Annotated in this window: 51 protein-coding genes and 1 pseudogene (1 of these 52 running past the window's edge); 28 read left to right on the top strand and 24 right to left on the bottom strand. The window is 62.6% G+C overall.

Annotated elements, in window-relative coordinates; translation table 11 throughout:
- On the bottom strand, positions 1-428 hold the 5' end (the start) of the coding sequence (locus tag NKH23_RS27210; protein WP_352719331.1) for a phosphotransferase. It extends 457 nt beyond the left edge of the window; the window shows 428 of its 885 coding nt (coding positions 1-428); it begins with the start codon at positions 426-428; its stop codon lies beyond the left edge, outside the window.
- Between the two features lie 434 nt (positions 429-862).
- Here NKH23_RS27210 and NKH23_RS27205 point away from each other — a divergent pair, with 434 nt between their 5' ends.
- The 7 genes from NKH23_RS27205 to NKH23_RS27175 all read left to right on the top strand — a co-directional run bounded on the left by NKH23_RS27205 (position 863) and on the right by NKH23_RS27175 (position 8,400).
- A complete protein-coding gene (locus NKH23_RS27205; protein WP_352915847.1) occupies positions 863-1,639 on the top strand; it encodes a DeoR/GlpR family DNA-binding transcription regulator in 777 nt (258 codons plus the stop codon).
- 67 nt (positions 1,640-1,706) lie between these two features.
- A complete protein-coding gene (locus NKH23_RS27200) occupies positions 1,707-2,633 on the top strand; it encodes a LysR family transcriptional regulator (protein WP_352719288.1) in 927 nt (308 codons plus the stop codon).
- Positions 2,634-2,834: 201 nt separating this feature from the next.
- Positions 2,835-3,989: an ABC transporter substrate-binding protein gene (locus tag NKH23_RS27195; protein ID WP_352719287.1), complete on the top strand. Its 1,155-nt coding sequence runs from the start codon at positions 2,835-2,837 to the stop codon at positions 3,987-3,989.
- Positions 3,990-4,178: 189 nt separating this feature from the next.
- A complete protein-coding gene (locus NKH23_RS27190; protein ID WP_352719286.1) occupies positions 4,179-5,177 on the top strand; it encodes an ABC transporter ATP-binding protein in 999 nt (332 codons plus the stop codon).
- 14 nt (positions 5,178-5,191) lie between these two features.
- Entirely contained in the window at positions 5,192-6,142 is a 951-nt protein-coding gene (locus NKH23_RS27185) for an ABC transporter permease (protein ID WP_352719330.1), read from the top strand.
- Positions 6,132-6,947, top strand: coding sequence for an ABC transporter permease (locus NKH23_RS27180; protein WP_352719285.1), 816 nt, complete (start codon positions 6,132-6,134; stop codon positions 6,945-6,947). Before NKH23_RS27185 ends, NKH23_RS27180 begins: the two co-directional genes overlap by 11 nt.
- 25 nt (positions 6,948-6,972) lie before the next feature.
- Positions 6,973-8,400 (top strand): gamma-aminobutyraldehyde dehydrogenase, encoded by a 1,428-nt coding sequence (locus NKH23_RS27175; protein ID WP_352719284.1) that lies wholly within the window; start codon positions 6,973-6,975, stop codon positions 8,398-8,400.
- Between the two features lie 49 nt (positions 8,401-8,449).
- On the opposite strand, the gene nhaA is transcribed toward NKH23_RS27175, so the two are convergent.
- The 5 genes from nhaA to NKH23_RS27150 form a co-directional block, all read right to left on the bottom strand.
- Entirely contained in the window at positions 8,450-9,643 is a 1,194-nt protein-coding gene (gene nhaA, locus NKH23_RS27170; RefSeq protein ID WP_352517237.1) for a Na+/H+ antiporter NhaA, read from the bottom strand.
- Positions 9,644-9,734: 91 nt separating this feature from the next.
- Positions 9,735-10,298: an ActR/PrrA/RegA family redox response regulator transcription factor gene (locus NKH23_RS27165; protein WP_023676342.1), complete on the bottom strand. Its 564-nt coding sequence runs from the start codon at positions 10,296-10,298 to the stop codon at positions 9,735-9,737.
- Between the two features lie 63 nt (positions 10,299-10,361).
- Positions 10,362-11,687, bottom strand: coding sequence for an ActS/PrrB/RegB family redox-sensitive histidine kinase (locus tag NKH23_RS27160; RefSeq protein ID WP_352719283.1), 1,326 nt, complete (start codon positions 11,685-11,687; stop codon positions 10,362-10,364).
- 89 nt (positions 11,688-11,776) lie between these two features.
- Positions 11,777-14,395 carry an ATP-dependent helicase HrpB gene (gene hrpB, locus NKH23_RS27155; protein WP_352719282.1) on the bottom strand — a complete coding sequence of 873 codons (2,619 nt, stop codon included), beginning with the start codon at positions 14,393-14,395 and terminating at the stop codon, positions 11,777-11,779.
- 76 nt (positions 14,396-14,471) lie between these two features.
- Entirely contained in the window at positions 14,472-15,362 is an 891-nt protein-coding gene (locus NKH23_RS27150; RefSeq protein WP_352915844.1) for a DMT family transporter, read from the bottom strand.
- A gap of 27 nt (positions 15,363-15,389) precedes the next feature.
- Here NKH23_RS27150 and NKH23_RS27145 point away from each other — a divergent pair, with 27 nt between their 5' ends.
- From NKH23_RS27145 to dhaK, 14 genes are all read left to right on the top strand, one after another.
- Positions 15,390-16,079, top strand: coding sequence for a PIG-L deacetylase family protein (locus tag NKH23_RS27145; protein WP_352719280.1), 690 nt, complete (start codon positions 15,390-15,392; stop codon positions 16,077-16,079).
- Positions 16,080-16,291: 212 nt separating this feature from the next.
- Positions 16,292-17,623 (top strand): ABC transporter substrate-binding protein, encoded by a 1,332-nt coding sequence (locus tag NKH23_RS27140; protein WP_352719279.1) that lies wholly within the window; start codon positions 16,292-16,294, stop codon positions 17,621-17,623.
- Between the two features lie 112 nt (positions 17,624-17,735).
- Complete coding sequence (locus NKH23_RS27135) at positions 17,736-18,683, top strand: carbohydrate ABC transporter permease (RefSeq protein ID WP_302893612.1); 948 nt, start codon at positions 17,736-17,738, stop codon at positions 18,681-18,683.
- Positions 18,680-19,630: a carbohydrate ABC transporter permease gene (locus NKH23_RS27130; RefSeq protein ID WP_353035770.1), complete on the top strand. Its 951-nt coding sequence runs from the start codon at positions 18,680-18,682 to the stop codon at positions 19,628-19,630. Before NKH23_RS27135 ends, NKH23_RS27130 begins: the two co-directional genes overlap by 4 nt.
- Positions 19,627-19,827 carry a hypothetical protein gene (locus tag NKH23_RS27125; protein WP_352665425.1) on the top strand — a complete coding sequence of 67 codons (201 nt, stop codon included), beginning with the start codon at positions 19,627-19,629 and terminating at the stop codon, positions 19,825-19,827. Before NKH23_RS27130 ends, NKH23_RS27125 begins: the two co-directional genes overlap by 4 nt.
- A gap of 3 nt (positions 19,828-19,830) precedes the next feature.
- Entirely contained in the window at positions 19,831-20,943 is a 1,113-nt protein-coding gene (locus tag NKH23_RS27120; protein ID WP_352719277.1) for an ABC transporter ATP-binding protein, read from the top strand.
- Positions 20,936-21,949, top strand: a complete 1,014-nt coding sequence (locus tag NKH23_RS27115; protein WP_023717962.1) for an ABC transporter ATP-binding protein — start codon at positions 20,936-20,938, stop codon at positions 21,947-21,949. Before NKH23_RS27120 ends, NKH23_RS27115 begins: the two co-directional genes overlap by 8 nt.
- Positions 21,950-22,016: 67 nt before the next feature.
- Positions 22,017-23,660 carry a dihydroxyacetone kinase subunit DhaK gene (locus tag NKH23_RS27110; RefSeq protein WP_352719275.1) on the top strand — a complete coding sequence of 548 codons (1,644 nt, stop codon included), beginning with the start codon at positions 22,017-22,019 and terminating at the stop codon, positions 23,658-23,660.
- An 81-nt stretch (positions 23,661-23,741) separates the two neighbouring features.
- Positions 23,742-24,344, top strand: coding sequence for a dihydroxyacetone kinase subunit DhaL (dhaL, locus tag NKH23_RS27105; protein ID WP_352719274.1), 603 nt, complete (start codon positions 23,742-23,744; stop codon positions 24,342-24,344).
- A complete protein-coding gene (dhaM, locus tag NKH23_RS27100; RefSeq protein WP_292659370.1) occupies positions 24,341-24,730 on the top strand; it encodes a dihydroxyacetone kinase phosphoryl donor subunit DhaM in 390 nt (129 codons plus the stop codon). Before dhaL ends, dhaM begins: the two co-directional genes overlap by 4 nt.
- A gap of 22 nt (positions 24,731-24,752) precedes the next feature.
- Complete coding sequence (locus NKH23_RS27095; protein ID WP_352719273.1) at positions 24,753-25,055, top strand: HPr family phosphocarrier protein; 303 nt, start codon at positions 24,753-24,755, stop codon at positions 25,053-25,055.
- Positions 25,039-26,655, top strand: coding sequence for a phosphoenolpyruvate--protein phosphotransferase (gene ptsP / locus NKH23_RS27090; protein WP_352719272.1), 1,617 nt, complete (start codon positions 25,039-25,041; stop codon positions 26,653-26,655). The genes NKH23_RS27095 and ptsP overlap by 17 nt, the downstream gene beginning before the upstream one ends.
- An 8-nt stretch (positions 26,656-26,663) precedes the next feature.
- Entirely contained in the window at positions 26,664-27,086 is a 423-nt protein-coding gene (locus tag NKH23_RS27085; RefSeq protein ID WP_352719271.1) for a hypothetical protein, read from the top strand.
- A 26-nt stretch (positions 27,087-27,112) separates the two neighbouring features.
- The gene (gene dhaK / locus NKH23_RS27080; protein WP_352719270.1) at positions 27,113-28,099 is read left to right on the top strand and encodes a dihydroxyacetone kinase subunit DhaK; all 987 of its coding nucleotides are present in this window, start codon (positions 27,113-27,115) and stop codon (positions 28,097-28,099) included.
- A 283-nt stretch (positions 28,100-28,382) separates the two neighbouring features.
- Here dhaK and NKH23_RS27075 read toward each other — a convergent pair whose 3' ends face one another.
- On the bottom strand, positions 28,383-29,180 hold the full coding sequence (locus tag NKH23_RS27075; RefSeq protein ID WP_352915838.1) for a DUF2259 domain-containing protein: 798 nt from the start codon (positions 29,178-29,180) through the stop codon (positions 28,383-28,385).
- 170 nt (positions 29,181-29,350) lie between these two features.
- Here NKH23_RS27075 and NKH23_RS27070 point away from each other — a divergent pair, with 170 nt between their 5' ends.
- Both NKH23_RS27070 and NKH23_RS27065 read left to right on the top strand, forming a co-directional pair.
- A complete protein-coding gene (locus NKH23_RS27070) occupies positions 29,351-31,258 on the top strand; it encodes a propionyl-CoA synthetase (RefSeq protein ID WP_352719269.1) in 1,908 nt (635 codons plus the stop codon).
- A gap of 192 nt (positions 31,259-31,450) precedes the next feature.
- Complete coding sequence (locus NKH23_RS27065; protein ID WP_352719268.1) at positions 31,451-32,152, top strand: metallophosphoesterase family protein; 702 nt, start codon at positions 31,451-31,453, stop codon at positions 32,150-32,152.
- 101 nt (positions 32,153-32,253) lie between these two features.
- On the opposite strand, the gene NKH23_RS27060 is transcribed toward NKH23_RS27065, so the two are convergent.
- Positions 32,254-32,421, bottom strand: coding sequence for a Thivi_2564 family membrane protein (locus NKH23_RS27060; protein WP_192356189.1), 168 nt, complete (start codon positions 32,419-32,421; stop codon positions 32,254-32,256).
- 212 nt (positions 32,422-32,633) lie between these two features.
- Between NKH23_RS27060 and NKH23_RS27055 the strand changes: the two genes are divergently transcribed.
- Complete coding sequence (locus NKH23_RS27055; RefSeq protein WP_352719267.1) at positions 32,634-33,086, top strand: BA14K family protein; 453 nt, start codon at positions 32,634-32,636, stop codon at positions 33,084-33,086.
- A 110-nt stretch (positions 33,087-33,196) separates the two neighbouring features.
- Here the strand turns inward: NKH23_RS27055 and NKH23_RS27050 are convergent, their stop codons facing one another.
- Together NKH23_RS27050 and NKH23_RS27045 are read right to left on the bottom strand one after the other, a co-directional pair.
- Positions 33,197-33,385, bottom strand: coding sequence for a hypothetical protein (locus NKH23_RS27050; RefSeq protein WP_352665441.1), 189 nt, complete (start codon positions 33,383-33,385; stop codon positions 33,197-33,199).
- Positions 33,386-33,547: 162 nt separating this feature from the next.
- Positions 33,548-34,618 carry a sensor histidine kinase gene (locus tag NKH23_RS27045; RefSeq protein WP_352719329.1) on the bottom strand — a complete coding sequence of 357 codons (1,071 nt, stop codon included), beginning with the start codon at positions 34,616-34,618 and terminating at the stop codon, positions 33,548-33,550.
- A gap of 167 nt (positions 34,619-34,785) precedes the next feature.
- On the opposite strand from NKH23_RS27045, the gene NKH23_RS27040 reads away from it, so the two are divergent.
- The gene (locus tag NKH23_RS27040; RefSeq protein ID WP_353035768.1) at positions 34,786-36,069 is read left to right on the top strand and encodes a glucoamylase family protein; all 1,284 of its coding nucleotides are present in this window, start codon (positions 34,786-34,788) and stop codon (positions 36,067-36,069) included.
- A 61-nt stretch (positions 36,070-36,130) separates the two neighbouring features.
- Here the strand turns inward: NKH23_RS27040 and NKH23_RS27035 are convergent, their stop codons facing one another.
- The 6 genes from NKH23_RS27035 to NKH23_RS27010 all read right to left on the bottom strand — a co-directional run bounded on the left by NKH23_RS27035 (position 36,131) and on the right by NKH23_RS27010 (position 43,746).
- Positions 36,131-38,551 (bottom strand): polysaccharide biosynthesis tyrosine autokinase, encoded by a 2,421-nt coding sequence (locus tag NKH23_RS27035; protein ID WP_352915832.1) that lies wholly within the window; start codon positions 38,549-38,551, stop codon positions 36,131-36,133.
- Positions 38,552-38,700: 149 nt separating this feature from the next.
- The gene (locus NKH23_RS27030) at positions 38,701-39,597 is read right to left on the bottom strand and encodes a UTP--glucose-1-phosphate uridylyltransferase (RefSeq protein WP_352719264.1); all 897 of its coding nucleotides are present in this window, start codon (positions 39,595-39,597) and stop codon (positions 38,701-38,703) included.
- Between the two features lie 79 nt (positions 39,598-39,676).
- Complete coding sequence (locus tag NKH23_RS27025) at positions 39,677-40,627, bottom strand: glycosyltransferase family 2 protein (RefSeq protein WP_352719263.1); 951 nt, start codon at positions 40,625-40,627, stop codon at positions 39,677-39,679.
- A complete protein-coding gene (locus NKH23_RS27020; protein WP_352719262.1) occupies positions 40,617-41,567 on the bottom strand; it encodes a glycosyltransferase family 2 protein in 951 nt (316 codons plus the stop codon). The genes NKH23_RS27025 and NKH23_RS27020 overlap by 11 nt, the downstream gene beginning before the upstream one ends.
- Entirely contained in the window at positions 41,567-42,562 is a 996-nt protein-coding gene (locus NKH23_RS27015; protein WP_352719261.1) for a glycosyltransferase family 2 protein, read from the bottom strand. The genes NKH23_RS27020 and NKH23_RS27015 overlap by 1 nt, the downstream gene beginning before the upstream one ends.
- Positions 42,563-42,573: 11 nt before the next feature.
- On the bottom strand, positions 42,574-43,746 hold the full coding sequence (locus tag NKH23_RS27010; protein WP_352915828.1) for a glycosyltransferase family protein: 1,173 nt from the start codon (positions 43,744-43,746) through the stop codon (positions 42,574-42,576).
- Between the two features lie 290 nt (positions 43,747-44,036).
- Here NKH23_RS27010 and NKH23_RS27005 point away from each other — a divergent pair.
- Positions 44,037-45,089 (top strand): annotated as a pseudogene (locus NKH23_RS27005) (polysaccharide pyruvyl transferase family protein); the annotation flags it as partial.
- Between the two features lie 222 nt (positions 45,090-45,311).
- Here the strand turns inward: NKH23_RS27005 and NKH23_RS27000 are convergent.
- The 8 genes from NKH23_RS27000 to NKH23_RS34700 form a co-directional block, all read right to left on the bottom strand.
- On the bottom strand, positions 45,312-46,775 hold the full coding sequence (locus tag NKH23_RS27000) for a lipopolysaccharide biosynthesis protein (protein ID WP_352719259.1): 1,464 nt from the start codon (positions 46,773-46,775) through the stop codon (positions 45,312-45,314).
- The gene (locus NKH23_RS26995; RefSeq protein ID WP_352719258.1) at positions 46,772-47,941 is read right to left on the bottom strand and encodes a glycosyltransferase; all 1,170 of its coding nucleotides are present in this window, start codon (positions 47,939-47,941) and stop codon (positions 46,772-46,774) included. The genes NKH23_RS27000 and NKH23_RS26995 overlap by 4 nt, the downstream gene beginning before the upstream one ends.
- 184 nt (positions 47,942-48,125) lie before the next feature.
- Positions 48,126-49,205, bottom strand: a complete 1,080-nt coding sequence (locus tag NKH23_RS26990) for a glycosyltransferase (RefSeq protein ID WP_352719257.1) — start codon at positions 49,203-49,205, stop codon at positions 48,126-48,128.
- A gap of 31 nt (positions 49,206-49,236) precedes the next feature.
- Positions 49,237-50,568: a UDP-glucose dehydrogenase family protein gene (locus NKH23_RS26985; RefSeq protein ID WP_352719256.1), complete on the bottom strand. Its 1,332-nt coding sequence runs from the start codon at positions 50,566-50,568 to the stop codon at positions 49,237-49,239.
- Positions 50,569-50,653: 85 nt separating this feature from the next.
- The gene (gene exoK / locus NKH23_RS26980) at positions 50,654-51,520 is read right to left on the bottom strand and encodes an endo-1,3-1,4-beta-glycanase ExoK (RefSeq protein WP_352719255.1); all 867 of its coding nucleotides are present in this window, start codon (positions 51,518-51,520) and stop codon (positions 50,654-50,656) included.
- 132 nt (positions 51,521-51,652) lie between these two features.
- A complete protein-coding gene (locus tag NKH23_RS26975; RefSeq protein ID WP_352464384.1) occupies positions 51,653-52,054 on the bottom strand; it encodes a hypothetical protein in 402 nt (133 codons plus the stop codon).
- A gap of 269 nt (positions 52,055-52,323) precedes the next feature.
- Positions 52,324-53,346 carry a glycosyltransferase family 2 protein gene (locus tag NKH23_RS26970; protein ID WP_352719254.1) on the bottom strand — a complete coding sequence of 341 codons (1,023 nt, stop codon included), beginning with the start codon at positions 53,344-53,346 and terminating at the stop codon, positions 52,324-52,326.
- Between the two features lie 452 nt (positions 53,347-53,798).
- On the bottom strand, positions 53,799-54,044 hold the full coding sequence (locus tag NKH23_RS34700) for an exopolysaccharide production repressor protein (protein ID WP_502908415.1): 246 nt from the start codon (positions 54,042-54,044) through the stop codon (positions 53,799-53,801).
- 632 nt (positions 54,045-54,676) lie between these two features.
- On the opposite strand from NKH23_RS34700, the gene NKH23_RS26960 reads away from it, so the two are divergent.
- Positions 54,677-55,354, top strand: a complete 678-nt coding sequence (locus tag NKH23_RS26960) for a sugar transferase (protein WP_292659405.1) — start codon at positions 54,677-54,679, stop codon at positions 55,352-55,354.
- 207 nt (positions 55,355-55,561) lie between these two features.
- On the top strand, positions 55,562-56,773 hold the full coding sequence (locus NKH23_RS26955; RefSeq protein WP_292659420.1) for a polysaccharide biosynthesis/export family protein: 1,212 nt from the start codon (positions 55,562-55,564) through the stop codon (positions 56,771-56,773).
- The last annotated feature ends 229 nt before the right edge of the window (positions 56,774-57,002 follow it).

The following is a 57,002-nucleotide window of genomic DNA, read 5'->3' as shown; positions in this document are numbered from 1 at the left end:
CCGCCTTCCTCCAGCGTGCGCGCATAGTCGCGAATGACGTGGAATACCCAGAACATGAAGCCGGCGCCGGAGACATGACTGGGCATTTCCCGGTGGAAGCCGCGCAGCAACGCGGCGACGCGGCCGAGATCGGCGCGCACGTCTTGCGCGACATAGGCCTTGGCGCCGAGATACTCCGTCACCATGACGCCGGGTCCGGTGTAGTGGACGGCCGGAGCGAAGCCTGCCGCGTGCGCTGCCCGCGCGGTCATCATCTCGCGCTCGCGAAAGACATGGTGGAACGGATAGTCCTGGCCGATGCGCACGACATGCCGCCCGGCCGCGTCCTTGACCAGATAATTGGCATTGCTCAGCCCGCCCGGCAGCGGCGCAATGTCGATGCTGCCGGTCCAGCAAGGCAGCGCGCGGATGCGGTCTTCGACAGTCACGATCTCGTCCAACATTGGGTCAATTTTCCACGCATGTCACGGCTGGCCAGCGATGACAATCGGACCGAGGAATGGAGGCAACGCGAAGATCTCGTCGGTGCAGATCTCGGGATCGGTATCCCGCACCGCACCGACGAGCCCCTTTGTGCCGGGTTCTTCGACGCCGGCATCCGCCCCCGCGGATCCTGAATTTCGGCACCCTTGCACCCGACAGTTTCCCGGGCGTTCGGGCAGGCGATTTTTCGTGCGGCTCAGCCCCGTCCTCCGTTCCGAGCCTGTCACAGCGATAATGTCGCGCCACGCTGGAGACGTTGTCAACGCGAAATTGTGGTGTTTTCTGGTTTTTCGCCCGAATTTTGCTAAATTCCTTGGAGTTAGTGGCATTTATGCCGTAGAAACGGTCAACAGTGCAACAATCCGACCGGATGGAACCGATGGTCCACTCGAAGCGGCATGGCGAAATCCTGCGCCTCCTCAAGGAGGAAGGCACTGTCACCATTGCCAGCCTGGCCGACCGGCTGGGCGTCTCGCTGGAGACGGTACGCCGCGACGTCAAGCCACTGACCAACGACGGTTCCATCCTCAAGATGCACGGCGCCGTCGGCCTGCCGTCGATTGCCGGCGAAGCGCCGTTCGAGCGGCGCATGCGCGAGAACGCCGACGCCAAGCGGGCAATAGCGCGCATGGTCGCCGCCACCATCCGCGACGGCGAATCGATCATGCTCGACACCGGCACCACCACCTCTTTCCTGGCCCGGGAACTGCTCGGCCACCGGCGGCTGACGGTCGTCACCAACTCCTCCGACATCGCCCGCACACTGGCCACCGTCAACGGCAACAAGGTCTATATGGCCGGCGGCGAGCTGCGCAGCGATTCCGGTGCTGCCTTCGGCGTCTCGGCCATCGAATTCGTCAGCCGCTTTTCCGTCAGCCATGCGGTGATATCGACCGGTGCGGTCGATGCCGTCACCGGCGTCATGGACTATGATTTGGAAGAGGCCGAGTTCGCCCGCATGGTGCTGTCGCGGGGCCAGCGTTCGCTTGTCGTCACCGACCACAGCAAATTCGGCCGCCAGGGTCTGGTTCAGGTCTGCGGATTCGACGGCTTTTCCGAACTCGCCACCGACCGGCCGCCACCGCACGACATCGCCGCTGCCCTTGCCCAGGCCGGCGCGCGGCTCAGCATTGCCGATGGCGGGAGCGAGGGCTGAGTTCTATCGGCAGATCGGCACCAGCATCCCACTTCCCAGCGCCGCCTCTGCCGTGTTTAGTCCAGCCATGGCTTTCACCATCCGCCAATTGCAGTTCTTCATCGCCGTCGCCGAGCAGGGCACGGTATCGGGCGCCGCCCAGAACCTGTCGATCTCGCAATCCTCGGTCACCGAGGCGATCAAGGAGCTGGAGCACGATCTCGGCGTCGAGTTGTTCGAGCGCCACCCGCGCGGACTGAACATCACCCACAAGGGCCATCAGTTCCTGCGCCATGCGAGGAAGATCCTCGCCGACGTTTCCGATGCGCGCCGCGCCTTCTTCGGCGAACAGATCGCGGCAAGCGGGCGGCTGCAACTTGGCGTCACCTCGCTGGTCGCCGGCTATGTGCTGTCCGATCTTCTTGCCCGCTACCGCCGCGCCTATCCCGGTGTCGAGGTCTCGGCGATCGAGGACAATGGCGACTATCTCGAGCACCTGTTGATCGGCGGCAAGCTCGACATTGCCGTCATGGTCACCTCGAACCTGCGCGACCGCACGGCACTGCAGTCCGAAATCCTCGAAGTCTCGGCTTACCGGCTGTGGCTGCCGCTCGGCCATCCCTTGGCCGGCGCCGACATTATCGGCATCGGTGACATCGCCTCGGAACCGCTGATCATGCTGACCGTCGACGAGATCGAGGAGAACACCGGAAAGCTGCTGACGGCGATCGGCGCCAAGCCGCATGTCGCCTTCCGCACCCGCTCGGTCGAAGCGGTGCGCAGCCTCGTCGCCACCGGCGCCGGCGTGGCGCTGCTGCCCGACCTCGTCTACCGGCCATGGTCGCTGGAAGGCGATCGCATCGAATCGCGCGATATTTCGGGGTCGTTGCCGGTCGTCCAGGTCGGCATGGTCTGGCGGCGCGGCTCCAGTCTGCCGCAGGCGGCGCGCGACTTCATCGGGCTTGCCCAGTCGCAGCGCATGGTGCGCCAACGGCCCGAGAAGATCGGCCGCTGACGTATCGGAAAAACCGATATCGGCTTTCTGATAAATGAATTTGCGAAACCGGAAATTTCGCAGCACTTTTCGGTCAGGGAACAAAGCTGCCGCCGGAGCACGGCCCTTCAGAGCCGCGCATCCAACGTTTTTGAACGGGCGCATGATCTTCTTCCGAAAACCGAAACCGGTTTCGGGGTCATGCAAAATGGGAGATCGACGATGAATTCATTGCTGAAATCATGCACTGCCTTGACGGTCGCGCTGACCTTCTCCGGCCAGGCCATCGCCCAGGTCAAGGAGCTCGGCAAGAGTGAAGGCGAGGTCAATATCGTCGCCTGGCCCGGCTATATCGAGCGCGGCGAAACCGACAAAGGCTACGATTGGGTCACTTCGTTCGAGAAGGAGACCGGCTGCAAGGTCAACGTCAAGACCGCCAACACCTCCGACGAGATGGTCTCGTTGATGAACGAAGGCGGTTTCGACCTTGTCACCGCCTCGGGGGACGCCTCGCTGCGCCTGGTTGCCGGCAAGCGCGTCCAGCCGATCAACACCGACCTCATACCGAGCTGGAAGACGGTCGACGACCGGCTGAAGGATGCGCCCTGGTTCACCGTCGGCGGTGTCCATTACGGCGTCCCCTATCAGTGGGGGCCGAACGTGCTGATGTACAACACCGAAGTGTTCAAGGAGGCACCGAAGAGCTGGAACATCGTGTTCGAGGAAATGAAGCTGCCCGACGGCAAGTCGAACAAGGGCCGCGTCCAGGCCTATGACGGGCCGATCCACATCGCCGACGCCGCCAATTACCTGATGGCTCACAAGCCGGAGCTCGGCATCAAGGATCCGTACGAACTGACCGAGGACCAGTACAAGGCCGCGCTCGACCTGCTGCGGGTCCAGCGTACACTGGTCGGACGCTATTGGCATGACGCCGCCATCCAGGTTGACGATTTCCAGAACGAAGGCGTCGTCGCCTCCGGTTCTTGGCCCTACCAAGTCAACACGCTGATCGCGGCCAAGAAGCCGGTCGCCTCGACCATCCCCGAGGAGGGCGTTACCGGCTGGGCCGATACCACGATGATGGAGGCCGATGCTGCCCACCCGAACTGCGCCTACATGTGGATGGAGCATTCGCTGTCGCCGAAAGTGCAGGGCGACGTCTCCGCCTGGTTCGGGTCGCTGCCGGTGGTGCCCGCCGCCTGCAAGGGCAACGAACTGCTCGGTGAAGAAGGATGCAAGACCAACGGCTACGACAATTTCGACAAGATCAAGTTCTGGAAGACGCCGGTCTCGAAATGCGCCACCCAGAACGACCAGTGCGTGCCCTATTACCGCTGGGTGTCGGACTATATCGGCGTCATCGGCGGGCGGTGAGTTCGCCTCACCTACGAAGCTCGGCGCTGCCCCTCACCCTTACCCTCTCCCCGTGAAGAACGGGGGGTCGCCAGCGTTGGAGCGCCTCCCTTCTCCCCGTCCACTATACGGGGAGAAGGTGCCGGCAGGCGGATGAGGGGCGGCGCAACTGCCTGAAATTTAATGAGCCTGACAGATCAGGACAGCCCCATGACCTCCGCCGTTTCCTTCCAAAACGTCTCCCGCCATTTCGGCAGCGTGCGTGCCGTCGACGCGGTCGATCTCGACATCGTGCCGGGCGAGTTCTTCGCCATGCTCGGGCCTTCCGGCTCGGGCAAGACGACGTGCCTGCGCCTCATCGCCGGGTTCGAGCAGCCGACGGCTGGGTCGATCTCGATCTTCGGCGAACGCGCCGAGGGCGTGCCGCCCTATCGCCGCAACGTCAACACCGTGTTCCAGGATTATGCGCTGTTCCCGCATCTCAACGTGCTCGACAACGTCGCCTATGGGCTGATGGTCAAGGGCGTCGGCAGACCGGAGCGGCAAAAGGCGGCGGAAGAAGCGCTGTCGCTGGTGCGGCTTCCCGGCTACGGGGCCCGTCGCCCTGGCCAGCTTTCCGGCGGCCAGCGCCAGCGCGTCGCGCTCGCCCGTGCGCTGGTCAACCAGCCCAAGGTGCTGTTGCTCGACGAGCCGCTCGGCGCGCTCGACCTCAAGTTGCGCGAAAACATGCAGGAGGAGTTGAAATCGCTGCAGAAGGCGCTCGGCATCACCTTCGTGTTCGTCACCCACGACCAGGGCGAAGCGCTGTCGATGGCCGACCGCGTCGCCGTCTTCAACGACGGCAAGATCATGCAGATCGGCACGCCGGAAGACATCTACCAGCGCCCCAAGACCCGCTTCGTCGCCGATTTTGTTGGCTCGTCCAACGTGCTGCCACCGGACTTCGTCCAGCGCTATGCCGGCCAGCATCGCTGGGGCAGCCTGCGGCCCGAATCCATCCGCATTGGCAGGGCGGCCAAGGGCGAAGGCGTTGCCGCCCGCCTGGTCTCGACCAATTATCTCGGCGCCACGACAAGACTGGCGCTCGATGCAGAGGGCTTGCGGCTACATGCCATCGTGCCGGCGGGTGCTGCCTTGCCCCGGGAAGGCGAGGCGGTGGTGCTCACCTTCAACCGCGAGCATTTGCATTTGATGGATGAGCTGGGATGAGCCTTGACGCTGCCATGCCGCGGGCCACGGCCCCCGCCATCCTGCCGGGCAGCGGCGGCGTACGCGGCGCGCTCTCCGACATCTTCTGGCGCCGGCCGCAACTGCTGCTTCTGCTCATGCTGCTGCCGCCGGTTCTGTGGCTCGGCATCGTCTATATCGGCTCGCTGTTCGCGCTGCTTTTGCAGAGCTTCTTCTCGATCGATGAATTCTCCGGCCTGATCAACCGCGAGTTCACGCTGAAGACTTATGGCGATCTGCTGCAGGCCGCTAATCTCGACATCATCCTGCGCACGGTGACGATGGCGGCGCTGGTGACGCTCGCGTCGGCGGTCATCGCCTTTCCCATCGCCTATTACGCGGCGCGCTATCCGCGTGGCCGTTGGAAGGCGTTGTTTTATCTCGGCGTCATGCTGCCGCTGTGGTCGAGCTACCTGGTCAAGATCTATGCCTGGAAGCTGATCCTCGCCAAGGAAGGCATCCTGACGTGGCTGCTGGCCAAATTGCATCTTCTGTGGCTGCTTGATGCCTGGCTATCGCTGCCGATCGTCGGCGGCAACTCGCTGTCGGTCTCCTCAACCGGCACCTTCATCGTCTTCGTCTATGTCTGGCTGCCCTTCATGATCCTGCCGGTACAGGCCGCACTCGAGCGCGTGCCGGGCAATTTGGTCGAGGCCTCGTCCGATCTCGGAGCCTCGCCCGGCCAGACCTTTCGCAACGTGCTGTTCCCGCTGGCGCTGCCCGGCATCGTCGCCGGCTCGATCTTCACCTTCTCGCTGACGCTCGGCGACTACATCATCCCGCAGATCATCGGCACCTCGCGGCTGTTCATCGGGCAGGCCGTCTATTCGCAGCAAGGCACCGCCGGCAACATCCCGCTCGCCGCCGCCTTTACCGTGGTGCCCATTGTCATCATGGGCTTCTACCTCTGGGGCGCCAAGCGCATGGGGGCTTTCGATGCGCTCTGACCGTGGCCCATCCGCGCCGATCAGCCTGAAGCTCGCTGCCACCGGCGGCCTGCTTTTCCTGCATTTGCCGATCCTGCTGATCTTCGTCTATGCCTTCACCACCGAGGAGAAGAGCTTCGTCTGGCCGCCGCCGGGCCTGACGACGCAATGGTTCGCCATCACCTGGAACCGGCCCGACGTCTGGCAGGCGCTATCGCTGTCTGTACGGGTCGCGGCGATCTCGACCGCCATCGCGCTCGTCCTCGGCACGCTGTGCGCCGCCGCCGTGTCCCGCACAAAATTCTTCGGCCGCGAAACCATCTCGCTGCTGGTCATCCTACCGATCGCGTTGCCCGGCATCATCACCGGCATTGCGCTGCGCTCGGCCTTCGCGCTGGCCGAAATCCCGTTCTCGTTCTGGACGATCGTGCTCGGCCACGCCACCTTCTGCGTGGTCGTCGTCTACAACAATGCGGTCGCCCGTTTCCGCCGCACGTCCGGCTCGATGATCGAGGCGTCGATGGACCTCGGCGCCGACGGTTTCCAGACCTTTCGGCATGTCGTGCTGCCCAACATCGCAACCGCGCTGCTGGCCGGCGGCATGCTTGCCTTTGCGCTGTCCTTCGACGAGGTCATCGTCACCACCTTCACCGCCGGCCAACAGCAAACGGTGCCGATCTGGATGCTCGAAGAGTTGATCCGTCCGCGCCAGCGTCCGGTCACCAATGTCGTGGCAATGGTCGTGGTGCTGGTGACGCTGCTTCCCATCCTCGCTGCCTATTACCTGACCCGCGACGGCGACCAGATCGCCGGTTCGGGCAAATGATCTCGTTCATAAGGGAGAGACTTCCATGGACACGCAGATGCTGATCGGCTCGAAATTCGAAAAAGGCACCGAGACCGAGGAACCGATCCTCAACCCGAAGACCGGGGCGACCATCCTCAATCTGCCCGAGGCCAGCCCGGCGCAGATCGAGGCGGCAGTGCTTGCCGCCGAAAATGCCTTCGTCACCTGGTCCCGCACAACACCGGCGCAGCGCGCCGGCTATCTCCTGAAGATCGCCGATCGCATCGAAGCTGCTGCACAGGATTTCGCGGCGCTCGAGGCACTGAACTGCGGCAAGCCGATCAATGCCGTGCTCAATGACGAGATCCCGGCGATCGTCGACTGTTACCGCTTCTTCGCCGGCGCGGTCCGCTCGATGCCCGGACAGGTCGCCGGCGAATATATTCCCGGCCACACCTCGATGGTCCGCCGCGACGCCATCGGCGTCGTGGCGTCGATTGCGCCGTGGAACTATCCGCTGATGATGATGGCCTGGAAGCTGGCGCCGGCGATTGCCGGCGGCAACACCGTCGTCTTCAAGCCGTCGGAGCAGACGCCGCTGACTGCGCTGAAGCTGGCAAAAATCCTTGCCGAGATCCTGCCGGAAGGCGTCGTCAACGTCGTGCTCGGCCGCGGCGACAGCGTCGGCAACACGCTGATCAACCATCCGAAGGTCAACATGATCTCGATCACCGGCGACGTCGCCACCGGCAAGAAGGTGCTGCAGGCCGCCGCCAAATCGGTCAAGCGCACGCATCTCGAGCTCGGCGGCAAGGCGCCTGTCATCGTCTTCGATGACGCCGATCTCGGTGCGGTGGTCAACGGCCTGCGCGCCTTTGGCTATTACAACGCCGGCCAGGACTGCACCGCCGCCTGCCGCATCTACGCCGGCAAGAAGATCTACGACAAGCTCGTCGCCGACCTCTCCGCTGCGGTCTCGACCATCAAGTATGATCGCCCCGACGACACCGAGAACGAGATCGGGCCGCTGATCTCGCGCCGCCAGCGCGACCGCGTCTCGAGCTTCGTCGAGCGCGCCTCGGAGCTCAAGCACATCGAGATCACCACTGGCGGCAAGCCCGGCGAAGGCTCCGGCTTTTTCTATCAGCCGACCGTCGTCGCCGGCGCGCTGCAGGAGGACGAGATCGTGCGCCGCGAAGTGTTCGGTCCGGTGGTCTCGGTCACCCGCTTTTCCGAAGTCGACGAGGCCGTTAACTGGGCCAATGACTCTGACTACGGCCTGGCGTCATCGGTGTGGACCAAGGACGTTTCGCGCGCCATGGCGACGGCGGCCCGGCTGCAATATGGCTGCACCTGGATCAACACCCATTTCATGCTGACCAACGAGATGCCGCATGGCGGGTTGAAACAATCCGGCTACGGCAAGGACATGTCGCTCTACGCGCTGGAGGACTATACCGCCGTCCGCCACGTCATGGTTGCGCACGGGTAGGGTCCAGATGCGGGGGAAGGTGGCCTGAAGGCCGGAAGTGTTGGCGCGACTATTCTTCGGCCTCGTCCGTCCCGTCCGCGGCCGGCGCCACCAGCAGTACGGCGGCGCCGAGGATCGCGGAGATGAAGGAGCCGGCGAGGATGCCGACCTTGACCGCGTCCTGCAGAGCGACGTCGCTGGCGAAGGCGAGCAGGCCGATGAACAGGCTCATGGTGAAGCCGATGCCGCAGAGCAGCGAAATGCCGACCATGTGCAGCCAGCCAGCATTGACCGGCAAATCGGCGAAGCCGAGCCGGATGGCGAGTGCGGAAGACCCGAAGACGCCGACCAGCTTGCCGGCGACGAGACCGGCGGCGACGCCGAGCGTCAGCGGCTCGGCCAGCGCGGCAGCGCTGAGACCGCCGAGCGAGACGCCGGCGTTGGCAAAGCCGAAAATCGGGATGACGAAAAAGGCGACGATTTTGTGCAGGCCGTGTTCGAGCCGGTGCAGCGGCGAATGGTCGAGATCGTGGCCGCTGCCCGGCGATATCTTCAATGGGATGGTGAGGGCCAGCGCAACGCCAGCGAGCGTCGCATGGACGCCCGATTTGAGCACCAAAACCCACAGAACGATGCCGAGCACGATATAGGGCAGCAGCGTCAGCACCCGCATGCGGTTGAGCACCACCAGCAGCGCGATGACGGCGAAGGCGGCGCCGAGATAGGCGAGCGACAGGCCGCTGGTATAGAACACCGCGATGATGAGCACGGCGCCGAGATCGTCGATGATGGCGAGCGCGGTGAGGAATATCTTCAGCGAGCCCGGCACGCGGCTGCCGAGCAGCGACAGCACGCCGAGCGCAAAGGCGATGTCGGTGGCGGTCGGAATCGCCCAGCCGGACAGAGCGGCTGGATTGTTGCGGTTGATGGCGACGTAGACCAGTGCCGGCACTGCCATGCCGCCGGCGGCGGCGATGCCGGGCAGCACGCGGCGCGGCCAGGTCGAGAGCTGGCCGTCGAGCATCTCGCGCTTGATCTCGAGGCCGACCAGCAGGAAGAACACCGCCATCAGGCCGTCATTGATCCAGTGCGAGACGCTGAGCGGTCCGAGATAGGCATGGAGGGCGGAGAAATAAGCCTCGCCCAGCGGCGAATTGGCGACGATCAGGGCCAAGGCCGCCGCAGCCATCAGGATGAGGCCGCCGGCCGCCTCGCTGTCGAGGAATTCGCGCAGCATGGAGACCAGCCGCTTTTCGTCCTGCATGTCGCCTCCGTCGTATCAGCGGCAAGGTCCGACACCGCCAAGCGATGATGCGCAAACAGCGCTGGCCGGGCAAGCCTGTAGTCAGAGCCCTTTAGCGCGGCGCGCGCTTGGCGAGGATGCGTTGCAGCGTGCGGCGATGCATGTTCAGGCGGCGTGCGGTTTCCGAGACGTTGCGGTCGCACATTTCGTAGACGCGCTGGATGTGCTCCCAGCGCACGCGATCGGCCGACATTGGATTTTCGGGCGGCGCTGCGCGTTCGCCCGCGGTGCGGGTCAGAGCCGCAAAAATGTCGTCGGCATCGGCAGGCTTCGACAGATAGTCGATGGCGCCGAGCTTTACCGCCGTCACGGCAGTGGCGATGTTGCCGTAGCCGGTGAGGATGATGGCACGGGCATCGTCGCGCTTCTCGCGAATGGCAGCGACGACGTCGAGGCCGTTGCCGTCGGCCAGCCGCATGTCGACCACCGCATAAGCCGGCGGATTGGCGCGCGCCTTGGCAACCGCCTCCTCGACGCTCTCCGCCGTCTCGACCACGAAACCCCTGGTTTCCATGGCGCGGGCAAGCCGCGTCAGGAACGGCTTGTCGTCGTCGACGATCAGCAGCGAGGTGTCCTCGCCTTCGACCATTGCGCCAATCGTTTCGTCAGTACTCATCGTGCTGAAAATCCTGCTGCCTGATTTTTACGCAAATATAGTTTCGCAACGGTATTGTCCAATTTAGGCCGTGTCGAACATGGTGGCCGAAGCCTGCTCGGGATTGAGGAAGACGCTGCGCGGCCACGATATCTGCACGATAGCGCCCTCGCCGGGCTCGCTTGAATTGCGGAAATCGAGCGTCGCGCCGGAGCGTTCGAGCAAGGTCTTGGCGATGAACAGGCCGAGGCCGAGGCCGCCGCCGGCTTCGGTGCCCTGGCGCGTCGACATATAAGGTTCGCCGATGCGGTCGATGATCTCCGGCGGAAAGCCCGGCCCGTCGTCGATGATCGAGAAGCTGACGGCGGCCTCATTCCATTTCCAGCGTATGGTGACGTTTTTGCGGGCAAAGTCGACGGCGTTCTCGACCAGATTGCCGAGGCCGTAAATGACGCCGGGATTGCGCCGGCCCACCGGTTCCGGGCCAATGCGCTCGCCCGGCCGAAGCTTGATCGAAATGCCGAAATCGCGGTGCGGCGCCGTCACTTCCTCGACCAGCGAGGTCAGCGGCAGACGCGAGAGGTGCACCTCGCTCTCGGAGGAAAGGCTGGTCAGGCGCTTCAGGATTTCGCGGCAGCGCTCGCTCTGCGAACGCAGCAGCTTCACGTCCTCGCCGTATTTCGGATCTTCGCCAAGCGCCTTCTCCATCTCCTTGGCGACAAGCGTGATGGTGGCGAGCGGCGTGCCGAGCTCGTGCGCGGCGGCCGCGGCGAGGCCGTCGAGGGCCGAGAGATGCTGCTCTCGCTGCAACACCAATTCCGTGGCGGCAAGCGCGTTGGCAAGCAGCCGCGCCTCCTCGGCCACCCGGAAGGCATAGATCGCGGTAAAGGCGATGGAGCAGAACACCGCCATCCACATGCCGGCGACATAGACGAACGGCATCGCCAATGGCGCGCCCTCATGCCAGGGCAGCGGCAGGTGGTAAAAAACCAGCAGCGTCGCCGCCACGATCACCAGCGCGCCGAGCATGGCGGTCAGCCGCAGCGGCAGCGACGTCGCCGAGACGACGACGGGCACGGTCATCAGCAGCGAAAACGGATTGGTGAGGCCGCCGGTCATGTAGAGCAGGCCGGCAAGCTGCAGGCTGTCGAAGGTCAGGATGGCGAAGGCCGAGAACGGTGTAAGCCGATGCGCCGCCGGATAGCGGAAGGTCAGCAAAAGGTTCATCCAGGCCGAACAGGCGATCAGCGCAAAACACATGCTGACCGGCAGCGGAAATTTCAGCCCGTAAGCGACGACAAGCACGGTCAGGCTCTGGCCGACGATGGCAAGCCAGCGCAACCTGATCAGCGTGTTGAGGCGCAGCCGCTGGCTTTGCTGGAAGTCGGGTGCGTGCAGGATGTTTATCATGGCCGACGATTATAGAGGGGAAACAGCCGGAGGTCTTTTCCGAAAACCGCCGAAGCTGGCCCTCGGTTCAGGATGACAGTCTGGAAGCATCAGGTACCGCGCGGCTTGGCTCGGCTGGTGGCGGCGGCGAGAAGCGGGTTCTCCGGCCATACGTGCCTGGGATAGCGGCCGCGCATCTCTGCCCGGACATCGGCCCAGGAGCCGCGCCAGAAGCCGGGCAGGTCGCGCGTCGTCTGGATCGGCCGATGTGCCGGCGACAGCAATTCGAGCGTCAGCGGCACAGTGCCGTTGGCGATCGCCGGATGCCGGTCGAGGCCGAACAGTTCCTGCACGCGGATCGCCAGCACCGGCCATTCACCGTCATAACGGATCGGCAGCCGGCTGCCCGACGGAGCGTCGAAGTGGGTCGGCGCCAATATGTCGATCTTGCGTTGCAATTCGTGCGGTACCAGCGTCATCAGGCCTTGCGAAAGCACGCTGGGATCGATTGCCGCAAAGGATTTGGCACCGGAAAGGAATGGCAGCAGCCAGTCGTCGAGGCGCTCGACGAGCGCGGCATCGGAGACATTGGGCCATGGTGCGCCAAGGCCGCGATGCAGCCAGCCGAGCCGCTGCCGCAACGTCTCCGCCTCCCTGTTCCACGGCAACAGGGACAGGCCGTGTTCGCGCAAGGCGCCGAGAATGGCGCTGTCTGCGTCGGCACCGGTCGGCGCCGGCAGCATGCGTTCGGACAACATGATGGCGCCGAGGCGAACCGTTTCGCGCACCCGCACCGCGCGCCTGTCGCGGTCGAAGCTCACCTCCCGGCGGGTCTCGATCTTTTCCGCCAGCGCGGCACGGATATCCGTCTCATCGATGGCTGCCGCTGCGGTGATGCGGGCGTTCTGCGCCTTGCCCTGCAGGTCGGCGACGACGAGCCAGATCTCGCCGGCCAGCGGATCGGAGGCGTCGAGCATGGCGCCCGAGCCGTTGGCAAGCACGAAGCGACCACGCTCGCCGCGCGCTTTGGCGACCCGATCCGGCCAGGCATGGATGAGGAGCGCCCCGGCGGTGCTGCCCTCCCCCTTGAGGGGGTCCGAAGGACGGGCGAGACCCGCGGCTCGCCCCGGCGCGTCGATGCGCGTAGCGGATCGGGGTGGGGTCGGTCCGGGCACGCCATCGGCGACCCCGCCCCGTCTCCCTCGCTTCGCTGCGCTCAACTCACTCGCCGACCCTCCCCTCGAGGGGGAGGGTGAAGCCTGCTTTGCCAACCTCTCGGCCAGCTGCCGGGCAGCGGTGGCACGCGGCGATTTTTCGGCGTGAAAGCGCATCAGTCGCCGTTCGAGATCGGCGCCGTCGCCGCCAAGGCCACGCTCAGTGAGCAGCACGGCGAGCATCGCCGCCTCGAGCGCCTGGCCGGTCCTTGCCGCCTCGGCGACCATGTGGGCGAGCCGAACCGGTAGCGCCAGCCTGCGCATCGCGGCACCGGCATCCGTCAGGCGTCCTGCCGCATCGACAGCATCGAGGGCGCGCAGCAGCGCCCTCGCCTCGGTGAGCGCCGGAGCCGGCGGGGGGTCGAGGAAGGACAGGCTGGTCGGATCGGCGACGCCGAAAGCGGCGCAATCGAGCAACAGGCCGGAAAGATCGGCCTCGAGGATTTCCGGCGGCGTGAAGGCCGGCAGGGCCGCCGTCTGCTCGGCCCGCCATAGCCGGATGGCGACGCCCGGCTGTGTGCGCCCGGCACGGCCGGCGCGCTGGTCGGCGGAAGCGCGGGAAGCACGCACCGTCTCCAGCCGCGTCAGGCCGCTCGCCGGCTCATAGCGCGGCAGCCGCGACAGGCCGGAATCGATGACGACGCGCACGCCGTCGATGGTGATGGAGGTTTCGGCGATCGATGTCGCCAGCACCACCTTGCGGCGGCCGGGCGGCGCCGGCTTGATCGCCGCGTCCTGCGCCTTGTTGTCGAGCATGCCGTAGAGCGGCACGATGTCGGTGTCGGCGCCTACCTTGCCCGCCAGCCGCTCGGCGGTGCGCTCGATCTCGCGCTGGCCGGGCAGGAAAGCGAGCACGCTGCCCTCCTCCCCGGCAAGCGCCGAGCGGATCGCCCTGGCCATCGCATCCTCGATGGTGACGCCGGCCGGCCGCTCGTCATAGCGGATGTCGACCGGGAAGGCGCGGCCTGCGCTCTCGATCACCGGCGCGCCGGACAGCAATTTTGCGACACGCGCGCCATCGAGCGTCGCCGACATCACCAGCAATCTGAGGTCGGGCCTCAGCGCACTTTGCACGTCGAGGGCCAGCGCCAGCCCGAAATCGCCGTCGAGCGAGCGCTCGTGGAACTCGTCGAATAGCACCGCCGAAACACCGGGCAGCTCGGGATCGTCGAGGATCATGCGGGACAGCACGCCTTCGGTGACGACGAGAATCCTGGTCTTTGCGGAAGTGCGGTTTTCCATGCGCATGGCATAGCCGACGGTTTCGCCGGGCTCTTGGCCAAGCAATTCGGCCATGCGGCGGGCGGCAGCGCGGGCGGCGAGGCGGCGCGGCTCGAGCAGAATGATTTTTCCGGCGCCGAGCCATTCAGCGTGGAGCAGCACCAGTGGAACCAGCGTCGTCTTGCCGGCACCGGGCGGCGCCACCAGCACGGCGCTATTGCCATGGCCGAGCGCTTCATTGAGCGCCGGCAAGACAGCGGAGACCGGCAGTTCCGGCAAAGGTTTTGTGGTCATTGTCCCAAGGATGTGCAGCCAGTTGGCAGCGACCGCATATCAGCGGTGGCGGTCGCGGCGCAACCTCCGCGCCGACTCAAAGCCTGGTCCGCGAAAACGGGTTCCAGCGCACGGTGCCGAGCCGCACCTCCTCGCGCACCATCGTCAGCAGACCGGAACCACCGACCACGGCCAAGCCGACCAGCGACAGAAAATCGGGATATTCCCTGAAGAACAGCGCACCTAGAATCACCGCCCAGACGATCTGCGAATAATGCGTTGGCGCGATGCGGTTGGCCGGTGCGTATTTGATCGCCAGCAGATGCAGCAGCTGACCGCCGGCGGTAAAGGCGCCGGCGAGCACCAGCCACGCCCATTGCCTGCCATCCGGCAGCGAGAACGAGGTGGCCGCCGCACCGACGCCGTTGAAGAGCAGGCCGTAGCCGATCAGCACGCCGAGCATCGTCGTGCGCTTTTCCTGCGCGGCCAGCGAACGCATCAGGATGACATTGGTGGCGGCCAGGAAGGCGATGATGAACGCCGCCAGATGACCAAGCTGCAACTCGCGAAACCCAGGCCTGACGACCAGCATGACCCCGGCAAAGCCGGCGACGACCGCCAGCCATCGCCATGGGCCGACCTTCTCCTTGAGGACCAGCGTAGCCAGGATGGTGACGAACAGCGGCGCCAGGAAGATGAGCGCATAGACTTCTGCCAGCGGGATGGTGGTGAAGGCATAGACGCTGAGCACGCCCGAGGCGATGCCGGCCCAGGCGCGGGCCTGTACCGCCCACGGCCGGGTCGTGCGCCAGAAATCGCGCCAGCGCTCGCTTGGCGGCCTGGCAAAGAGCAGAAAGCAGCCGGCAAACAATGTCGAGAAGAAGCCGATCTCGAAGACGTTGAACTGCCCGCCCAGGCTTTTGACAACGGCGTCGCTGCACGAATAGCTTGCATAGGCGATGAGAGCGAGCAGAATTCCGTTGGGCACGTTTTTCCGTTTCCGGGAGAGATGAGAGTGAAGATACTGGCGCTTGGCGCGCATCCGGACGACATCGAGATCTTCATGTTCGGTACGATGGCGGCCTATGCCGCGCAAGGCGCAGAACTCTTTTTTGCCATAGCCACGGATGGCGCCAGGGGCGGCTACGGCGATCCGGCCGCGCTTGCCCGCACGCGCCGCAAAGAGGCGACGGCGGCGGCCGGCCTGCTTGGCGTGACGCCGCGCTTCCTCGACTTTCCCGATGGCGCGCTGGTGGCGGATGCCGCGCTGATCGGGGCGCTGAAAGCACTGATTGGCGAGATGGGGCCGGATCTGGCGATCACCCATGCGCCGAACGATTATCATGGCGACCACCGCGCGCTGTCGGATGGCATGCGCATCGCGGCATCATTTTCCGTGCCGGTGCTGCATGCCGACACGTTCGCCGGCACCGGGTTTTCGCCAACGCACTACGTCGATACCTCCAGGTATTTCGATCTCAAGGCGGAGGCGATCCGGGCGCACCAGTCGCAGGATCCCGAGCGTTTCGTCGACGCGGCGCGCACGCAGAACGCCTTTCGCGCCGGCCAGTGCAACGGCCCAGCCGGATCGTTCGCCGAGGCCTTCCGCTTCGAGCCGGTCTTCCCCTTCGCCGATATCCGCGCGCTGGTGCCGCTGGCCCCGGTGATCCGTCCGGTGGCGGTCAGCAACAAGACGGTGACCTAGGCAGGTCGCCGCAACTTCTCACGTTGCTTTCCTATCCAGCATGCTGCGATGCAGCAACGAATTCGCTTGCCTTGTTTAGTAAAAATTGCATCACTAAACAAATTACTAAACATCCGGTGCGCCGCCGCGTCGTTGTGTTTGGGCCCCGGAGGAGGGGTTTAGCGGGCTCTTGAAACCGTCATCCGGACGCGTTTCGCAAATGGGAGGAAGGCATGAAATCGACCTTGAAACTGACGTTGGGACTGGCCTCGACACTCTTTGCGTCGACAGCCGTTTCGAACGTCGCGCAGGCAGAAGATCTGACGCTTTGCTGGGCAGCCTGGGACCCAGCCAACGCGCTTGTGGAATTGTCCAAGGACTTCACCAAGGAAACCGGCATCGGCATGAAATTCGAATTCGTGCCGTGGACCAACTATGCCGACCGCTTTCTCAACGAGCTGAATTCGCACGGCAAGCTGTGCGACCTCATCATCGGCGACAGCCAGTGGATCGGCGGTGCCGCCGAGAACGGCCATTACGTCAAGCTGAACGACTTCTTCGACAAGGAGAAGATCAGCATGGACGATTTCGTGCCGGCGACCGTCGTCGGCTACTCGGAATGGCCGAAGAACTCGCCGAATTACTGGGCGCTGCCGGCCATGGGCGACGTCGTCGGCTGGACTTACCGCAAGGACTGGTTCTCTAAGCCGGAGCTGCAGAAGGAATTCAAGGAAAAGTACGGCTGGGATCTTGGCCCGCCGACGACCTTCGACCAGCTGAAGCAGATCGCCGAATTCTTCCAGAAGCGCGACATCGACGGCAAGACCGTCTATGGCGCGTCGATCTACACAGAGCGCGGCTCGGAAGGCATCACCATGGGCGCCATGGACGTGCTCTACAGCTTCGGCTTCCAGTACGAAAACCCGAAAAAGCCCTACGAGATGGAAGGCTTCGTCAACTCCGATAAATCGGTGAAGGGCCTGGAGTTCTACAAAGCCCTCTACGATTGCTGCACCCCTCCCGGCGCCTCGAACAGCTACATGGGCGAAGGCGTCGATGCCTTCAAATCCGGCCAGGTGGCAATGCACATGAACTTCGCCTTCACCTGGCCAGGCCTGCAGAAGGACGAGAATGTCGGCGGCGACAAGATCGGCTATTTCGTCAATCCCAAAGGTCCGGACGGCGACCAGTTCGCCCAGCTCGGCGGCCAGGGCATCTCGGTGGTCTCCTATTCCGACAAGCAGGAAGCCGCGCTCAAATACATCAAATGGTTCGCCAACAAGGACGTGCAGTCCAAATGGTGGTCGCTCGGCGGCTATTCCTGCCTCAACGCGGTTGTCAAGGACCCGGGCTTCCCGGCCAGCCAGCCCTATGCGCAGACCTTCCTCGACTCGATGGCAATCGTGAAGGACTTCTGGGCCGAGCCGAGCTACGCGCCGCTGCTGCAGGCGTCGCAGAAGCGCTTCCACGACTATGTCGTCGCCGGGCAAGGCTCGGCCAAGGATGCCCTCGACGGCCTCGTCAAGGACTGGACCGAGGTCTTCCAGGACGACGGCAAAATGTAACCGGCTCCTCCCGAGCCCATGACCGAACCGTCCCGTGCCACCCTTGGCACGGGACACAGTTCAGATAAATTCCATTGTCGAGACGAACCAAGTGACCGAAGCGGGACTGACCATGCTCAATCGGACGGCGGACAGCGTTGCCCGGGCTACGCCCGAGCCGTTGGCCCGCAAGGTCCGGGGCATCAGCGACAAGGGCCTCGCCTGGCTGTTCATCTCGCCGACGATCCTGTTGCTTCTAGCCATCAACATCTTTCCGCTGTTCTGGGCAATCTATCTGTCCTTCACCAATTTTCGCGCCAATCGCCCCAACGAGGTTGTGAAGAATCTCGGGCTGGCCAACTACAAGCGCATCCTCGCCGACCAGGACATCTGGATCGCCATGCAGACGACGGCGCATTTCGTGTTCTGGACCATCCTGCTGCAGACGCTGATCGGCTTCACGCTGGCCTGGCTGATCGACCGTAAGTTTCGTGGCCACGCCTTCTGGACGACAATCATCCTGGTGCCGATGATGCTGTCGCCGGCGGTGGTCGGTAATTTCTGGCGCTTCCTCTACGAGCCGCAGATCGGGCTGTTCGCCTACGCCGTTTCGTTCGTCACCGGCATCCCGGCAACGCAGATCAGCATGCTCTCCAACGTGTCACTGGCGCCATGGTCGATCATCATCGTCGACACCTGGATGTGGACGCCTTACGTGATGCTGATCTGCCTCGCCGGCCTGCGCTCGATCCCCGAATACATCTACGAAGCGGCCGAGGTCGACCGCGCCTCCAACTGGCGGCAGTTCTGGTCGATCACACTGCCGATGGCGCTGCCCTTCATCATGCTGGCGGTGCTGTTTCGCGGCATCGAGAACTTCAAGATGTTCGACATGGTCAATTTGCTCACCGGCGGCGGGCCGGGATCGACCACCGAAGTGGCCTCGATCACGCTGAAGCGGCAGGCCTTCGAAAGCTGGCGGACGGGCTATTCCTCGGCCTTCGCCATCATCCTGTTCGTCGCGGTGTTCGGGCTGGCCAACATCTACGTCAAGGCGCTGAACAAGGTGAAGCAGAGATGAGCCTGACGTCAGCCCACTCCGTTGTCGCACCGTCGGCCACGTCGAAGCGCGTCGCCGGCACGATCATCGCCGTCTACGCGCTGATCTCGATCGTGCCGCTGCTGTGGATCTTCGCCACCAGCTTCAAGACGCCGCCGGATTCGATCGCCTACCCGCCGAAGATCCTGTTCCAGCCCAGCCTCGAAGGCTATTGCAACCTGTTCACGACGCGGACCAGGCAGACGCCGGAATACATCAACTCGCTGGGGCCAGCGGCCGGCCTCTGCGATGCGACGGTGCGCAAGCGCAATATGGTCATCGCCGGCCCGTCGAACTTCATGCCGCGCTTCGTCAATTCGCTGATCATCGCCTTCGGCTCGACCTTCTGCGCGGTGTTCCTCGGCACGCTGTCGGCCTACGGTTTTTCGCGCTTCAAAGTGCCGCTCGCCGACGACCTTTTGTTCTTCATCCTGTCGACGCGCATGATGCCGCCGATCGCGGTCGCGATTCCCATCTACCTGATGTATCGCGAGCTTGGCCTGTCGGACACGGCGCTCGGCATGATCCTGCTCTATACGGCCGTCAACGTGTCCTTGGCGGTGTGGCTGCTGAAAGGCTTCATCGACGAGATCCCGCGCGAATACGAAGAAGCGGCGATGATCGACGGCTACACCAGGCTGCAGGCGTTCTGGCGGACCGTGCTGCCGCAGGCGACCACCGGCATTGCCGCAACAGCCATCTTCTGCCTGATCTTTGCCTGGAACGAATATGCCTTCGCCGCGCTGCTGACTTCGGGCACGGCGCAGACCGCGCCGCCCTTCATCCCGACCATCATTGGCGAAGGCGGCCAGGACTGGCCGGCGGTAGCTGCCGGCACGACGATCTTCCTGGTGCCGATCCTGGTCTTCACCATCCTGCTTCGCAAGCAATTGTTGCGCGGCATCACCTTCGGCGCGGTGCGCAAATGAACCTGACCACTAAACGCAAATCGCGCTGGCCCGTCTGGGCCAGGCGCGGGCTGATGGAAAACGTCGCCACCGCGATCATCGCCATCGGCTTCCTGATGCTGTTCCAACCCTTCGCGCTGGCGCTCTACACCTATTCCTTCATCACCATGCTGGCCGGCACGGCGATGTTCATCATCGTCTCGAAATTTCCGGAGTAGACGATGGCCGAGATCAGGGTGGAACATCTGAGGAAGGCATTCGGCGATTTCGTCGCCGTGCAAGATTCCAACTTCGTCGTCGAGGACGGCGAATTCTTCGTCATGCTGGGGCCGTCGGGCTGCGGCAAGACGACGACGCTTCGCATGATCGCCGGGCTCGAACTGCCGACCGGCGGCAAGATCCTGCTTGGCGGCGAGGACGTCACCATGCGGCGTGCCCGCGAGCGCGACATCGCCTTCGTCTTCCAGCTGTTCGCGCTCTATCCGCACATGAATGTGCGGAAGAACATCGGCTTTCCACTGCTGGCGCAAGGCATGCCAGGCGCCGAAATCCGGGCCAGGGTGGAAGAGACGGCGAAGCTTTTGCGGATCGACCATCTGCTTAACAAATCCGTCTCCGGGCTTGCCGGCGGCGACCGCCAGCGCGTTGCGCTCGGCCGCGCCATCGTGCGGCGGCCAAAGTGTTTCCTGATGGACGAGCCGCTCGGCACGCTCGACACCGAATTCCGCGACCTGATGGTCCATGAGCTGCGCGAACTGCACAACCGCATCCACGCCACCACCGTCTATGTCACGCATGACCAGATGGAAGCGATGTCGATGGCCGACAAGATCGCGGTGATGAACCATGGCGTCATCGAGCAGTTCGGCACGCCGCGTGAGATCTACGATCGGCCGGCAACGATGTTCGTCGCCGACTTCATCGGCTCGCCGCCGATGAATTTCCTCAGCTTCGGCGGCGGGCTTTCAAAGGGTACCAGGGAAATTGTTGTGCAAGGCGCGAAGGTGGCCGTGCCGGAGGTGCGCGAGGATGTTGCGCCGGCCGAGATGGCGCTTGGCATCCGGCCGGAGCACATCCGTTTCGACGACGCTTCGAAGCTGCGCGGCGCCATTTATGGCACCGAATATCTCGGCACCACGCAGATTGTGGCGGTGGAGACGGCAGACGGCATCATCAAGGCCAGGGTGCCGGCCGAAATCCGGCTCAATCCGGGCGATCATGTCGGCCTGGCGCTGAGCAGCGCGCGGCTGTCGCTGTTCGCAAAAGGATCCGGCCGTGCGGTGCGCACCGAAATCCATGACTCGGCCTCCCAGGGGAGAGCGCATCATGGCTGACGTTCACATCAAAGGCGTGACCAAGGTTTTTGGCGAGCATGTCGCCGTCGACAATCTCGACCTGCATATCGCCGACGGCGAATTCGTCGTGCTGCTCGGGCCGACCGGCGCCGGCAAGACGACGACGCTCAGGCTGATCGCCGGGCTGGAGCGGCCCGAAGCGGGCTCGATCCATATTGCCGGCCACGACACGACGACGCTGTCGCCGGCCGAGCGCGACACCGCTTTCGTGTTCCAGCAATATTCGCTCTATCCGCATCTGTCGGTCTACGACAACCTCGCCTTTCCGCTGCGCTCGCCGGCGCGGAAAATGCCGGAGGACCAGATCCGCCGCCGCGTCGAGGATGTGGCCAAGATGGTGCGCATCCACCACAAGCTGAATAATCGCTCGACCAAACTCTCGGGCGGCGAGATGCAGCGCGTCGCCATCGGCCGCGCTTTGGTGCGCAAGCCGTCGATCTACCTGATGGACGAGCCGCTGTCGTCGCTCGACGCCAAGCTGCGCGCCGATCTCAGGCTCGAGCTGAAGCGCATCCAGGCCGAACTCGGCGCTACAATGCTCTACGTCACACACGACCAGATCGAAGCGATGACCATGGCCGACCGCATCGGCATCCTCGCCGACGGCGTGCTGGTGCAGATTGGTTCCCCGCGCACGATCTATTCTGAGCCGGCAAACCTTCACGTCGCGGCAAGGCTCGGCCAACCGGCCATCAATTTGTTGCCGGTCGGCTTGCTGCCGGATGGCGGCGCGCCGGCGGGAACCAAGACAATCGGTGCGCGTACCGAACATCTTTCGATCGAGAAGGCCGCGAACGGCCATGCCGACGGCGTCGTCGATTGGGTCGAGCATCTCGGCGACCAGAACCATCTGCACGTGACGGTGGGGACCAAGAAGCTGGTGACGCTGACCGACCCCGACACCGACCTGGCGCAGGGCGACAAGATCATGATCCGCTATCGCTCGCCGCTGTATTTCGGCGCCGATGGGCGACGGCTGATGTGAGCGCTGCGCGAGTGTTTTCCTGGCACCTTTCAACCGGCAATTTCGGGCACCGGACTGGACCAATTCGATGAAGCATTTTTTCAATCGCAGGGATACGATCGTAACTGAGGCCCTGGACGGCTTTCTCGGCACGACCGGCGCCGGCGATCTCGCTCGCCTCGACGGCTATCCCGAGATCAAGGTCATTCTCCGCGCGGACTGGGATAAGACCAAGGTCGCGGTCATTTCCGGCGGCGGGGCCGGGCACGAACCCGCGCATGCCGGTTTCGTCGGCATGGGCATGCTGACGGCGGCGGTTTCGGGCGAGATCTTTGCTTCGCCGAGCGTGGAAGCGGTATTGGCCGCCATCCGCACGGTGACCGGTCCCGCCGGATGCCTGCTGATCGTCAAGAACTATACCGGCGATCGCCTCAACTTCGGCTTGGCCGCCGAGAAGGCGCGCGCCGAAGGCTTCCGCGTCGAGATGGTGATCGTCGCCGACGACATTGCCCTCCCTGACATTGCCCAGCCGCGTGGCGTTGCCGGCACCTTGTTCGTTCACAAGATCGCCGGCCATCTGTCGGAAGCAGGCGTTGATCTGGCGGGGGTTGCCGCGGCGGCGCGGGCCGCGGCGGCGGACATCGTTTCCCTCGGCATATCGCTGTCATCCTGCTCGATCCCCGGCCAGAGCCATGACGAAAGATTTGGCGCCGAGGACGCTGAACTCGGCCTCGGCATCCATGGCGAACCGGGCGTTGAGCGGATTGCGGTGCAAAGTGCCGAAGCGCTGGTTGCGATCATGTCGGAGCGCCTTGCCGCGCGGCTCGATCCCGCCAGCGACTACGCCTTGCTGATCAATAATCTCGGTTCGGTGCCACCGCTGGAAATGTTGCTTGTCGCCAATGCGGTGTTGGCTTCACCGCTGGCACGAAAGGTGACGCTGACGATCGGGCCCGGGCAGCTTATGACCGCGCTCAACATGAACGGCTTTTCTCTGTCGCTGATCCGGCTCGATGCGCCGCGCGAAGCAGCCTTGCGGGCGCCGGTCGGCCCTCACGCCTGGCTGCCGGCAAGAGCCGTTCGCCCAACGAGCGTCGTGCCGGTGGCCAAAGCTGCCGGCCCGGACAACGCGTCGAAAGCCAGCCAGGACGCGCGCACCGAGCGGCTGGTGGTCGCGGTCTGCGAACGGCTGATCTCGCTTGAAGGCGCGTTGAACGGACTGGACGCCAAGGCTGGAGACGGCGACACCGGATCGACTGTGGCGGCCGGTGCGCGCAGCGTGCTTGGCCGCGTTGCGACACTGCCGCTCGCCGACCCTGCCGCAACGCTCGCCGCCGTCGGCGACATCCTGAGCGCCAGCATGGGCGGCTCTAGCGGCGTGCTGTTGTCGATCTTCTTCACCGCCGCCGCGCAGGCGCTGCAGTCTGGCGAAACGCCTCCCAAGGCACTTCTCGCCGGCCTGGATCGGATGTCCTTCTATGGCGGAGCGAGGATCGGCGATCGCACGATGATCGATGCCCTGGAACCCGCCTTGAGGGCGCTGGATAGGGGGAGTCTGGAAGATGCGGCGGTCGCGGCGCAACGCGGAGCCGAGGCCACCGCGGCCATGCGCAAGGCCAAGGCCGGGCGGTCCGCCTATATTGGCAGCCAGCTCGACGGCGTGGTCGACCCCGGCGCCTTTGCCGTCGCCGAGGTCTTCACTGCCCTCGCCGCGTTGCTCGAACCCGCTTGACTGGGGAAAAGAATGCTTCAATTGCCGGATATGCAATTTTCTCGTACTGCCGGCGGCGCAGGGGCCAGGAGCATGGGTGACATGGCGGTAGCGGATCTCTCCAGGCTGATCGAGGCGTCGGCAAACACCATCGCCGCCCATGCCGAAGAGCTGACCAGGCTCGACCAGGCGATCGGCGACGGCGACCATGGGCTCAACATGAAACGCGGCTTCGAGGCCGTGCGAGCCGAGGCCGGTGCGTTCGCGGCAAAGCCGTTGCCCGAGGCGCTGAAGGCGATCGGCACCAAGCTGGTGATGACCGTCGGCGGAGCCTCCGGTCCCTTGTTCGGCACGCTGTTCATGGCGCTCGGCAACGAGATTTCCGCCGCGCCGGATCGCGCCAATCTGGCGGCGGCCTTCGGCAAGGCTATCGAAGCGGTGGCCGCCAGAGGCAAGTCGCAGGCCGGGCAAAAGACCATGCTCGACGTGCTGCAGCCGGTGCATGAGGCCCTCCTGCAGGGAAAGACGGCAGCGGACATCGTCAACATTGCCGACAGTGCAGCCGAGGCGACCGTGCCGATGAAGGCGTTGCGTGGGCGCGCCTCATTCCTTGGCGACCGTTCGATCGGTCATATGGATGCCGGCGCACGCTCGACCGCGCTTCTGGTGCGGGCCGTAGCCGAAGCAATCGAGAGGCGCGCATGAGCAATGTCGGCATCGTCATCGTATCGCATTCGCCGCTGGTCGCCGAAGGCACCGCCGACATGGTGCGGCAGATGGTTGGCAACGAAGTGCCGCTTGCATGGTGCGGCGGAAACGGCCATGGCGGGCTGGGAACCAACGTCGAGGCGATCATGGGCGCCATCGACAAGGCTTGGTCGGAGGCGGGTGTCGCGATCCTCGTCGATCTCGGCGGTGCCGAGACCAATAGCGAGATGGCGGTCGAGATGATCGGCGAACCACGCGCCCAGAAGATCATCGTCTGCAATGCGCCGATCGTCGAAGGCGCGGTGATGGCGGCGACCGAGGCTTCCGGCGGCGCCTCGCTCAAGGAAGTGGTGGCGACGGCGCACGAATTGTCGCCGTCGTGAATGAACGGGAATTTTGACAAGCATGTCCGCAGCAGCCGAAGCCAGCGTCCTGATCACCCATGAGGTGGGACTGCATGCGCGTCCTTCGGTGAAGTTCACCAAGCTTGCCAAGACGTTTTCGGCCGACATCGAGATTGCGCTCGCCGCCAACGGACCGTGGCTCGACGCCAAGAGCATCGTTAAGGTAATGGCTGCGAAAGCGCCGAAAGGTACTGTCCTGCATATCAGAGCCAGAGGGGACGGCGCCGGTGAGGCGGTCGGCGCGCTGGTCGAGCTGGTGCGGCGCGATTTCGACGAAGGCAAGGACCATGCCCGAACCGCTTAGGCTGCAGGGCATTTCGGCATCGGCCGGCTATGCCGAGGGGCCGCTGTTCGATCTGGACCAGGCTACTGTGCGTTATGTCCGCAAGGCGACTGCCGCGGACGAGAAAGCGGCGCTTGAGGCCGCCATCTCCATTGCCGCAGGCCGGCTCGCGACATTGATCGAAACCAGCGACAGCGAGGCGGCCGGGATCCTCGAATTCCAGCTCGCCATACTGGAGGACGACGCGCTGACCGGCCCGGCTTTTTCGCACATCGCCGAGGGCATGGCTGCTGATGTGGCTTGGCGAACAGCGCTCGACGCCGAGATCGCCGGCTATGAAACATCCGACCAGGACTATTTCCGGGCGCGTGCGGCCGATATGCGCGATATACGCGACCAGGTGCTGCGCGCGCTGACCGGGGGCGGCGACATTGCCGCACCGGCGGGTGCGATCTTCTACGGCGAGGATATCGCACCGACGCGCTTCCTCGAAACCGACTGGAGTGCCGGCGGCGGCATAGCACTTACAGCCGGAAGTGCCGCAAGTCATGTCGCAATGCTGGCACGCTCGCGCGGCGTGCCAATGGTGGTGGGGCTTGGACTCGTGGCGCATGGGGTGGCCGGGCCCGGTGCTTCGCCGGCTCACCTTACCGGAATCGCACTGCTCGATGCCGAACATGGCGGCATCGTGTTGGCGCCTTCGAAAGCGGAGATCGCCATATTCCGGCGATCGTCGTTGTCTTTCGCAGCGCATCGCGGCAAAGCGGCAGCCTATCTGACAAGGCCGGCGGCAACGAAGACCGGCATAGCGGTCCGGATGCAGGTGAATATTGCCGATCCGTCCGATGTCGACACCATCGATGTCGCGACCTGCGACGGTGTCGGGCTGATGCGGACCGAATTCCTGTTCGGCAAGACACTGCCGGACGAGGAGACGCAATATCGCGCCTACCGCAAAGTGCTGGAATGGGCAGGCGACAGGCCGGTAACGATCCGTACCGTCGATGCGGGCGGCGATAAGCCTGTGCCGGGCCTGACCGTCGAGGAAGGTAATCCATTCCTTGGCCTGCGCGGGATCAGGCTGTCGCTGGCGCGCCCAGAGGTCTTTCGCGTGCAGATCCGCGCCTTGCTACGCGCCGCCATGCACGGCAATCTGAAGGTGATGTTCCCGATGATCGCCGTCCCGGAAGAGTATGGACGCGCCACCGCGCTGTTCGCAGAGGAGCAGGCTGACCTTTTGGCGTGCGGCATCGCGCAAAAAATGCCGCCGCTTGGTATCATGGTCGAGGTGCCGTCGGTGGCGATTGCGCCGGAGGCATTCGCCAGGGCCGCCTTCTTCTCGATCGGTTCGAATGATTTGACCCAATACGTGATGGCCGCCGCTCGCGACAACATTTCTGTCGCACATCTGAATTCCGTCAGGCACCCGGCCGTGCTCCGGCTGATCGCCTCCGTTGCCGCCTTCGGCCGCGAGCATAATATCCCGGTCAGCCTGTGTGGCGATGCCGGCGGCGACCCCGCCTCGATCCCGGCGCTGCTCGAAGCCGGCCTGCGTGACCTCTCCGTCGCTCCCGCCCAACTCGCGATGGCTAAGGCGGCCATCGCGGACGTTTCGATCTAGGCCCCGGCATGGCAGACAAGGCGTCGCAATCCGGCCCCGAAGAGGCGATCCGCGCCTACAAGACGATCCTGTCGCAGGTGATCGACCAGCGCCCATCCGGCATGCGCCAGCGCCTCGCCGACGCGCTGGGCAAGCACCGCAGCTTCGTCACGCAGATTTCCAGCCCGGCCTATTCGACGCCGATACCATCGAAGCATTTGCCGGCTATCTTCTCGGTCTGCCATTTCAGCTCGGCCGAACGCGATCATTTCCTTGACGCATATCATCGGGCGCATCCGGGAAAGATGTCGCTGGCTGCAGGCATGCGCAAGACACGCCATGTCTCGCTGATCGTTCCCGATTTCGGCGACGACAAGCAGAACGCGGCGCTCGACCGGGCGGTCAACGATTTCATCCAGAAGATCACCAGCATCGCCGGCAAGGGCAGCTGACGCTGGGCTATTTCGGGAGGACAGCCATGAAGAAATTTCTGAATTCGGTCGATACGGTGCTGACCGAGAGCCTCGACGGCTTCGTTGCCGCGCATGCCGACATCCTGGCGCTTGGCGAGGAGCACAAATTTGTCCGCCGCAAGGTGCTCAAGCCGGGCAAGGTGGCGCTGATCTCCGGTGGCGGCTCGGGTCACGAGCCGCTGCATGGCGGGTTCGTCGGGCATGGCATGCTGGATGCCGCCTGCCCCGGCCAGGTATTCACCTCGCCGACGCCTGACCAGATGATGGCGGCGGCCGAAGCCGTCAATACGGGCGCCGGCTGCCTGTTCATCGTCAAGAACTACGAGGGCGACGTGATGAATTTCGACATGGCCGCTGAAATGACGGAAGGCGTGATGCAAATCGTGACCAATGACGACGTCGCGGTCGAAAACTCGTCCTACACCACCGGCCGGCGCGGCGTCGCCGGTACGCTGGTGGTCGAGAAAATCGTCGGCGCGGCAGCCGAACAAGGCATGCCACTGGAGCCGTTGAAGGCGCTGGGCGAGCGCGTCAACGGCGCGACGCGCTCGATGGGCGTGGCGCTGACCAGTTGCACCGTGCCGGCGGCGGGCAAGCCGACCTTCGATATCGGCGACGGCGAGATGGAGTTCGGGGTTGGCATCCATGGCGAGCCCGGAAGGCGGCGCGACACATTGAAGAGCGCCGATGCTATCGCCGAGGAGATCTGTACCGCAATCCTGGGTGACCTGGGCGACGGTGCCAGAGGCCAGGCGCTACTCTTCGTCAACGGCTTTGGCGGCACACCGTTGATGGAGCTCTATCTGATGTACAACAGCGCCCGCAAAATCTTCGAGAAGCACGGCGTGACGGTGGCCCGTTCGCTGGTCGGATCCTATGTGACCTCGCTCGACATGGCCGGCTGTTCGATCACGCTGAGCATGCTCGACGACGAGGCGGCTGTTTGGTGGGATGCACCGGTACATACGGCCGCGCTGCGCTGGGGCATGTAGCGGCGCAGGATGTCCCAGAAATAGTCGGTGATAGGACCGACATCGGCAACGCCGCGCATCGTCAGACAGTTGCCCTCCTCACCCTGCGTAAGATAAAGGATCTGCGGGTTTGGGGAGTTCGAGGATGCGTTACAATTGGGATCGGGCGCCGACGGGTTTCGAGCGCCATGGAAAGATGCTGGCAGCCGCCTTGCTGATCGCCGGTGGGGTCGGCCTTATGCTCGCTGCCCTCCCGCTCTAGGGACAACAACTCGGGTAGCGGACTACTTCTCAGCGCGTTGCCTCAGCGCGCCTGGCCAGTCACGGCGATGAAACGGCGGTCGCGCCCTTCAAATCCCTGACTGAAGCGCTGCACGAGCACGACAAGCACGCCCGGTTTTCCATCCGGGGTGAATGCGTAAGATTCCGACAGGCTGTAGGAAGTCGGGCAATTCCTCGAACCGGGCACCGCCTTGTCCTCATGGAGCAGCTTGATCGGCTTGCCGTCCTGACCCTGCAGCGTCAGGCGAAAGCCGAGCGCCTTGCCGATCGTCTCGCCTTGCTGCGTCCCGTCGAAACTCGCTGAACAATCCGCAGTACTATCGGCAAGGATCTGCTCGAGCTGGATGGTCGAAATGCCAAGCTCGTCATAAGCCGGCGAAAGCCATTTCTGCGAAACCTGCTCGAGGCGCGCAATGTCGTTGTAGGCGACCAAGTCGTCGGGAAAGGTGAATTTGTCTAAGCCCGTCCGCTCGCCGCGCGGCGCTATGGCATATTTGGCCAGCAAGGGCGCCGCCTGCGCCGCGGCACGCTCCCGCGCCTGCGCAAGCGTCAGTGTCGCATCCTCCGTCTCGTCGACGATGACGATCGGCTTGCCGCCGACGAACTCATCGGTGCGCGTGTCGATGATGTCGATCTCCGACCAGCCCGAATCCGAAGCACCGGCATCGAGCGTGCCGTACTGTTCGAAGGCGAAGTAGTTGCCGTCGGGCGAAAAGCCGATGACGCGCCGGGCCGCCGCGTCGCCGGCCTGAGCAGATGAAGCGAGCACCAACGCCAGCATCGCAACCACGGAAAACCCAAGCTCGCATCGCAATTTCATCGCGCCCTGCCCCTAATGCCGAAAATTCGGCCGATACCGGCCCCCAGACCACCATGACCCGCACTTGCGGCCAAGTTAGAACGACGGCAAACGAAACGCACAAATACATGGTTACACAAGCCAGCATACGCTATTTCAAGGACAGCAAACATTCCTGGGGAGGAAGCTGGATGGCGTCACGCTACCATGAGGTCTATGACGACTGGAAACGCGACCCGGAAAAATTCTGGGCCGATGCAGCGAGTGCAATCGCCTGGTTCTCGCCCTTCGAGACCGTGTTCGACGCCAATGCCGGCGTCTATGGCCGATGGTTCAATGGCGCCTCGTGCAACACCTGCTTCAATGCCGTCGATCGTCATGTGACGGGCGGTCGCGCCGACCAGATCGCGTTGATCCATGACAGCGCGATTTCCGGCACAATCACGAAATTCACCTACGCTGAGCTGAAGCGCGAGGTGGTCGCGCTGACCTCGGTGCTCAAGAACCGCGGCATCCAAAAAGGCGATCGCGTCATCATCTACATGCCGATGGTGCCGGAAGCAGCCTTCGCCATGCTTGCCTGCGCGCGGATCGGCGCCGTGCACTCGGTTGTCTTCGGCGGCTTTGCCTCGCATGAGCTCGCCACGCGCATCGACGATGCCAAGCCGAAGCTGATCATCTCTGCGTCCTGCGGCCTGGAGCCCGGGCGTGTCGTTGCCTATAAGCCGCTGCTCGACAAGGCGATCGAGATGTCGCGGCACAAGCCCGAAAGGTGCCTCATCCTGCAGCGCGACCAGCTGCGCTGCGAGCTCAGGGAAAATTACGACATCGACTATGCCGACGCCGTGGCGCGTGAGCGGGCCGCCGGCGCCAATGTCGACTGTGTTCCGGTGCTTGCCACCGATCCGCTCTACATCATCTACACGTCGGGCACGACCGGCCAGCCGAAGGGCATCGTGCGCGACAATGGCGGCCATATGGTCGCGCTGAAATGGTCGATGGAAAACGAGTTCGGCGTCAAGCCGGGCGAAGTGTTCTGGGCGGCTTCCGATGTCGGCTGGGTAGTCGGCCATTCCTATATCGTCTACGGCCCGCTGCTGCATGGCTGCACGACCGTGCTGTTCGAGGGCAAGCCGGTCGGCACGCCCGACGCCGGCACCTATTGGCGCGTGATCGCCGAGCATGGGGTGGTTGCGCTGTTCACCGCACCAACCGCCTTTCGCGCCATCAAAGGACAGGACCCGAAAGGCGAATTCGCCCCGAAATACGACCTGTCCAAATTCCGCACGCTGTTCCTCGCCGGCGAGCGCGCCGATCCGGAAACCATCAAATGGGCGGAGCAGAAATTGAACGTGCCGGTGGTCGACCATTGGTGGCAGACGGAGACCGGCTCGCCGATGACCATCAACCCCGCCGGACTGGGCCTTTTGCCGGTCAAATACGGCTCGCCCGGCGTGCCGATGCCTGGCTACGACATTCGCGTGCTGGACGATGCCGGGCATGAGGTCAAGCGCGGCACGCTTGGCAATGTCGTGGTGAAATTGCCGTTGCCCCCCGGCTGCCTGCCGACGCTGTGGAATGCCGACGAGCGGTTTCGCCAAGCCTATCTCGAGGAGTTCCCCGGCTTCTACAAAACCGCGGATGCCGGCATGATGGACGATGACGATTATCTCTATGTCATGGCCCGCACCGACGACATCATCAATGTCGCCGGCCACCGGCTGTCGACCGGCGCCATGGAGGAGGTGCTGGCCGCGCATCCCGATGTTGCCGAATGCGCCGTCGTCGGCATTGCCGATGCGATGAAAGGCCAGGTTCCACTCGGCTTCGTCGTGCTGAATGCCGGCGTCGACCGCGACGCCGGCATCATCGAAAACGAGGCGGTCACGCTGGTGCGCGAACGGATCGGCCCGGTCGCTGCCTTCAAGACGGTGGTGACGATCAAGCGCCTGCCGAAGACGCGCTCCGGCAAGATCCTGCGCGGCACCATGCAGAAGATTGCCGACAAGGAGGAATGGGCCATGCCGGCAACGATCGACGACCCGGCCATCCTCGACGAGATCACCGCCGCGCTGAACCGCCGCGGCATCGGCCTGTAGGGACGCCGAAGCCGAGTTGCGTCCGAAGCTCCGGTATGGAACGACCGGCGCCGGACATGGTATCCACGCGTTGTGTCGCCATGTTGTTCCGAAATCGAGGCGCACCCACAGCCATGCGAGATGCCATACGTGACCCTGTTCCAGCGATCGAGAAAGCCCCAGGCCGCGGCACGCCAGCGGCTGGAGATCGATATGCGGGGCACAGTCGTCTATGCGATCGGCGACGTGCATGGCTGCTACAAGGAACTCCGCGCGCTGGAGCAGAAGATCCTGCTCGATTCGGCATCCTTCGAAGGGCGCAAGCTCATCATCATGCTCGGCGACTACGTCGATCGCGGGCCTCAGTCGGCGCGTGTGCTCGATCATCTGCTGGCGCCGCCACTCCAAGGCTTCCAGCGCATCTGCCTTGCCGGCAACCACGAAGTCGTGATGCTGAACTACGTCGACGGGATCATTTCGCGAGAGTCGTGGCTGGCGATAGGCGGCCTGCAAACGCTGTTTTCCTACGGCGTCGATCCGTCGCGCATGGCCGATCTCTACGGTTCAAGCGAGGAGGTCGACCGGCGCATTCGGGAGATCATTCCCGCCGGCCATATCAGCTTCATGCGCGCGCTGCCGGTCATGGTCTGTTCGGCGAAATTCGTGTTCGTTCATGCCGGCATCAGGCCGGGCATCGAGCTGGCCGCGCAGGACGAGAACGACCTGCTCAACATCCGCTCGGAATTTTTCGAAGCCGCGCATCTTCTCGACCGCTACGTCGTGCATGGGCATACGCCCGTCGACATTCCGCAGCTCGAGGGGCGCCGGCTTGGCATCGACACCGGCGCGTTCCAAAGCGGCCGGCTAACCGCCCTCAGGATCATCGACAAGCGCGCCAGGCTGATATTTTCCTGAGCGGGAAGGTCTCGAGCCTACTACGCACGAGTAGGCCCAAAGCGCTGGGTTGTCCTGCTCAGTCGGACGCCAGCAGCGTCGCATATCGCAATCATGGTGGCTTAAAACACTGCGAGGTACTTCAGCAGCGAAATGATGCCGATAATGATCACGATAATTTGGGCAATCTGACGAGTACGACCATCAAGCGGCAGCCGGTTGACCAGATACAGCACCAGAATGATTACAAGGAAAGTGATCAGAATGCTGATCAAAGGAGTGCCGGCCATTGTCCCTCACTGTATGAAACGTAGAAAAACAAGCCAGCAACACCGCGCTGCGTGAAGATTGCCCATGCTTGCTCGAGCCGTAGCACCTGGCGAGTGATTCGAACAGCCTGGCTGGCGGTGTCGAAAGCTGTCTGACACGCCATGGAACCTTGACCTCTTTAAATCGTTTTAAATTCGAAGAGGGATATCAACCATCCCTTCAAAGGAGATTTATGAACAAGATATTATCGGGTTTGCTCGCGGCCACGTTGTCAGTTTCATTCGTGACGGCAGCCGGGTCAGCCGGCGCAGCTCAACTGTTCCTGCCGCAAACACCTTCCGTTTCGTCCGATGTGGCGACGGTCGACTACAAGCCGTGGATGAAGCGGAAATTCAACCGCAATCGCAATTTTTCGCGCAACGATGGCGTGAACTGGAACGGTCATCGCGGCTATCGTGAATACCATCGCGGCTATCGCCGCCATGGTGACTACTGGTTTCCGCTGGCGGCCTTCGCTGCCGGCGCGGTGATCAGCGGCGTGATCATCAACAACAACCAGAACCGGGTCAGTCGCGGCGATTCGCATGTACAGTGGTGCTATGACCGATACCGGAGCTATCGAGCTTCAGACGATACATTCCAGCCTAGCTATGGCCCTCGGCAGCTGTGTAATTCGCCGTACTGAGACGTAAGGTTTTTTACCGCATCAAAAACCCCGCATCGCGCGGGGTTTTTCGTAGCGGCGCCAAGGCGGCGAAGGAAAGGCGAACGTAGCGTGGATCTCGGCTTGAGTGTCTATTCCAGACGGAATTCGACAGCGTGCGCTTCAGCCTCCGTAATAAGGCCGCCGTCGACGGCGGCTTCGAATGCTTTGGCAAAATACTGATCATCGGAAGTCTGGTGATCCTGGCCCGAAAGATCGACCGGATACGCGCCGATCACCCGGCCCGTAATTTTCTCGATTACCGTCACGGTCCGCTGCATCGGTTTTTCTCCAATTAAACAGAACCTATAGCACACAGAATAGGAACATCAGCGGCAGCCGCTCGCGAGCGGCTTCGAAACATTCGAGCTACACCCACATGATGAGACGATCTTCGAGGCACTATTCGGATAACCGCTTAAAGCCTACGCCAAGCGACCAAGCTATGCTGCTTTCGGCATCCGCGACGTGAATGTCGCTCTCGTAACGGCGATCGTCGTGCCAGTGTTGCCCGTGACGGTGTCAATGCGTGCTTCAAGCTGTTTGACAAGTGCCTCCACGATCGCTGTCCCCAGTCCCGCACATGGAATGTCGCCAACGGGTTTGCCCCACCCGTTGTCCGATACGGTCAACTTCCAATCCTCAGCATCGGTCTCATAGGTCACCAAGATCAGCGCATCGACCTTTTCTGTCGAGAATGCATACTTGATGGCGTTGAGAACGAGCTCGGTTACGATCAGGCCAAGGCTCACCGCCTTCTGGGAATCTATCCTTCCATTTTCCGCCATGACGTTGACGGCAATAGCCTGTGTTTCCCCGATCATCGAAGCGGCCAAACTGCTGCAAAGCTTCGACAGATAAGAACCAACCTCGATTTCGTCGGCACCGGTTGAGGCATGGAGATGCCGTTGCACTTCGGCCACCGACAGCACGCGTTGATGGGCATCCTTCAGGTGCTGCCGCGTTTCATCTGAGGTGACGGACCGAGCCTTCAGCAGCAAAATGCTGGCGATGATCTGTAGGCTGTTGGCGACCCGGTGCTCCATTTCGCGCAGCAGCACATCTTTCTGGCGCAGCAAGTCTTCGGTGCGGCCGAGAAGCTCTTCCTTTTCCCTTTCGATGGCGCGGCGCGCCGTGATGTCATTGAAGGCGAGCAGGATGGTCGCGGCTGAACTGTGGTCGTAAAGGACCTTTCGCGCGTTGAGCAGCATCGTGCGCCGGCCGATATCGGGGAAATCATGCTCGACCTCGAAGCCGTCCATGGCGGTCTTCTCGGGAATGATCGTCTCCAAGAGCAGGTGAAGCGCTGGAATGTCCCACTGGCCGTCGCCCAGCGCGTAGAGCAGCGAGCCGTGCGTCTGCTCGGGGTCGACCCTGAAGGTCTGATAGAAGGAGCGGTTGGCCGCCAGCACGCGAAAGTTCTCATCGAGAACGAGGAAGGGTTCGACGATCGTATTGACGATGGCCTGCGCCAGCGTCTGCGCGTCTTCGATATTCGCAATGGGGTGGAACATAGGCTTCGAGGCCAATCCAGGGGCCGTGTCCCCTTGATTTTCTTTCTACCGGTTTGCCAGCCACCTGTCGCGAAATGAATCGGCCAAACGCAGCAGTGAGTGGCGGTCCGTGTGCCCAATTGTTTTAGGAATGGCCTTGGGGCACCCGAGGCACTAACACCGGCTCGATGATTCCAGCACTCGACCTTCCGGAAGATACTTTCGAATTCGACGATGATGCGCTGTTGGATGCTGTGCAGCGGCAGACGGTGCGCTATTTTTGGGAAGGCGCGCATCCCGTCAGCGGTCTTGCCCGCGACCGGCAGAAGACCACAGGTGATCCTGCCAACGATCTGGTGACGATCGGGGGGTCCGGTTTTGGCATTGCAGCTATCATCGTTGCGGTCGAACGGGAATGGATCGACCGCGCTGCGGCTTTACCGCGACTGCATGGCATGCTCGATTTCCTGGAAAACTCGCCGCGCTACCACGGCGTTTTTCCGCATTTCGTCAATGGCCGTACCGGTGCGACAATTCCATTCGGTCGCAAGGATGACGGCGCTGATCTGGTCGAAACCACTTTCCTGTTTCAAGGTCTGATCTGCGCCCGTGAGTACTTCGCCGAGATGGCAACCGAGGAAGTTCTCCTTCGCCAGCGCGTGAACGCGCTGTTGCTGCCGGCCGAATGGAATTGGTTCGCACGCGGGGCCCGGCAACTGATGTGGCACTGGAGCCCGAACCACGGCTGGGCGATGGACAGCCCGATCAGGGGTTGGAACGAATGCATGCTCACCTTCGTGCTGGCGGCGGGATCAACTCGCCACCCCATTGATCCGGGCATCTATCACGAAGGCTTTGCTGGTGGATCCGACTTTCGAAACGGGCGCGATCATGACGGGATCGTCCTGCCATTGGGAATGGATTCTGGTGGTCCGCTCTTCTTTTCGCACTATTCTTTCTGTGGGCTCGATCCACGGGGCCTAAGCGACCGCTACGCCGACTACTGGCAACAGAACCTCCGTCATACGCAGATCAATTATCGGCATTGCGTCCGCAATCCCCATAACCATCTGGGATACGGCCCTGACTGCTGGGGTCTGACCGCGAGCCATGGGCCGCGAGGATACATCGCAAGTGCACCCGACAGGGACTTTGGCGTAATCGCCCCGTCCGCTGCCCTGTCGAGCTTCCCTTATGCACCGGCGGAGGCGATGCGCGCACTGCGTGGCTTCCTGACCAAGCCTCGGAAACGCATATGGGGCCGCTTCGGCTTTGTCGACGCGTTTTGCGAAAGCCGCAACTGGTACTCCCGAACCTATCTGGCCATCAATCAGGGGCCAATCATCGCGATGATCGAGAACCATCGTACAGGGCTGTTGTGGCGGCTTTTCATGCGGGCGCCGGAAGTGCGCAGAGGCTTGGAGAAGCTTGGCTTCATCAGCAAGCATCTCAGAACGTCAACACCCCAATAAATATTTGCGACGCCGGGTGATTCCGCTGGGGTGCAAAATGGTCGAAACGCGCGGACTGCACTCAGGCAGCCGCCTTGGTGCGCGCTTCCGATTTTTCCAGATAGTAGCTCGAATATTTGTCGAAGAATTTTTCCGAGCCGCCGATCGCGCCATACTTGGCCAGCTTCTTCAGTTCGACCTTGTTCAGCACCGCGCCAATGATCTTCTTGGCGATGTAGGGCTCCGAGCTGAGCACGGATTGCACCATCGCACGCGGCGTGCGTCCCCACTCGGTGACCAGCACGAAGCCGTCGACAAGCGGAGCGAAGGCCTTGGCGTCGACGACAGGCCCGAGCGGCGGCAGATCGACGATAATGTATTCGAAGGTTTCCTTGGCGTTATCGATGAAACGCCGCATGCCGGCTGAAGACAGAAGCTCGCTGGTATGCGAAAACTGGCCACGCAGGACGGCCGGGATGATCGCCAGCTTAGTCTGCCGGTCGATCTTGCCGACCGACTGCCACGTCTGCCCGCTCACCACCGCTTCCATCAGGCCCTGTTCGGCCTCCATACCGAGGCTGCGGCTGAGGCCGGGATTGCGCAGGTCGCCGTCGATCAGCAGCGTTCTCGATCCATTGACGGCAAGCAGCCCGGCAAGATTGGCCGCCACCGTCGACTTGCCTTCGCCGGGAAGCACCGAGACCACGCCGATGACCCGGCTGCCCTGGCCCTCCATCACGACGTCGAAGGCGATCTTTGCGTTGCGCAGCGTCTCGGAGAACATCGATGCCGGTGCATCGACGGTTACCCGCATCCGCGCACGTTTTTCGGCTGCCGACAATGTTTTGGAGGGCTGGGATTTGGAGGACTTGGCGGTCTTGGATTCAACGACTTTGACGTCAGGCTGACCGCCATTGCGCTGGTCATCCTTGCCAGCCTTGCCGATGACCGGGAGATAGCCGAGGAATTTGAGGCCGACACGGTCGCGCACATCCTCGCCGGTCCTGAAGAAGCGTTCCCTGAATTCATTCAGACCACCAACCCCTGCCCCCATCATTACGCCAAGCGCCAGCGAAAGCCCCAGCACGATGGCCGTTCGCGGGGTTGCGGCCGACTGCGGCATCGTCGCGTCCGAGATGACCCGGATCTTGCCGACCGGGAAGGATTGCTGCTGGGCGGCCTCCTCATAGCGGTTCAGGAACGTCTGGTAGAGCGTCGACAGCGCCGTCGCCTTCTGGTCCAGCTCACGCAGCTTGACCTGCGACTGGTTGTCGATGGAGCTCTTGCCAGCCGCCAAGGCGACATTTGCGCGGAGCGCGGTTTCGCGCGCCAGAGCGACCTCGTATTCGTTTCGGTAGCTTTCGGTCAGTTGCTTCAGCTCGCCGAAAATCTGCGCCGATATGTCGGCCTTCTCCTTGGCGAGCGCGACGGCCTGCGGATGTTGCGGGCCGAAATTCGCTTCGACGTCCTGCTGCCGCTTGGCGACGGTGAGATAGCGGTTCTTCAGCGTCGTGATGACGGAGCTGCTCGGCTGGTCGTTCGATATCGCGGCGTCCTTGAACGCATTATCCGAGCCGCTTTCGACGATCGACTTGTACTGCTGATAGCGGGCGCCGGCACGTGCGGTATCGGCCTGCGCGACGATCAGCTGGGTGTTGAGATCGGACAATTGCTTGTCGCTGATCAACTGGCCGTCATTGACCGCCAATCCATGTTCGGCCCTGAACTTTTCGACCGCCAGTGCGGCCGCCTGGGAGCTCTCACGAAGCTCGGTCAGCCGGCCTTGCAGCCAGACCGCCGCCCGCTCGGTCGCGTCGAAGCTGGCATCGAGCTGATCGGCGAGATAGGCGTCGGCATAGGCTTTGGTGATGGCGGTCGCGAGCGCCGGATCCGTCGCCTGAAAGGAGATGCTGATGACAAAGCTTCGGCCGATCCGCTCGGCGTCGAGTTGGTTCTGCAGTTTGAAGATTGCATAGTCGCGGGGCGACGAGGATGCGGTGATCGCGTCACGCGTCGCAGCATCAAGCTGAGTGACATCGGTTGTGCCAGCGGCGCGCTTGGGGCGGACCGACTGGATGATACCGCGTACAAAGCCTGACACTTTCGACATGGCCGATGTCGGAGGGTTCATAAAAGCGTCGTTCTGATCGAGCTTCAGCTTGTCGACGACCACCCCCGCCAGCCTGGCCGACTGCAGAATTTCGATCTGGCTCAGAACGGCGGAGTCGGTCTGCATGCTGACCGACGCCGCCGAAATGTCGTCGACGACCTTGTTCAAGCCTTCGTCGATCAGCACGCTGCTCGTCGCCACATAAGTAGGAGGCGTCGTCTGCAAGTAGAGCACGCCGAGAAAGAGACCGATGACGGCGCAGGCGGCAACCACTTTCGCCTGCCGCGCGGCCATGCCAAGCAGGCGCTCGATGTCGATGAAGTCTTCGGCGTTTGCCGCATTTGAAGCCGGCAATGGCGTCCTCTTGTCGACAGGAAAATTGGCATAGTTCATCTTCGGTCCAATTCTAGTTTGCAGGCGCTACCGCCTCGAAGGTCGGGACATAGGGTGCAAACCTTGCGCCGGACAGTGCGCGTTACGCGCGGCGCAACGGCCTGTCCTGCGTCATCAGCCGCACCCACAATGCCTCAAAAAAATGGACATTATGCGGCTTCTTCCCGACGCTGATGCGACCGGACGAATTCCTGCAGCATCTCGAAGATCGGACCCTTCATGTCCTCCCGCGCCAGCGCGAAAGCGACATTGGCCTGGATGAAGCCCTCCTTCGAACCGCAGTCGAACATGCGGCCGTTGAAAGGCTGGGCGAAGAAGGCCTGCGTCTGTGCGAGGCGCACCATTGCGTCGGTCAGCTGGATCTCGTTGCCGGCGCCGCGCTGCTGGCTGGCCAGCAGCGAGAATATCTCGGGCTGCAGGATGTAGCGGCCGTTGATGTAGAAGTTCGACGGTGCGTTGGCAGGAGCCGGCTTTTCGACCATGGCCGTCACCTCGAAGCCCGTGCCGACATCCGCGCCGCGCCCGACAATGCCGTATTTGCTGGTCTCGGTCGGATCGCAACGCTCGACGGCGATAACGTTTGCGCCAGTTTGCGCATAAAGATCGGCGACCTCGGCGAGACAACCGCGCCCGCCGAAGGACACCATGTCCGGCAAAAGCAATGCGAAGGGCTCGTCACCGATGACTTCGCGCGCGCACCAGACGGCATGGCCGAGGCCTTGCGGCGACTGCTGGCGGATGAAGCTCGTCGCGCCGGCGACGGGAAGCAGGGTTTCAAGCGATTCGAGTTGCGCCTTCTTGCCGCTCTGCTCCAGGGTTCCGATCAGTTCAGGATGCAGGTCGAAATAGTCCTCGATCACCGCCTTGTTGCGGCCGGTGACGAAGACGATGTGCTCGATGCCGGCCTCGAACGCCTCGTCAACCGCATATTGCACGACAGGCCTGTCGACCACCGGCAGCATTTCCTTCGGCATGGACTTGGTCGCCGGCAGGAACCGCGTTCCAAGCCCCGCCACCGGTATGACTGCCTTCCTGACTTTTTTCATTGCATGTTCCTTCTGAGGAGATCGATTTCAACCTGTCGCAGGCGGCGAAAACTGTCTTCATTCATTCGCCTGCAGCCCTTCACCTCCCCGCCACCACGGCAAACTGTGCCGCTACCCTTCGCAGCCGGACGGCGATCGGCATGCTCATATGCCGAACCGCCGCCGGATCGCTGAGCGCCGTCCATATCGCCTTGAGCGGGGACCGCGCCTTGATGTGCTGGACCAGCGACAGGAATGATGCCGCCCGCCGCAGGCTGCGAGCGCGCCTGACGAAGGCCGCCGCGGCCGCAGCATCCATGGAATGGGTCCCGGCGAAGGTGGCATCGGCCCTGCGCATCGCCTCGACGTGATGAAGTTCGAGCACCCGGGAGATGGAACCGGTGCGGATGTGATAGACATAGCCTGTCGTCGGCTCGACCACGCATTTGCCGCCCTTGGCCAGAGCACTGGCCAGGAGGATATAGTCTTCGCCAATGATCAGGCTTTCATCGTAGCGAAGCCCGTTCTCGTTCAGGAACCGGCGCTGGAAGATCGGCTTGAGATAGCCGAGATTGAACCTCGATTCGAAGAGGACATTGCCGCCGATGTAATCCGCCAGCGAGATTTCACTGAGCCCTTCCAGATAGTCGGCCGGGAACATCGTCTCTTCGGCAACGCCATCCTCGCGAACGACCTGCAGATTATCGACTGCGATCTCGGCGCCCGCTTTCTCCGCGCGTTCGATCATGGTGCAGATTCGCCCGGGATAGACCGCGTCGTCGGAATCGAGGACCGCGACCCATCTGCCGCGGGCAAGCTCAAGGCCGGCGTTCCTGGCGCCGCCGGGGCCACGGTTTTGCTCAAGCGCGACAACGCGCACGATGTCTTCGGGGTAGGATCTCGCCAGGTCGAGCGTCCGGTCGCGCGACTTGTCGTCGACGACGATGACCTCGACGCGGACATTGCGCTGGGCGACGGCGCTGGCAATCGCCCGATCGATGGTCGCCTCGGCATTGTAGGCGGCAATCACGAAGCTCACGTCAGGCTGCACGCTTGCCCCCTTGCTGCGGCGAAGACAGGCCGTATTGGCGGATTTCACGAACCCCGACGAGGCCGCTGACGACGCCGGCATGCATAATGCCGCGAAGCACGCTGCGGTTCCGGCGTACGGGGTCGATGGCGACCGGAATTGCCGACAGGAAACTGTAGGCGGCCTTTGCCGTGGCAATGCCGACCTGCTTGAGCCGGGCAAGGCCGTGTGCGTTGCGCCCCAGAAGATGACCGTGCGTCTGCCCGACGCGGAACCGGCGCCGGCCGAGCCAGTCGAATGCCGCCCTGGCAGATGGCACCGCTTCGTCGACCCAAGCCTCCGGCGAAAAGGCGATGCGGCCGCCGGCCTTGACCATCTGGTCGAAGAATTCCGTATCTTCGCCGCCGGTCTGGCCACGTGCCAGGCTGAAGCGCCGGCCGCGCAGGCTCTCAGTGCCCATCCTGAGCACGACGTTGCAGGTGTAGCCGGTGCGGATCTCGCCGCGCACCCAGACCGGCGAGGTCGAGTGGAAATCGCCTTTGCGCATCCAGGCGGGCGCATCCGGCTGGTAACGGGCTTGCACCGGCCCAAGCACCGCCGCAGCACCAGTTGCTTCCGCCGTCGCCACCAGTTCGGCAAGCCAGCCAGCGGTGGCCGTCTCGTCGTCGTCGATAAAGGCGACGAAATCCGACGCACTGGCATCGAGGCAAGCGTTGCGCGCGATCGAGATGTTGCGGGCCGGGGCGTGCCGGTAGGTCACCGGCAGCTTCAGCTCCCCTGCCAGCTTGGCGACCAGCGGTTCGGCCGTCGGCGTATCGTCGTTGTCGGCAATGACGATACCGACATTGTATCCCGCAGGAATATCCATGGCTGCTACGGAGCGAAGCGTGTCCGCAAGCTCCGGCCGGCGAAATGTGCAGACGCAGATATCGATGCTTAGATTTTTCCTGACCGGGTCCATCACGCTACCCCGCGCTGCGGTCGCGGTGCGAGCAGTTGCAGCCAGAAACCGACCGACCAACCGAAATGCATGACCATTGCCGAGACCCCAGCAAGTGCAATGTCGGGTTTGCGCTGACTGAGGGCGGTCCAAAAGCCGTAGCCGAGGCAGACCGACGCCCATAGCAAAAGCGGCACGGCCGCCAGCCAGTGGACGAAGGAAAAGGCGGCGAGAAGAACCACGGGGAACACCAGAAGCGGCACCATCTGCCGGATCTTCGGGATCATGCGGTGCTTGAGAACGTTCTTCGCCCGGCCACGGCCATAGCCGAGATACTGAAAATAGAGGCCCTTCAGCGAGGAGCGCGGGTAGTAGACCATTTGCGTCTTGCCGGTCATCCAGATGCGGTAGCCGGCCTGGCGGAGCCGATAGTCGAGCTCGGCATCCTCATTGTGACTGAACGTTTCGTCATAGCCGCCGACCGCGGTGAAGGCCGAGATCCGCATCAGTGCGTGGTGGCCATGATCGACCCATTCCCCCGCCGAAAGGTGCCGGTGCTTGGAGCCGCCGGTGCCGAGCCTGGAGTTCTGCGCCGCTGCCGCTGCTTTCTGCACCATGCCGCTGCCACTGGTCAGCATCGAGACGACGACCGAATCTGCGCCGGTAGCCTGCGCTTCTTCGACCAGCCGGTCGCAATAATCCGCGGGATAGCCGCCGTGCGCGTCGATGCGAATGAGATAGTCGACGCCGTCCCCGAATCTGGCGACGGCGAGATTGATCGCCGCGCTCTGCAAGCGCTTTTCATTGTGGAGCAGGATCACCCGCCGATCTTTTGCGGCGATATCTGCGACGATCGTTCTGGTGCTGTCCGTACTGCCGCCATCGGCAACGATGATCACGGCGCCCAGCCTCTCGGCCGCAGGGCGGAGCTCTCGAAGCAACGCGCCGATATGGGCCGCTTCGTTCAGGCACGGAACCACGATCATGCAGGATGGGAGCGTTTCGGTTTGCCTCATCGGTAGTCTTCCTATGCCAATGCTTCGGCAGCATATGGACCGGGAGCCGCGACCAGGCCGCGGAGTTTTTCGACCAGCGCCCGGCAATCGGCGCGGTCGTGGCTCCAGGTGCGCGGATTGCGGGCGAGAACACGCGCCCTCAATGTCTCGAACCGATGCTGCTCCATCGTGCCGACGGCAGCTTCAAGCGCCTCGGGCGTGGCTTCTGGCAAAAGAACGCCGATGCCTTGTCGGTCGAGGAACCGGCCGGTTTCGGTGTTGCCCATTGAAATCGGCACGGCTCCGAAGCGGCAGCCTTCATAGAGCCGGTTGGGCAGCAGCCATTCGGAATTCAGGCCCTGCTCAAAAAAGTCGATGGCCCAGGAAAAGTGAACCTCGCGGTAGATCGCCGCCATATCCTCGGGATTGCGGTAGGGCCCGCCAAACGACAGCCAGGGTTCCGATTCAACGAAACCATGGAAATCGGGAAATTCGGACAGCGCCGGCCGGCCCCTGAGGACGATTTCAAAGCGGCCGTCGAGGCGGCGCGAAAAGTCGGCCAGAAGTTCCAGGGATCGGCGGCAGCGGAGCGCACCGAACCAGCCGATCCGCCATGGCGGCGCAACGGGATTCTCCGCCGTAATGCGGTCATCCAGCGAAGCCGCGGCCGGCTCGAAATACTTGTTTTCGAGCAGCTCGACCGGCGCGGCAATCTGTCCGAACGGCTTGAAATAGTTGGCGATGAAGGCCGGAGAGCTGGTCACCAGAAGCTTCACATCCCTGGCCAGGAAGCGTTCTGCGCCGCGCATCGCCCAGCCCAGCGGATCGTCGCGAAGCAGCAGGCGATGGATGTCCAGGCACTCGTAGACGATCGGCACTGTTGCCTGGAAGGCCGACCTGGCGCGGCGGGCAAGCGCCAGCATTTCCAGATTGCGCGCGATAATGAGGTCGGGCCGTGGCATTGAGCCCAGCTTCGAGCCGGTCGAGACCACCGCCTTCATGATCGCCGCCAGACGCTGGGCGAATCGGCCATCACGAGTCGGGCCGAGATCGATCGGCTGCAAGCCCTCGACATCAGCAACTGCGCTTGCCGTACGACGAAAGCCCGCCAGCGTAACCTGGGCGCCGCCTGCCTTGAGCATTATGATCCGCCGGCGCACTGCCGGGTCGGAGACGTCGTGTACCAAGTACAAGACATGCAGCATGAAAACTCGACCGCTGTTGGCCCGCCCGCGACGATGCTAGTACAGCTCTTGCTGCATCGCAACATTTTTGGTTGCAGCGTAGCAAAGTTCCACATTTTTTGTTGCACTGCAAAATCGATGGGTTAATCTCGCTCTGCTTGGGCCGCATGGACCGCGCGTTGGCCTGCCATCGGGCTGCGCGCCAATAATCACGACGCGAGGACCATCCTGGCGTGCAGCATTTTCGGCCAACCCGCCCCTCGGCATCCGTCGACCGAACCGCGGGACTACTCACGAAATGAGGTCATTCCATGAAGATCGCGGTTGAAAACACCGTCTGCCTGAATACCGGGGATGCAGCGATTCTCCTGGCGATCCGCCATGTTTTCAAGACGATCGTCCGGGACGACATCCAGTTCTACGTCTTCGACAGCCAGCCGGAGGTAGCGGCGAGGCTCTACACGAAGAAGGACTATCCTGATCTCGAATTCCACAAGCTGCTGTCGGAATCGCTGTTCCGCTACAAATACGGCAGCGGCCTGAAGAACCTGTTCAAGCCGATCTACAATCGGCTCGTCCTCAATGCCCTGCGGCGGTTCGGCATCCGCGGCGTTCTCGGGCGTTTGTTCAGCTCAAGCAATCGCCGTGGTCTCGAGATCTACAGAGATGCCGACCTCGTGGTCACGACAGGCGGAACCTATCTCGTCGAGACCTACAATCTGGAGCGGCGCCTCAATCAATTCAGGATCGACGCGATTCTGGGCAAGGACCCGGTCTTCTTCACGCAATCGCTCGGCCCGTTCAACAAAAGTTACAATCGCCAGGAGTTGAGCCCGATCTTCGATCGGAGCCCGCTTATCCTGCTGCGCGACGAACGTTCGAGAGGCCACATTGCGGACATGGTGAAAGACCCCGGCAAATGCCACGTCGTGGCCGATGCCGTCTTTGCCCTGGCCGACACCGACAGAATCGGAAAAATTCTGGCCTCTGGCCAGTCGGCGACCGTCACCGGCCGCGTCGCCATTTCCGTCCGTCACTGGAACTATGTCAGCGACGGCGAGGGCGGCATGCGCCGCTACATCGACTCGATCCGCGAGATCGCGACCATCCTGGTCAGGGACCACGCCAAGGAGGTCACCTTCGTCTCCACCTGCCAGGGCGTGCCGGAATACGCCCATGACGATTCCAAGACGGCGCGGGCGATCGTTGCCGAGCTCGATCCTGAGATCGCCAAGCATGTAAGCGTGGACGCTTCGTTCCACACGCCGGAGCAACTGATGGCCCTGGTGAAAGGCTTCGACTTCGTCGTCGCAACGCGCATGCACATGATGATCATGTCGCTCTGCGTCGGCACGCCGGTGCTGCCGATCGCCTATGAATTCAAGACCAAGGAACTTGCCAAGCGGATCGGCGTCGCCGACCTGCTGCTCGACATCGACACGGTGACGCCCGAGGAAGCGAGCGAGAAGCTCGGCAGACTTACCGCCAATCTCGACCTCTATCGCAGGACGAGCCTTGAGGCAGTGCTTGAGGAGCATGCGTCGGCGATGTCGGCAGGTGAGCTTTTGAGGCCGGTGATTGCCGGCCTAGCGGGCGTTGCGCATGGCGCTGGAAAGCGTGGTGAACAGGGCGCTGCGCGACTGGCGAAGGGCAAGCATGAGTACCAGTCCGATCGAATAATTGAGGGCAACCGCCAGGACCACCGCGAGCAGGTCTGACTGGCCGGTCAGCGATGCCGGCAACTCCCGGTACACGGACCAGGCAAGCAGCGACGACGCGATGAAAAGCCCCTGCATGATCAGGAAGTCGGCTGCGGTCACCGGGCCGACCCTGTGGACAAGAACGGCGAGTACCGGGACGCGTAGCACATAGCCGCTGATCGCGTAGGCCGCCGCGACACCGACGGCGCCCCAGTGCAATCCGATGATGAAGGCGGCGACCGTCGTCAGCGACGAGTAGATGCCCCAGTGGAACATGGTCTTGGTCTTGCCCTGGCAGATGAAGATCCAGCCTGTGGTGCTCGAGACGGACTGGATCAGGCTGGCGATGCCCAGCCAGGCGAAAATCGGCGCCACCGCCGTCCAGCGCCCGCCGAAGAGAAGCCCGACGACCTGGTCCGACGTCAGCGTCAGCGCCGCGATCCCGGGCATAGTGATGGCCGCTAGCATCCAGTTGGTTCGCACATAGATGTCGCGAAACCGCGCCTTGTCCTCATGGATGCGGCTCAGCAGCGGCACCATCACGCGTGTCAGCGGCTGGTTGATGTTCTGCAGCGGAAAAAGCAGGAGCTTATAGGCGCGGTCATAGTAGCCGAGTTCGATCGCGCCCGAATATTTTCCGATCAGGATGTTGTCGAGATTGCGCGAGAAGAAGTTGGCCAGATTGAAGCCGGTCAGATTGGCGCCGAAGGACAATATGTCGGTATCGACCTTCAGGTCCGGCCGCGACGGCGTCCAGCGCGCCACCTGCCACGCCGCCGCCAGCGCGACAACAGCCGAAACCGCCGGGCCGATGACCAGCGACCAGTAGCCCAGTCCCGCATAGGCGGCGATTGCTGTGGTCGCAAGTCCGGCAGCGGCGGTAATCACATCGTTCATTGCGAGCTGGCCAAAGCGCAAATGGCGGTTCATCAGCGCCAGCGGCACCGCGGCGAGACTGCCAAGAAGCAGCGGCAAGGCAGAGCCGATGGTGATCCCGACCATGCGTTGATCGCCATAGAAGGCAGCGATGGCGGGCGCCAGGCATGCAACCACCACGGCACTGCCCATCCCCACCAGCGCACTGATCCAGAATACCTGGTTGAGCTGCTCGGTGCTGATGTCCTTGCGCTGGACCACAGCCTGTTGCAGGCCAAGATTTTGAAGCAGCCCGACAAAGGCCACGATCGGCCCGACGGAAGCCACCAAGCCGAAATCCTCGGGCACGAGCAGACGGGCAAGTATGATGACCGAGAGAAACTGGATCGCCATCTTGAAGCCTTGCGCGCCGATCGTCACCACGCCGCCGCGCAGGGCGACGCGACCGAACTGGGGGGGCGGGTTGGCGTTCATGCCGGGCGCCTGGCTTCGGCCAGTTGAGCAACGATCTGCGCAAAACGTTCGTTGAGTACGTCCGCGTTGAAATCCTGCTCGATCTTGCGGCGCGCCGCACGTGCGATGCGCTCGCATCTGTCCGGGTTCTCGGCCACCCAGACAAGCTTGCGGGCCAACGCCGCAACGTCTCGCTCCGGTGCGAGGAAGCCTGTCTCCTGATCCTCGATCAACTCGGGAATGCCCGAGTGATAGGTGCTGACCACGATCAGCCCGGCGGCCATAGCCTCCATCAGCGCCACCGGAATACCCTCGAGATCGCCGTCCTGTGCGGCAACGCTGGGCAGGAGGAATACGTGGGCATTGCGCAGGCGCTGCTTGACCTCGGCGTGCGGGCGCGGCCCGAGGAAAGTCACCCGGTCGGCAATGCCGAGACTTGCGGCGAGCTTCTTCAACTCCTCCAGCAATTCGCCGCCGCCAATCACCGAATAGACCCAGTCGCGCCGCGGTAGGCTGGCGAGGGCGCGAAGGGCGAATTCGATGCCCTTCTTTTCGGTCAGCCGGCAGACCGAGATGAAGGACAGCGTGTCCCGGTCCCAGGAACGCCAATGGTAGCCGATCTCACCGGGCCGCACGCCCATATGGTGAACCATGACTTGCGCGGGGGGTGCGCCGACGCCGATCAGGGCGTCGCGGAAAAACGCGTTCACCGGCAGCTGGAGTACGCCCTTGTCGAAGACAACCTTGTAGCGCGTGAGCGTGTTATCATGCAGCGGTTCGCCGACATCGCGGCCGTGGAATATGGTCACCAAAGGAGCCGAAATCCGGCCTCGTTTCATGGCACGGGCGACGCGCATGCCGTTATTGCCGAAATGCGCGACAATCACGTCGGCGTTCTGCAATTTGCGTGCAAAGGCGATGTCGATTGCGGTCGAGAGCTTATCCCAGAACCTGCCCGACCATCTCCTGAGCGTCGGGCGAAAGCGCCCCAGTCTGCCCCACCAGCAGACGACCTTGCCAGGCAGCGCCTGCCAGCGGCGATCGTCGATGTTGCTGTCCTTGCCGAAGGACGTCTCGTTGCAGACGACGCCGACTTGCATGCCGCGCTCGAGGCACCCTTCTATCTGGTCGAGGACGAAGGTCTCCGACAAAGAGGGGAACTTATCAACTACGAAGCAAATCTTCATCGAATGGACGATCTTTCGAGGCCGGTCGGCGATCTGCTCGCGCGGATGAGGGCTGACGCCAGTCGCCGTAGTGCGAGGCGCTTCAAGCGTCCGGTGTTGTGCGCGATGTTGTCCCAAGCCATCCACTCGGGTCAGGCGCGAAGGCTGGCTTTTGGGCGACATGCATGGCTTTGGGCGAAATGCATCAGGCGGCACGCTCCAGTGCGCCTTGCCTGGCGTTGTCGAGAACGCCGAGGAAGGTCGCGAACTGAATGTCGGGATTCATCTGCGGCCGCTCCGAAAACAGCTGCGCCGCCGCCGACAGCCGGTCGTACTCGGCCTTGTCGCTCCATAGCCGCCTGACCGCGGCGACCCAGTCGTCGACCGGTGCGTCGTAGTCGAGCACCACGCCGCCGGCGCCAATCGCTTCCGGCAGGCCGCCGCGGCGGGACCCGACGACCGGAATACCGCTGCAATGGGCCTCGGATGCCACCCGCCCCCAAGCTTCTTCCCATTTGCTGGGCGCCAGCAGGATCTTGGTGCGGCCATAGACGGTCTTCATGTCGCTGGTGCGGCTTTCCAGCCTGACGTTGCGCAGCGGCGCGATGATCCGTTCGATCTGCGCCCGGTGGTCGTCGTCGAGCTTCCAGCTTTCGACGAACAGGAACGGAATTTCGGGGCATTGGCCGGCGATGCGCACGGCGAGTTCGAACCCTTTTTCATTGTAAGGATTGATCAGTGTGACGAATTCACCGGTCGTCGGCGTGCTGTAGAGCCCGGGATTGATGGTCGGCGGGATCACGGTCGAATCGATGCCGAACTTTTCCTTATAGGTGCGCGCGGTGAATTCGGAGTTGGCGATATAAAGTGCCGAATGCAATTCGCGCAGGTCGCCGGCCAATTCGTGGAATTCGACGTTCCGCAGATAGACCACCAGCGGCACGCCGAGCGCCTGCAGCGCCTTTCCGATCGGCACCGATTTGTGGCACTGCACGACGGCGACATCGGGATCGAGCCGTTCGACGGCGAAGCGCGCCGCCTCCCAGGGAAACCATGCCCGCACGACCGGATAGCCGGGATAGCTGTCGATGACCGCACGCTGACGAAGCAGCTTCATTTTGGCACGCGCCTTGAAGCCGAACATGCCGTCACCGAACAGCGCCGCCAGAACCGAGGCGTCATGACCGTGCTCGCGCAGCTGCTCGACCAGATGGTGCGTGCTCGACTGAACGCCACCGCTGAACTGCGGCGTGTAGCCGTTGCCGCCTGCAAACAGAACTTTCATGGACCTGGCTCCTTGCTGGACCGCCCTAGCGTCACGCCGCCATTCTGCCGATGCTGTGGTATTCGATGCCGTGGCGGGCGATGACCTTGGGGTCGTAGAGATTGCGTCCGTCGAAGATGACGGGCGTGGTCAGCGCGTTCTTCAGCGCATCGAAGGACGGCGCGCTGAAGCTTTTCCACTCAGTCACGATCAAAAGCGCGTCGGCGCCTCGCACCGCAGCCTCCTTGGTGCCGCACAGTTGCAGGTCGTCGCGCAGCCCGTAGATCGCCTGGCATTCCTGCATCGCCTCGGGATCGTAGGCCTGCACATTGGCACCGGCGGCCCAGAGCGCTTCCATCAGCGTGCGGGACGGGGCCTCGCGCATGTCGTCGGTATTGGGTTTGAAGGCCAAGCCCCACAGCGCAAAGGTCTTGCCTTTGAGATTGCCCTTGAAATAGCGGTCCACCTTCTCGAACAGGACCGACTTCTGCTGGTTGTTGCGCTCCTCGACGGCACGCAGCAGCTTGGCGTCGAACTTGACGGCCTCGGCGGTCTTGATCAGGGCACGCACATCCTTCGGGAAGCACGAGCCGCCATAGCCGAGGCCCGGATAGATGAAGTGGTAGCCGATCCGCGGGTCGCTGCCGATGCCCTTGCGGACCTCCTCGATGTCGGCACCCAGTTGCTCGGCCAAATTGGCCATTTCGTTCATGAAGCTGATCTTGGTCGCCAGCATGCAATTGGCCGCGTATTTGGTGAACTCGGCACTGCGCACGTCCATCACGATCATCTTTTCGTGGTTGCGGTTGAACGGCGCGTAGAGCTCGCGCATCACCGCCTCGGTGTCCTCGTTGCTGGTGCCGACGATGATGCGGTCGGGCTTCATGCAGTCGCTCACAGCGGACCCTTCCTTGAGGAATTCCGGATTGGAGGCGACGTCGAAAGCCAGATCCTCGCGCCCGCGCGCCTTCAGCGTCTCGGCGATCCTGGCCTTTATCCTTTCGCAGGTGCCGACCGGCACGGTCGACTTGCCGACGACGATCTTTGGCGCGTCCATCTCACGACCGATGGCCTCGGCGACGGCCAGCACATATTTGAGGTCTGCCGAACCATCCTCGCCCGGAGGCGTGCCGACGGCGATCATCTGAATCTGGCCATGCTTGATCGCCGCGGCGGCGTCGGTGGTGAACTTGATGCGGCCGGCGGCATGGTTCTCCTTGACCATGTTTTCGAGCCCGGGCTCGAAGATCGGGACATGACCCTGGTTGAGCCGCTCGACCTTTTTTGCATCGATGTCGACGCAGACCACCTGATGGCCGACTTCGGCAAGCACCGCCGCCTGTACAAGACCGACATAGCCGATTCCAAAGACAGTCAAATTCATTCGGTTTCATTCCTGTTCAAGGCTTCGGGCCTGTTCGAGCTTCGGTTTTCGGACCACCTTCGACCCGGCCGGTTCAGATGCGCTTCTAGTTTGTGTTGCATGCCAGCGATTCGGGGAATTGGCAGGGCTGGCCGAGTGCGGTGAATGCGACGCGATCCACCTGCATGGTGAGCTTGCGGCCGGGATCCGAGAACGGCCCCATCCAGCCCTTCATCGTATCGCTGCCCCACAGGCTGAAATAGATCCTTTGCGAATGGGTGGGCAGCTTCGCCGGATCGGTGATCTCGTGGACAAGCTTGCCGTTGACGTACCAGCGCAGCCGGTCCTTTTCCCAGACGAAGGCGTAGTCGTTGAAGGCCTTGTCGGTGCCGCCGGCGACGTCGACCAGTTTCTCGTTCTTGCCTTTGCCGGCTATGTAGGCGTTGACCTGAACCTTGGACGTGTCCTTGGTCAGCACCTCGAAGTCGATTTCATCATGCGGCTGCTTGTCGGCATCGCCGACGAAGCTGAAGAATGCCGCGTTGACGCCGGAGCCCGTGTCGGTCTTCATCCGCGCCTCGTAGGTGCCGTAGCCGAAGCGCTGCTTGGTCTGGATCTCGGCGCAGGCGAATTCGCGATCCTTCAGCTTGCGCTTCTCGAAACCGAGCGTCAGCATGCCGTCGGAAAGCCCGATCAGGCTTTTGGACCAGGTACAGTTCTGATGCTTGCCGTTCGTCCAGCCGTCGGAAACATACCAGCGCGCGCGACTGAGGCTGGTGAAATCATCGACAAAGGACGGCGCGGTTGGGAGATCCTGGGCACGGACGGGCACCAGGCCCGCAACCAGGCTGACGAGAACGAGCAGCAGAAACGCGCCGTCTGAACGGAGCCGTCGCAGCTTGCCCGGGATCGGGCGCGTGAACCGGGTGCCGCGGGTTGCCGGGGCGGACGTGCTTTTAGGATCTGCGTTCATATCAAACTCACCTTTGTGCTGTGCGCCCCCAAAGCGATCGTTCGAACCGTGACGAAACAACCTGATCTTGACCTTGTCGCTCCCAAGCTCCGTGTTGTGCCTAAAACCATTGCGCCGACCCGGGGTGTTCGCTCAGCCTGTGCCGGAATCGGCGGGCTTCACAAAATCGGTCCTTATGTCGGGACCGTTCTGCCGCTTCTCCTCGAAGATTTCATCCAGCGAATGACGGAGATCCTTCATCATCTGCATCTGGCGCGACAGCGCTGCGATCCGCCGCTCGCAATTCAGGATCGACCTGGTCAGTTCGCCGACTTCGGAAGACCTGCGAGAGGAGACCGCTCCGTTCTCCATGGCCTCGACCAGAAAGGCGGCATTGGTAGCCGTTGTCCTGTAGCGGTTCTCAAGTCCGCTCTTCTCCGCCTCGACTTCGGCCGCGATCTGGTCCAGCAGCTTTGCCAACCGATCGAGGCGCGAGGTGTCGGTCTGCGTGTCGCGCGCCGGATCTCTCGACCGGAAGCGAAAGATCGAGGCCATGTCGTCAGCGCCCCATCATCGTCGAGCTGGTGACCGGCCTTGGCGCCAATCCACATTCAAAAGACATTTCTTGCATCGTCCAGCTCCTCCGACAGGGGATGTCTCGGGCCAGTTCGGTTGGCCGTCCAAAATTGCTGCACCGCAACATAGATTGCCATTCCCTGCGCGCATAGGCAACCACCTAGATCGTAAACTCATGAATCTCGTTGAAATGGTGCGAGCCGGCCGAAGGGTAAGGGCGCGGCTACCGCGATCGCACGTTGACGGGCCTAGCTTTCGCTGGCCGTGCTGGTTCCGGCCATGAGGAAGCGCAGCGGCGGCACATGCTGACGCTTCGCGGCGAGGCCAGCGCGGCGAAACAGCGCATCCAGCTTGTCGGAGGCAACGCCGCGGACGACGGCTGTGAGGTTGGACGAGCCGGCCAAGGCGTAGGCCGCGGCCGACGCCAGCCCGCGCTCAGCCTTCACGTCTAAAAACTTCCGCAACCGGTATTTGTCGCGGATGTGCCGCTCGTGCCTTCTCAGCGCAGCCTTCGATGCCTCCGGCAAACTGTCGATCGCAAGCAGTGCTAGGTCGGCATCGGCCAGATGCTTCAGGTCCTGGGTCTTGTGCCGTCCGCTAAGCGAATCGGCGCGCACGATCGCGCCGTAGCCACAGGATTTGATGACCTTGAAGCGCGCGCCATGGGCAACCGCGCGCGCATAGAGTTCATAGTCTTCACCCAGGCGCAGCTTCTCGTCGTAGCGCAGCCCATGCCGATCAAGAAAGGCGCGGCTGATCACTGGCTTGAGGAAGCCCAGTTCCCCGCGTTGCACACGGCGCCTGGAGATGTTGGCGTCGATGAAACCCTCGAAATCGAGGAATTCCGGTTCGGGCGAGAACGGCGGAGCAACGATTTTCGAAACGTCGGTTGCCGCGTCATCCCTGACAAGCATGATGTTGTCTGCGGCGAAATCCCAATCGGTGCTGGCGAACAGTCTGTGAAACCTGCCTTCGAAAAAGAAATCATCAGCGTCCAGAATGCTGATAAACGGCGATCTGGAACCGGCTATCGCGGCGTTGCGGGCAAAAGAGGGGCCGCGATTGACGTCGAAGCGGATGACGGAAAGGCGGCCCGTGCCGTCGTCGGACGCGCGGGCGACTTTCGCGGTATCGTCGGTGGACGCGTCGTCGACGACGACAACTTCCGCAACCTCCGGCTCGCGTAATGCCGATGCAATGGCAGCCGGAATTGTCCGCGCCGCATTGCGGGCGGCGATGATCACGCAGACCTGGGATGATGTCATGGACATGCCTCTCGATTGCAGAAGTCGTTGCTGATTTCTTTGCCCTCCCCGCTCAATGCGTCATCGCCCGTCTGAAATGCATCGGCCCAAACGCCTATGCTGCAAATGCGAAGCAAGCATCGCCAAAATCATCGGCGCAGTCCAGTTTTTCATTTGCTGGTGTCATGGCGCGGGTGGGCGGGCGGCGAGTCTCAATCGGGATGGCTCCAGAAATGCGCCGCTTGGCAGAGCCGTTCCTACACGCTCCATCAGAGCGTTCGATTGGCGGAAACCAGTTGCTGGTCCTCGCCGACCGGATGGCGGCGACGCAGAGCGAGCGCGTCGAGGCCGGCAGTGTCAAGCAATTGAAAGAACAGGAATGCCGACAGCCGGTGTTGTTGAGGCGGGGAATCCGTCAGAGGACCGGCAAGCTTAGCCACAGGTCACATGGACATCGCAGACCGTGGCCAGGCCTGAAATCAGTGAAGGCCCCTTCTGGCGCTGAATTTCTCGCCTTCGGCCGCTTCGTTCGAACTCAGCTTTCGTTCAGCGTCGCGAATTTTGTCGGCCGGGGTCGGGGCATTTCTGGCGATCATGGCAAAGACCAGCAGAAAATAACCCAGTTGGATGACTATAGCGCAGCCGATGACGCGAAAAACCGTCGTACCGAGCGAGGCGCCGCCCAAATACGACCAGACGATCACGATCGCCAGCGCAAAACACATTCCGATAATGAACTTTGGCAGTGACATACCCGATCGCCCATCAACCGGCTCGGGAAAAAATGTCGACAAGCCCACCCCGAGCACCTCCCTTAAACTCTGCGAGCTTATTTAGGTTGCCCGCATCTGGCCGGTTGCTTCCGGCCTAGCCCAATCTGTCCATAGTCCGACAGCAACAATTTGCAACTCTATTGACCCGAGCAATAGGCGGCAAGGGCAGCTGCGGAATAATTTTAAACGAATCCTCGGGATCGACTCTGCCATGGTGCAATGCACACGTCGGCATCACCACTGATTGCCGGATATCGACTCGCTCCAGTAAGATTTATAATATTGGCCAGTATTTTAGCATAACATCAGTCGATATTTTGAAATTCTAAATGATGGCAAAGCTCCACAGCAGGGTATAAAGAGCGATTCGCCTAAAATCAGCCCCAAAATTGGACTAGCTTTTCCAAAATTGCCCATAATCTGTCTCTTTTGCGACATAAAGGCGAAATTTTGTGCAGGACGAGTTTATTATTTAGTCAGTTCATGACGCGACTATTACAGCCGTCTGGGAAATTGTGTGTTGCGCTGCAACATTTTTTTGGTATCGTGCGGTAAACCATCCGTTCAACGTATGGAGTTTACGCATGAGGGACGTAGCCAAGCCGGCCGATGCGGATTTTTCGCAGGCCGGCGTCGATTTTCCGCCACCGATCGGCGGCCTGCTCAAACGCAGCTTCGATATTGCCGGTTCGCTGATCGGCCTGATCGCTCTCAGCCCGCTGTTCGTGATGATAGCGCTGCTTGTCAGGTTTTCCGATGGCGGGCCGATTTTCTATGGCCACAGCCGGATCGGCCGCGGAGGACGGATTTTTCCGTGCCTCAAGTTCCGCACCATGGTTCCAGACGGCGAGCGGGTGCTTGCTGCCTATCTCGCCGCGAATCCGGAGGCCAACGCCGAATGGATAGCGACCCGCAAGTTGAAGAACGACCCGCGGATCACGCGCGTCGGAGCGGTGCTGAGGAAGCTCAGCCTCGATGAGCTGCCGCAGATCATCAACATCCTGCAGGGGGATATGAGCCTGGTGGGGCCCCGTCCCGTGGTGCGCGATGAGCTGGAGATCTATGGCAATTCGGCCGTCTATTACCTGAAATCGCGCCCCGGCCTGACCGGGCTCTGGCAGGTCAGCGGACGCAACGATGTTTCCTACGACAGCCGCGTCGCATTCGACAGGCACTATGTCGAGAACTGGTCGATGTTCGAAGACATTCGCATCATCATCAAGACCGTACCTGCGGTCTGGATGTCGCGAGGCTGCTACTGACGGCCGCTTGCTGGCCGTGCATCGAGGAGCGACTGTCCAGAATTCGGGCCTAGAACTCAGGCCCCTAACTCAGGCATCGGCAGCTCATCGGGCGGGGCAAACCAGATCGGAAACGCTCAGTTGAAAGCAGATATAATCGATATCTTTTGCACCGGCATTCTCTCCAGACGCATGCGGCGAGTACGGCTTTTGACGACTTGCCTCACAATGGCGACCGGCCTGACGCTGTCGCTAGCCCTGCCACAGTTTGCCTTCGCCGACGACTATCGGCTTGGAGCACAGGACAAGCTGACCATCCGCGTGGCGGAATGGCAGACCGTCGAAGGCACGTTCCGTGACTGGTCGGCCATCAATGGAGAATACACAGTCGGCCCCGCTGGAACCTTGTCGGTTCCCTTCGTCGGCGAGATGCCCGCATCCGGCAAGACGACTTCGGAGATCGCGGCATCGCTCGGCGAGGCACTGCAGCGCAAGCTCGCTCTGGCCGACAAGCCGGAGGCTTCCGTCGAAATGGCGCAGTACCGGCCATTCTACATCTCTGGCGAGGTGCAATCGCCCGGCCAGTACCCTTGTGTGCCTGGGTTGTCCGTGCTGAAAGCGATGAGCATTGCCGGCGGAGCCCGGCGGAACCCGGAGAGCGGGCAGCGCTTCGACCGCGACCTGATCAATGCCAAGGGCAATTTCGACGTACTACAAGACCAATTGGTCAGGCTGACCGTCAAGCGCGCCCGCGTCGAAGCGGAACTAGCGGACAAGCCGACATTCGCGGTGCCGAAAGAGGTGGCCGACGATCCGAAACTGCCCAGCATCGTTGCCGATGAGACGGCGATCCTGGCGGCCGACCAGAAGAAACTCAAGCTGCGCTTGCAGGCGCTCGACGATTTGAAGGCGCTGCTGCAGAGCGAGATCGATTCGCTGCAGAAAAAGATCGTCAACCAGCAGAAGCAGGTCGATCTTGCGAAGGAGCAGCTCAACGGCATCGGCTCGCTGGCGCAAAAGGGCCTGGTCGTCAACACGCGGGTTTTGAACTCGCAGCAAACCATCGCCGACCTTGAAGGCCAGATCCTGGATTACGAAACGGCGATTCTCACAGCCAAGCAGTCGATCAGCAAGGCCACCCAGGACGCCATCGATCTGGAGAACACGCAGAACTCCAGCCTCGCGACCGACCGGCAACAGACGGAAGCCGATCTCAACGAGGTGACGCTGAAGCTGAATATGGAAAAGGCCTTGATGTCCGAAGCCTTGTCGGGCAGCCCCATGCCGCAATTCTATGGCAACAACGAACCAGCGGCCTTGTCATTTTCCCTGGTGCGGGTGGTCGACGGCAAGACCAGCGAAATCACCGCCGATGAAGACACGCCGGTGCTGCCAGGGGACGTGATCAAGGTCAAACCGGCGCCCCTGGCCATCCAGTAGCTTCTTTCCACCGGAGCGAAGCACCAACCCCGCAGGCAGCGGTCTGCGGGTTTTTGGGCTTGGTATCCTATGGATCAGAAAACAAGGCAGCCTTCGGGCAACGAACCGCCTGGATCCGCCCGCTCTGAGCGGTTCCCCCTTTGACGGAATCAAAGGGGATTCCAGATTTATCTGTTTTGTGATTCAAGATGCTGGCTGGAGTGGAGGCCAGCATCGGATGACCCGACCT

It is taken from the genome of Mesorhizobium sp. M1328 (assembly GCF_040318075.1).
GTDB lineage: Bacteria > Pseudomonadota > Alphaproteobacteria > Rhizobiales > Rhizobiaceae > Mesorhizobium.
This window is presented reverse-complemented; position numbering and strand designations above follow the sequence as displayed.

What these genes read in the sequence shown, in the direction of transcription:
- NKH23_RS27205 (WP_352915847.1), top strand. Translation starts at nt 863, where the DNA reads ATGGTCCACTCGAAGCGGCATGGCGAAATCCTGCGCCTCCTCAAGGAG.
- NKH23_RS27200 (WP_352719288.1), top strand. Translation starts at nt 1,707, where the DNA reads ATGGCTTTCACCATCCGCCAATTGCAGTTCTTCATCGCCGTCGCCGAG.
- NKH23_RS27195 (WP_352719287.1), top strand. Translation starts at nt 2,835, where the DNA reads ATGAATTCATTGCTGAAATCATGCACTGCCTTGACGGTCGCGCTGACC.
- NKH23_RS27190 (WP_352719286.1), top strand. Translation starts at nt 4,179, where the DNA reads ATGACCTCCGCCGTTTCCTTCCAAAACGTCTCCCGCCATTTCGGCAGC.
- NKH23_RS27185 (WP_352719330.1), top strand. Translation starts at nt 5,192, where the DNA reads ATGCCGCGGGCCACGGCCCCCGCCATCCTGCCGGGCAGCGGCGGCGTA.
- NKH23_RS27180 (WP_352719285.1), top strand. Translation starts at nt 6,132, where the DNA reads ATGCGCTCTGACCGTGGCCCATCCGCGCCGATCAGCCTGAAGCTCGCT.
- NKH23_RS27175 (WP_352719284.1), top strand. Translation starts at nt 6,973, where the DNA reads ATGGACACGCAGATGCTGATCGGCTCGAAATTCGAAAAAGGCACCGAG.
- nhaA (WP_352517237.1), bottom strand. Translation starts at nt 9,643, where the DNA reads ATGCAGGACGAAAAGCGGCTGGTCTCCATGCTGCGCGAATTCCTCGAC.
- NKH23_RS27165 (WP_023676342.1), bottom strand. Translation starts at nt 10,298, where the DNA reads ATGAGTACTGACGAAACGATTGGCGCAATGGTCGAAGGCGAGGACACC.
- NKH23_RS27160 (WP_352719283.1), bottom strand. Translation starts at nt 11,687, where the DNA reads ATGATAAACATCCTGCACGCACCCGACTTCCAGCAAAGCCAGCGGCTG.
- hrpB (WP_352719282.1), bottom strand. Translation starts at nt 14,395, where the DNA reads ATGACCACAAAACCTTTGCCGGAACTGCCGGTCTCCGCTGTCTTGCCG.
- NKH23_RS27140 (WP_352719279.1), top strand. Translation starts at nt 16,292, where the DNA reads ATGAAATCGACCTTGAAACTGACGTTGGGACTGGCCTCGACACTCTTT.
- NKH23_RS27135 (WP_302893612.1), top strand. Translation starts at nt 17,736, where the DNA reads ATGCTCAATCGGACGGCGGACAGCGTTGCCCGGGCTACGCCCGAGCCG.
- NKH23_RS27130 (WP_353035770.1), top strand. Translation starts at nt 18,680, where the DNA reads ATGAGCCTGACGTCAGCCCACTCCGTTGTCGCACCGTCGGCCACGTCG.
- NKH23_RS27125 (WP_352665425.1), top strand. Translation starts at nt 19,627, where the DNA reads ATGAACCTGACCACTAAACGCAAATCGCGCTGGCCCGTCTGGGCCAGG.
- NKH23_RS27120 (WP_352719277.1), top strand. Translation starts at nt 19,831, where the DNA reads ATGGCCGAGATCAGGGTGGAACATCTGAGGAAGGCATTCGGCGATTTC.
- NKH23_RS27115 (WP_023717962.1), top strand. Translation starts at nt 20,936, where the DNA reads ATGGCTGACGTTCACATCAAAGGCGTGACCAAGGTTTTTGGCGAGCAT.
- NKH23_RS27110 (WP_352719275.1), top strand. Translation starts at nt 22,017, where the DNA reads ATGAAGCATTTTTTCAATCGCAGGGATACGATCGTAACTGAGGCCCTG.
- dhaL (WP_352719274.1), top strand. Translation starts at nt 23,742, where the DNA reads ATGGCGGTAGCGGATCTCTCCAGGCTGATCGAGGCGTCGGCAAACACC.
- dhaM (WP_292659370.1), top strand. Translation starts at nt 24,341, where the DNA reads ATGAGCAATGTCGGCATCGTCATCGTATCGCATTCGCCGCTGGTCGCC.
- NKH23_RS27095 (WP_352719273.1), top strand. Translation starts at nt 24,753, where the DNA reads ATGTCCGCAGCAGCCGAAGCCAGCGTCCTGATCACCCATGAGGTGGGA.
- ptsP (WP_352719272.1), top strand. Translation starts at nt 25,039, where the DNA reads ATGCCCGAACCGCTTAGGCTGCAGGGCATTTCGGCATCGGCCGGCTAT.
- NKH23_RS27085 (WP_352719271.1), top strand. Translation starts at nt 26,664, where the DNA reads ATGGCAGACAAGGCGTCGCAATCCGGCCCCGAAGAGGCGATCCGCGCC.
- dhaK (WP_352719270.1), top strand. Translation starts at nt 27,113, where the DNA reads ATGAAGAAATTTCTGAATTCGGTCGATACGGTGCTGACCGAGAGCCTC.
- NKH23_RS27075 (WP_352915838.1), bottom strand. Translation starts at nt 29,180, where the DNA reads ATGAAATTGCGATGCGAGCTTGGGTTTTCCGTGGTTGCGATGCTGGCG.
- NKH23_RS27070 (WP_352719269.1), top strand. Translation starts at nt 29,351, where the DNA reads ATGGCGTCACGCTACCATGAGGTCTATGACGACTGGAAACGCGACCCG.
- NKH23_RS27065 (WP_352719268.1), top strand. Translation starts at nt 31,451, where the DNA reads ATGCGGGGCACAGTCGTCTATGCGATCGGCGACGTGCATGGCTGCTAC.
- NKH23_RS27060 (WP_192356189.1), bottom strand. Translation starts at nt 32,421, where the DNA reads ATGGCCGGCACTCCTTTGATCAGCATTCTGATCACTTTCCTTGTAATC.
- NKH23_RS27055 (WP_352719267.1), top strand. Translation starts at nt 32,634, where the DNA reads ATGAACAAGATATTATCGGGTTTGCTCGCGGCCACGTTGTCAGTTTCA.
- NKH23_RS27050 (WP_352665441.1), bottom strand. Translation starts at nt 33,385, where the DNA reads ATGCAGCGGACCGTGACGGTAATCGAGAAAATTACGGGCCGGGTGATC.
- NKH23_RS27045 (WP_352719329.1), bottom strand. Translation starts at nt 34,618, where the DNA reads ATGTTCCACCCCATTGCGAATATCGAAGACGCGCAGACGCTGGCGCAG.
- NKH23_RS27040 (WP_353035768.1), top strand. Translation starts at nt 34,786, where the DNA reads ATGATTCCAGCACTCGACCTTCCGGAAGATACTTTCGAATTCGACGAT.
- NKH23_RS27035 (WP_352915832.1), bottom strand. Translation starts at nt 38,551, where the DNA reads ATGAACTATGCCAATTTTCCTGTCGACAAGAGGACGCCATTGCCGGCT.
- NKH23_RS27030 (WP_352719264.1), bottom strand. Translation starts at nt 39,597, where the DNA reads ATGAAAAAAGTCAGGAAGGCAGTCATACCGGTGGCGGGGCTTGGAACG.
- NKH23_RS27020 (WP_352719262.1), bottom strand. Translation starts at nt 41,567, where the DNA reads ATGGACCCGGTCAGGAAAAATCTAAGCATCGATATCTGCGTCTGCACA.
- NKH23_RS27015 (WP_352719261.1), bottom strand. Translation starts at nt 42,562, where the DNA reads ATGAGGCAAACCGAAACGCTCCCATCCTGCATGATCGTGGTTCCGTGC.
- NKH23_RS27010 (WP_352915828.1), bottom strand. Translation starts at nt 43,746, where the DNA reads ATGCTGCATGTCTTGTACTTGGTACACGACGTCTCCGACCCGGCAGTG.
- NKH23_RS27000 (WP_352719259.1), bottom strand. Translation starts at nt 46,775, where the DNA reads ATGAACGCCAACCCGCCCCCCCAGTTCGGTCGCGTCGCCCTGCGCGGC.
- NKH23_RS26995 (WP_352719258.1), bottom strand. Translation starts at nt 47,941, where the DNA reads ATGAAGATTTGCTTCGTAGTTGATAAGTTCCCCTCTTTGTCGGAGACC.
- NKH23_RS26990 (WP_352719257.1), bottom strand. Translation starts at nt 49,205, where the DNA reads ATGAAAGTTCTGTTTGCAGGCGGCAACGGCTACACGCCGCAGTTCAGC.
- NKH23_RS26985 (WP_352719256.1), bottom strand. Translation starts at nt 50,568, where the DNA reads ATGAATTTGACTGTCTTTGGAATCGGCTATGTCGGTCTTGTACAGGCG.
- exoK (WP_352719255.1), bottom strand. Translation starts at nt 51,520, where the DNA reads ATGAACGCAGATCCTAAAAGCACGTCCGCCCCGGCAACCCGCGGCACC.
- NKH23_RS26975 (WP_352464384.1), bottom strand. Translation starts at nt 52,054, where the DNA reads ATGGCCTCGATCTTTCGCTTCCGGTCGAGAGATCCGGCGCGCGACACG.
- NKH23_RS26970 (WP_352719254.1), bottom strand. Translation starts at nt 53,346, where the DNA reads ATGTCCATGACATCATCCCAGGTCTGCGTGATCATCGCCGCCCGCAAT.
- NKH23_RS34700 (WP_502908415.1), bottom strand. Translation starts at nt 54,044, where the DNA reads ATGTGTTTTGCGCTGGCGATCGTGATCGTCTGGTCGTATTTGGGCGGC.
- NKH23_RS26960 (WP_292659405.1), top strand. Translation starts at nt 54,677, where the DNA reads ATGAGGGACGTAGCCAAGCCGGCCGATGCGGATTTTTCGCAGGCCGGC.
- NKH23_RS26955 (WP_292659420.1), top strand. Translation starts at nt 55,562, where the DNA reads ATGGCGACCGGCCTGACGCTGTCGCTAGCCCTGCCACAGTTTGCCTTC.